Annotated in this window: 42 protein-coding genes and 1 other annotated feature (1 of these 43 cut by a window edge); of the genes, 22 read left to right on the top strand and 20 right to left on the bottom strand. The window is 39.6% G+C overall.

Annotated features, from left to right (window positions below):
- Positions 1 to 87: 87 nt before the first annotated feature.
- Together cmk and aroA are read right to left on the bottom strand one after the other, a co-directional pair.
- The gene (cmk, locus tag SKA34_RS18440) at positions 88 to 765 is read right to left on the bottom strand and encodes a (d)CMP kinase (RefSeq protein WP_005370865.1); all 678 of its coding nucleotides are present in this window, start codon (positions 763 to 765) and stop codon (positions 88 to 90) included.
- Positions 766 to 981: 216 nt separating this feature from the next.
- Positions 982 to 2,262 carry a 3-phosphoshikimate 1-carboxyvinyltransferase gene (aroA, locus tag SKA34_RS18435; RefSeq protein ID WP_006647036.1) on the bottom strand — a complete coding sequence of 427 codons (1,281 nt, stop codon included), beginning with the start codon at positions 2,260 to 2,262 and terminating at the stop codon, positions 982 to 984.
- A gap of 162 nt (positions 2,263 to 2,424) precedes the next feature.
- Between aroA and SKA34_RS18430 the strand changes: the two genes are divergently transcribed.
- Entirely contained in the window at positions 2,425 to 2,850 is a 426-nt protein-coding gene (locus SKA34_RS18430) for an NUDIX hydrolase (protein ID WP_006647035.1), read from the top strand.
- 411 nt (positions 2,851 to 3,261) lie between these two features.
- Positions 3,262 to 3,786, top strand: coding sequence for a lipocalin family protein (locus tag SKA34_RS18425; protein ID WP_006647034.1), 525 nt, complete (start codon positions 3,262 to 3,264; stop codon positions 3,784 to 3,786).
- Between the two features lie 33 nt (positions 3,787 to 3,819).
- Here SKA34_RS18425 and SKA34_RS18420 read toward each other — a convergent pair whose 3' ends face one another.
- The 3 genes from SKA34_RS18420 to gyrA all read right to left on the bottom strand — a co-directional run bounded on the left by SKA34_RS18420 (position 3,820) and on the right by gyrA (position 10,212).
- A complete protein-coding gene (locus SKA34_RS18420; protein ID WP_006647033.1) occupies positions 3,820 to 5,835 on the bottom strand; it encodes an EAL domain-containing protein in 2,016 nt (671 codons plus the stop codon).
- A gap of 192 nt (positions 5,836 to 6,027) precedes the next feature.
- Positions 6,028 to 7,110 carry a 3-phosphoserine/phosphohydroxythreonine transaminase gene (gene serC / locus SKA34_RS18415; protein WP_006647032.1) on the bottom strand — a complete coding sequence of 361 codons (1,083 nt, stop codon included), beginning with the start codon at positions 7,108 to 7,110 and terminating at the stop codon, positions 6,028 to 6,030.
- 438 nt (positions 7,111 to 7,548) lie between these two features.
- Complete coding sequence (gene gyrA / locus SKA34_RS18410; protein WP_006647031.1) at positions 7,549 to 10,212, bottom strand: DNA topoisomerase (ATP-hydrolyzing) subunit A; 2,664 nt, start codon at positions 10,210 to 10,212, stop codon at positions 7,549 to 7,551.
- Between the two features lie 630 nt (positions 10,213 to 10,842).
- Between gyrA and ubiG the strand changes: the two genes are divergently transcribed.
- From ubiG to yfaE, 4 genes are all read left to right on the top strand, one after another.
- Positions 10,843 to 11,553 carry a bifunctional 2-polyprenyl-6-hydroxyphenol methylase/3-demethylubiquinol 3-O-methyltransferase UbiG gene (gene ubiG, locus SKA34_RS18405; protein ID WP_006647030.1) on the top strand — a complete coding sequence of 237 codons (711 nt, stop codon included), beginning with the start codon at positions 10,843 to 10,845 and terminating at the stop codon, positions 11,551 to 11,553.
- Positions 11,554 to 12,101: 548 nt separating this feature from the next.
- A complete protein-coding gene (gene nrdA, locus SKA34_RS18400) occupies positions 12,102 to 14,369 on the top strand; it encodes a class 1a ribonucleoside-diphosphate reductase subunit alpha (RefSeq protein WP_006647029.1) in 2,268 nt (755 codons plus the stop codon).
- Positions 14,370 to 14,414: 45 nt separating this feature from the next.
- On the top strand, positions 14,415 to 15,548 hold the full coding sequence (gene nrdB, locus SKA34_RS18395; RefSeq protein WP_006647028.1) for a class Ia ribonucleoside-diphosphate reductase subunit beta: 1,134 nt from the start codon (positions 14,415 to 14,417) through the stop codon (positions 15,546 to 15,548).
- Complete coding sequence (gene yfaE, locus SKA34_RS18390; RefSeq protein ID WP_006647027.1) at positions 15,545 to 15,841, top strand: class I ribonucleotide reductase maintenance protein YfaE; 297 nt, start codon at positions 15,545 to 15,547, stop codon at positions 15,839 to 15,841. Before nrdB ends, yfaE begins: the two co-directional genes overlap by 4 nt.
- Before the next feature lie 34 nt (positions 15,842 to 15,875).
- Here the strand turns inward: yfaE and adiA are convergent, their stop codons facing one another.
- The 4 genes from adiA to SKA34_RS18370 all read right to left on the bottom strand — a co-directional run bounded on the left by adiA (position 15,876) and on the right by SKA34_RS18370 (position 22,138).
- Positions 15,876 to 18,170, bottom strand: coding sequence for an arginine decarboxylase (gene adiA, locus SKA34_RS18385; RefSeq protein WP_006647026.1), 2,295 nt, complete (start codon positions 18,168 to 18,170; stop codon positions 15,876 to 15,878).
- A 66-nt stretch (positions 18,171 to 18,236) separates the two neighbouring features.
- Positions 18,237 to 19,553: a putrescine-ornithine antiporter gene (potE, locus tag SKA34_RS18380; RefSeq protein WP_006647025.1), complete on the bottom strand. Its 1,317-nt coding sequence runs from the start codon at positions 19,551 to 19,553 to the stop codon at positions 18,237 to 18,239.
- Between the two features lie 292 nt (positions 19,554 to 19,845).
- Positions 19,846 to 20,685, bottom strand: coding sequence for an META domain-containing protein (locus SKA34_RS18375; RefSeq protein ID WP_006647024.1), 840 nt, complete (start codon positions 20,683 to 20,685; stop codon positions 19,846 to 19,848).
- 226 nt (positions 20,686 to 20,911) lie between these two features.
- Positions 20,912 to 22,138, bottom strand: a complete 1,227-nt coding sequence (locus SKA34_RS18370; RefSeq protein WP_006647023.1) for a CinA family nicotinamide mononucleotide deamidase-related protein — start codon at positions 22,136 to 22,138, stop codon at positions 20,912 to 20,914.
- 423 nt (positions 22,139 to 22,561) lie between these two features.
- On the opposite strand from SKA34_RS18370, the gene tyrP reads away from it, so the two are divergent.
- Complete coding sequence (gene tyrP, locus SKA34_RS18365; protein WP_006647022.1) at positions 22,562 to 23,776, top strand: tyrosine transporter TyrP; 1,215 nt, start codon at positions 22,562 to 22,564, stop codon at positions 23,774 to 23,776.
- Between the two features lie 255 nt (positions 23,777 to 24,031).
- The gene (locus SKA34_RS18360) at positions 24,032 to 25,999 is read left to right on the top strand and encodes a bifunctional diguanylate cyclase/phosphodiesterase (RefSeq protein WP_006647021.1); all 1,968 of its coding nucleotides are present in this window, start codon (positions 24,032 to 24,034) and stop codon (positions 25,997 to 25,999) included.
- 52 nt (positions 26,000 to 26,051) lie between these two features.
- On the opposite strand, the gene SKA34_RS18355 is transcribed toward SKA34_RS18360, so the two are convergent.
- Positions 26,052 to 27,242 carry a methyltransferase gene (locus SKA34_RS18355; protein ID WP_006647020.1) on the bottom strand — a complete coding sequence of 397 codons (1,191 nt, stop codon included), beginning with the start codon at positions 27,240 to 27,242 and terminating at the stop codon, positions 26,052 to 26,054.
- Between the two features lie 116 nt (positions 27,243 to 27,358).
- Positions 27,359 to 28,333 carry an HTH-type transcriptional regulator CysB gene (cysB, locus tag SKA34_RS18350; protein ID WP_006647019.1) on the bottom strand — a complete coding sequence of 325 codons (975 nt, stop codon included), beginning with the start codon at positions 28,331 to 28,333 and terminating at the stop codon, positions 27,359 to 27,361.
- A 392-nt stretch (positions 28,334 to 28,725) separates the two neighbouring features.
- On the opposite strand from cysB, the gene SKA34_RS18345 reads away from it, so the two are divergent.
- Both SKA34_RS18345 and SKA34_RS18340 read left to right on the top strand, forming a co-directional pair.
- Positions 28,726 to 29,487, top strand: a complete 762-nt coding sequence (locus SKA34_RS18345; protein WP_006647018.1) for a hypothetical protein — start codon at positions 28,726 to 28,728, stop codon at positions 29,485 to 29,487.
- Positions 29,488 to 29,577: 90 nt separating this feature from the next.
- Complete coding sequence (locus tag SKA34_RS18340) at positions 29,578 to 30,357, top strand: tRNA isopentenyl-2-thiomethyl-A-37 hydroxylase MiaE (protein ID WP_006647017.1); 780 nt, start codon at positions 29,578 to 29,580, stop codon at positions 30,355 to 30,357.
- A gap of 101 nt (positions 30,358 to 30,458) precedes the next feature.
- Here the strand turns inward: SKA34_RS18340 and topA are convergent, their stop codons facing one another.
- Positions 30,459 to 33,113: a type I DNA topoisomerase gene (topA, locus tag SKA34_RS18335; RefSeq protein ID WP_006647016.1), complete on the bottom strand. Its 2,655-nt coding sequence runs from the start codon at positions 33,111 to 33,113 to the stop codon at positions 30,459 to 30,461.
- A gap of 620 nt (positions 33,114 to 33,733) precedes the next feature.
- Between topA and SKA34_RS18330 the strand changes: the two genes are divergently transcribed.
- The gene (locus SKA34_RS18330) at positions 33,734 to 33,982 is read left to right on the top strand and encodes a YciN family protein (protein ID WP_006647015.1); all 249 of its coding nucleotides are present in this window, start codon (positions 33,734 to 33,736) and stop codon (positions 33,980 to 33,982) included.
- Between the two features lie 59 nt (positions 33,983 to 34,041).
- On the opposite strand, the gene sohB is transcribed toward SKA34_RS18330, so the two are convergent.
- Positions 34,042 to 35,103, bottom strand: coding sequence for a protease SohB (sohB, locus tag SKA34_RS18325; protein ID WP_006647014.1), 1,062 nt, complete (start codon positions 35,101 to 35,103; stop codon positions 34,042 to 34,044).
- Positions 35,104 to 35,371: 268 nt separating this feature from the next.
- Between sohB and SKA34_RS18320 the strand changes: the two genes are divergently transcribed.
- Entirely contained in the window at positions 35,372 to 36,139 is a 768-nt protein-coding gene (locus tag SKA34_RS18320; RefSeq protein ID WP_006647013.1) for a YciK family oxidoreductase, read from the top strand.
- A 73-nt stretch (positions 36,140 to 36,212) separates the two neighbouring features.
- On the opposite strand, the gene SKA34_RS18315 is transcribed toward SKA34_RS18320, so the two are convergent.
- From SKA34_RS18315 to SKA34_RS18300, 4 genes are all read right to left on the bottom strand, one after another.
- A complete protein-coding gene (locus SKA34_RS18315) occupies positions 36,213 to 37,097 on the bottom strand; it encodes a DMT family transporter (protein WP_006647012.1) in 885 nt (294 codons plus the stop codon).
- 173 nt (positions 37,098 to 37,270) lie between these two features.
- On the bottom strand, positions 37,271 to 38,401 hold the full coding sequence (gene rluB, locus SKA34_RS18310; protein ID WP_006647011.1) for a 23S rRNA pseudouridine(2605) synthase RluB: 1,131 nt from the start codon (positions 38,399 to 38,401) through the stop codon (positions 37,271 to 37,273).
- A 340-nt stretch (positions 38,402 to 38,741) separates the two neighbouring features.
- Positions 38,742 to 39,362 carry an L-threonylcarbamoyladenylate synthase gene (locus tag SKA34_RS18305; protein ID WP_006647010.1) on the bottom strand — a complete coding sequence of 207 codons (621 nt, stop codon included), beginning with the start codon at positions 39,360 to 39,362 and terminating at the stop codon, positions 38,742 to 38,744.
- Positions 39,362 to 40,252: a PHP domain-containing protein gene (locus SKA34_RS18300; protein WP_006647009.1), complete on the bottom strand. Its 891-nt coding sequence runs from the start codon at positions 40,250 to 40,252 to the stop codon at positions 39,362 to 39,364. Before SKA34_RS18300 ends, SKA34_RS18305 begins: the two co-directional genes overlap by 1 nt.
- A 176-nt stretch (positions 40,253 to 40,428) precedes the next feature.
- Positions 40,429 to 40,523, top strand: a sequence feature (Trp leader region).
- 79 nt (positions 40,524 to 40,602) lie between these two features.
- On the opposite strand from SKA34_RS18300, the gene aroF reads away from it, so the two are divergent.
- The 9 genes from aroF (at position 40,603) to yciA (ending at position 49,468) form a co-directional block, all read left to right on the top strand.
- Positions 40,603 to 41,616, top strand: coding sequence for a 3-deoxy-7-phosphoheptulonate synthase (gene aroF, locus SKA34_RS18295; protein WP_006647008.1), 1,014 nt, complete (start codon positions 40,603 to 40,605; stop codon positions 41,614 to 41,616).
- On the top strand, positions 41,613 to 43,208 hold the full coding sequence (locus SKA34_RS18290) for an anthranilate synthase component 1 (RefSeq protein ID WP_006647007.1): 1,596 nt from the start codon (positions 41,613 to 41,615) through the stop codon (positions 43,206 to 43,208). The genes aroF and SKA34_RS18290 overlap by 4 nt, the downstream gene beginning before the upstream one ends.
- Positions 43,209 to 43,219: 11 nt before the next feature.
- Positions 43,220 to 43,840, top strand: a complete 621-nt coding sequence (locus SKA34_RS18285; protein WP_006647006.1) for an aminodeoxychorismate/anthranilate synthase component II — start codon at positions 43,220 to 43,222, stop codon at positions 43,838 to 43,840.
- An 11-nt stretch (positions 43,841 to 43,851) separates the two neighbouring features.
- Positions 43,852 to 44,862: an anthranilate phosphoribosyltransferase gene (trpD, locus tag SKA34_RS18280; protein WP_006647005.1), complete on the top strand. Its 1,011-nt coding sequence runs from the start codon at positions 43,852 to 43,854 to the stop codon at positions 44,860 to 44,862.
- A 2-nt stretch (positions 44,863 to 44,864) separates the two neighbouring features.
- Entirely contained in the window at positions 44,865 to 46,265 is a 1,401-nt protein-coding gene (gene trpCF / locus SKA34_RS18275) for a bifunctional indole-3-glycerol-phosphate synthase TrpC/phosphoribosylanthranilate isomerase TrpF (RefSeq protein WP_006647004.1), read from the top strand.
- Positions 46,266 to 46,267: 2 nt separating this feature from the next.
- Positions 46,268 to 47,458, top strand: coding sequence for a tryptophan synthase subunit beta (gene trpB, locus SKA34_RS18270; protein ID WP_006647003.1), 1,191 nt, complete (start codon positions 46,268 to 46,270; stop codon positions 47,456 to 47,458).
- Entirely contained in the window at positions 47,458 to 48,264 is an 807-nt protein-coding gene (trpA, locus tag SKA34_RS18265; protein ID WP_006647002.1) for a tryptophan synthase subunit alpha, read from the top strand. The genes trpB and trpA overlap by 1 nt, the downstream gene beginning before the upstream one ends.
- Before the next feature lie 251 nt (positions 48,265 to 48,515).
- Entirely contained in the window at positions 48,516 to 49,055 is a 540-nt protein-coding gene (locus SKA34_RS18260) for a septation protein A (RefSeq protein WP_006647001.1), read from the top strand.
- A gap of 11 nt (positions 49,056 to 49,066) precedes the next feature.
- A complete protein-coding gene (gene yciA, locus SKA34_RS18255) occupies positions 49,067 to 49,468 on the top strand; it encodes an acyl-CoA thioester hydrolase YciA (RefSeq protein WP_005370787.1) in 402 nt (133 codons plus the stop codon).
- Between the two features lie 39 nt (positions 49,469 to 49,507).
- On the opposite strand, the gene SKA34_RS18250 is transcribed toward yciA, so the two are convergent.
- From SKA34_RS18250 to SKA34_RS18240, 3 genes are read right to left on the bottom strand one after another with little or no spacing between them, the layout of a single operon-like run.
- A complete protein-coding gene (locus tag SKA34_RS18250; protein WP_006647000.1) occupies positions 49,508 to 50,140 on the bottom strand; it encodes a bifunctional 4-hydroxy-2-oxoglutarate aldolase/2-dehydro-3-deoxy-phosphogluconate aldolase in 633 nt (210 codons plus the stop codon).
- 8 nt (positions 50,141 to 50,148) lie between these two features.
- Positions 50,149 to 51,084 carry a sugar kinase gene (locus SKA34_RS18245; protein ID WP_006646999.1) on the bottom strand — a complete coding sequence of 312 codons (936 nt, stop codon included), beginning with the start codon at positions 51,082 to 51,084 and terminating at the stop codon, positions 50,149 to 50,151.
- Between the two features lie 15 nt (positions 51,085 to 51,099).
- Positions 51,100 to 52,107 carry a zinc-binding alcohol dehydrogenase family protein gene (locus tag SKA34_RS18240; protein ID WP_006646998.1) on the bottom strand — a complete coding sequence of 336 codons (1,008 nt, stop codon included), beginning with the start codon at positions 52,105 to 52,107 and terminating at the stop codon, positions 51,100 to 51,102.
- A gap of 136 nt (positions 52,108 to 52,243) precedes the next feature.
- On the opposite strand from SKA34_RS18240, the gene SKA34_RS18235 reads away from it, so the two are divergent.
- Positions 52,244 to 52,789, top strand: partial view of a GntR family transcriptional regulator gene (locus SKA34_RS18235; RefSeq protein WP_006646997.1) — the 5' portion only. It continues 357 nt past the right edge of the window; only the first 546 of its 903 coding nucleotides appear in the window; its start codon is at positions 52,244 to 52,246; the stop codon falls past the right edge of the window.

Genomic DNA, 52,789 nt, shown 5'->3' with positions numbered 1-52,789 from the left:
TCCTACCGCATGGGGTTGATAATAAAGTCAGTTATCATCCATGACACTGACGTTATTTAGCTGTTTACACAACTAAATATGGATTCGTTATTTTAGCTTAGCATCAACATATGCTAAGACTTTCTCAAGTACCTGTTCAATCGATAATTCGGTTGAATCCAGTACTAATGCGTCATCAGCAGGACGTAAAGGTGCTACAGCACGATTGCGATCGCGGTAGTCTCGCTCCTGGATTTCGCTTAAAAGGCTGCCAAAGTTAACATCTAAGCCTTTTTTTTGCAACTGATTCATACGTCGAGTTGCGCGTTCTTCTGCACTTGCATCAAGGAAGATTTTTACTTCTGCGCCTTGAAAAACAACGGTTCCCATATCGCGACCATCTGCCACAAGACCGGGTTGCTCACTAAAGGCACGTTGACGACGTAGTAATGCTTCTCGAACGCGAGGTAAAGCAGCCACTTTTGATGCTGTATTACCAACCTCTTCAGTACGAAGGGTGCCAGAAACATCTTCACCTTCAAGAATAACCTTAACCAACTCACCTTCTGCAATAAACTGAACATCTAAGTGCGCTGCAAGAGGAACTAAAGCGTCTTCTGATTCGATATCAACACCATGATGAATAGCCGCTAGCGCTAAAACACGGTAAATTGCACCAGAATCTAATAAATTCCAGCCCAGCTTTTCTGCTAATAGCATACATAGCGTTCCCTTTCCGGCGCCGCTTGGACCATCAACAGTGATGACTGGAGCATGAGTAGACATAGGTTTTCTCCGATGTAGTTTCCGTAACAGATGAAAGACAGAACCAAAGGTTTCTCTGTGCCTTCAAACGGTGGCACATTATACGGAAAAAAAATCACAATTTATAGTGTAATGTCCTAACCTTATGTTCCTTTTTACGCCAATAAAAAAGCCTGATACAAGAAGATCAGGCTTTTAAAAATGTAATCTAAGTTATCAGACAAATTTAATGCAGTCTTAACAACTTAACCCCTTTAATTTATCAAAGTAGTCAGGGAATGTTTTTGAGGTACACTTTGGATCATTAATCGTCACTGGCGTATCGCTCAATGCCACCAGCGAGAAGCACATCGCCATTCGATGGTCATCGTAAGTATCAATCGCCGCATGCTGTAAGGTGGTTGGTGGCACGATAGTGATATAATCGTCACCCTCTTCGACTTCTGCGCCAACTTTACGAAGCTCTGTCGCCATTGCCGCTAAACGATCGGTTTCTTTTACACGCCAGTTATAAACATTACGAATCGATGTTGTTCCTTTGGCAAACAATGCGGTTGTTGCGATAGTCATTGCTGCATCAGGGATATGGTTAAAGTCCATATCTACTGCGCTGAGATCCCCACAACGAGCAATCACATAATCATCACCCCACTCGATATCCGCCCCCATCGCAGCAAGCGCATCAGCAAATTTAATATCACCCTGAATACTCTTTTTACCAATACCGGTGACTTTTACTTCACCGCCTTTAATCGCAGCAGCCGCTAAGAAATACGACGCTGAAGACGCATCGCCTTCAACAAGCAGCTCACCCGGTGAAACATAGATTTGTTTACCTCGAACAACGAACTCTTGATAATTACGGTTTTCAACTTCAACACCAAACTGCGCCATAATATGCAGCGTAATATCAATGTAAGGTTTTGATACCAAATCACCCTTAATGCGAATAACGGTGTCTGCTTGTGCTAAAGGTGCGGCCATTAAGAAGGCAGTTAAAAACTGGCTTGAAATAGAGCCATCAATTTCAACTTCACCACCTTTCAAACCAGTACCAATAATCTTTAGTGGTGGATAATTTTCATTTTCGAGATAAGTAATGTTCGCGCCAGCACCACGCAACGCGTCAACAAGGTGACCAATCGGGCGCTCTTTCATTCGCGGCTCACCCGTTAGAACAAATTCACCGCCGCCTAAACACAATGCAGCTGCAAGCGGACGCATCGCTGTACCCGCATTACCTAAATACAATTCAAGAGAATCATTAGGCGAAAATGCGCGGCCCAAGCCTTCAACCTCGCAAACTGTTTTATCTTCAGATAGTTTGTAATTTACACCTAACTGCTTTAATCCGTTAAGCATATGGCGAATATCATCACTATCTAATAAGTTAGCAAGGCGAGTAGTACCTGTTGCTAACGCTGCCAATAATAGGGCGCGATTCGAAACACTCTTTGAGCCCGGTAAATTTACTTCACCATTGATCTTAGCTATCGGCTGTAACGTTATACTTTCCATTTGATTATTCATCCAATCCTAATTCTTTAACCTTTAAGCAGATTAACGAATATTGCATCAGTTAGCTAGTACCCGTTCATTGCTAGCTATAACAATAACGATATTTGATTTATTATTTGGTTAAATCAATAGGATGCAACAGCGAATTAAAGGACAGCAGTAATGACGACAACTCCTATGGTCGGGATCGGTATTATCATTGTGAATAAGCAAAACCAGATTTTGATCGGAAAACGAAAAAACAGTCACGCTCCCTACTATTCCATTCCTGGCGGTCATATGGAGGTTGGCGAAACATTTCGTCAGTGCGCGATTCGTGAAGTTAAAGAAGAAACAAATTTAACTATTTATAATCCCGAGGTTATAGCTGTAACTAACAACTTAGAAACCTATGATGAATGTGGAAAGCATTATATTAGTGTTACTTTGTTAGCAACATCATTCACAGGTGACGTTCAACTAAAGGAGCCTGATAAATGTGAGCATTGGTTATGGGTCGATCCTCATCATGTTCCATCACCACAGTTTGATGCTAGCGAACAAGCTATTCGCTGCTATTTAGCAAATCGATTTTGTGTCAGTGAATAATATAATCATCTCTACAAAGGTAAAATAGCCTTCACCTGCAATTGATTAACCATTCACATCAAGGCTGTGAGGATATGATACCTTTATTTGCTGAACAGGATACCAGCTGACTCATTCACGTAATACTCCATTCAGTGTACCACTAAGCTTCATCACCATCATTATTAACAACCTAATAAAAAATGCATTTAGTTCTAGTGTTAGTGACATTATTATTAAGTTAAACAAATGCGCTAATGATTACTAACCGTCATGATGGCAATGAGCTTTATAACTAAAGCTATGGATCGGGTTTAGTTATTATTCAGCGGATCTATGAAAGGATGAATTGGCCTTTCCATATAATTAATGACAATATAAGCTTTACCGTTAGTGTCATATTTTTACCGCCAAAGAATTAAGGAACAATCAATGGTTAAATATCTCAAACCACTTAGCCTTATCGTGTTACTAGCAACTATGTTTGGATGCACAACAGGTAAACCCAACAATATTGAAGCGGTTACACCTTTTGTGCTCAATAAATACCTGGGGACTTGGCATGAAATAGCAAGATTGGATCATAGCTTTGAGCGTGATTTAGATTATGTCACTGCAACTTACAGTATGAATGAAGATGGCAGTGTAAAAGTCGTTAATCGTGGATTTAACACTCAGTCAAAAGAATGGAAAGAAGCCATAGGTAAAGCCAAATTTGTAGAAAATAATAATGTTGGTTACCTTAAAGTCTCATTCTTTGGCCCTTTTTATGGCAGCTATATTATTTTCTATTTAGAGCCAGACTATTCAACTGCGCTGATCAGCAGTTACAACCACGATTACTTCTGGTTATTATCTCGTCACAAGCAAATAAGTCCAAAGCAATTAGAACGTTATATCAACATTGCTAAAAAAGCAGGTTTCGATACAGATAAACTGATATATCCAAAACAATAAACAAAAAGCTACAGTTAAGCTGTGGCTTTTATGTTAAGTTCGGATCTTATTATTAGCCCAAACCTGTGCCTCGTCTAATGGCATAGGTTTAGCAAAATAATAGCCTTGGCAAATATCGATACCACACTGTTCAACAAACTGTTTTTCTTGTTCCGTCTCAATACCTTCTGCAACCAGAACACAGCCCGTTACTTCACTGATCTTAGCCAACAATTGGTAAAGGTTCTTTTCTCGCTCTTTTTGCGTATTCAACAATAACGATCTATCAAGTTTTACCTTATCGAAATTAAATTTAAGTAAATGCGGAAATGACGCATAACCAGAGCCAAAGTCATCGATAGCAACAGTGATCCCTAATGCTTGTAGTGCATCTATATTTTTAGAAATCTGCTTATCTTCAGTGATAATGGCTTCTTCTGTGATCTCAACTTCTAAATTTTCTGGGTCAATATTATAAAAGCGTAAGCGCTCAATGATCAGATGAATAATTGCAGGATCAGCAATACTCTCAGCTGAAATATTCACCGATACTTTACAACCATTAGCTAGAGGCATACTTTGCATATCATTTAAAACGAGATCGATAACCATTTGATCCAATTGTTTAATTGCACCAAGCTGATAAAAATCATTAATAAAAATTGGCGGATTTAGTTTACCCGTTTTATCTTTATAACGAACTAACGCCTCAAAAGATAATTTCGTCGAATTAGTTGCGTTTACTTGTGGCTGATAATGCATCAAAAACTCACCGTTATTAAGCATATGATTAACCCGACGGCTTATATCATGTTTACTCACGTAACTTCCCATCATTTGGTTTATATCACCTAAGAAGGTTTTCAGTGTTGAGCTTTCTAATTCTGATTTTCGACTCATCGTCATATTGTTTTGACGGCTTCGTCCAACATAATTCAAATAAAACGGACGATAAATCATCACACCAAGAGTTATCACCGCAAACTGTAGAACAGCCCCTCCAATGCTATTTTGGGTAGCAATATAACCACTTAATAATGGTGGTGTCATCCAATCAACAATCGTACCCACATGATTTACCAAGCCTAATGATATCGCGCTATAAACCACAACAAAGCTAACTAACGGTACACACACAAAAGGCACAATTAATATTGGATTAAAGATAATAGGCAAACCAAACAGTAATAGCTCATTAATATTAAAGATCACTAATGGTATCGCTGATATTGCTAACGTGATGTGACGACGATCTTTTGAAAACAATAAAATACAAAGCAAAAGGCTAATTGTGTTTCCAGATCCGCCCATTGATAAAAATGCATCATAAAAACCTTGCCCTAAGACATTTAACGGTGCGTCTCCAGCTTGCCATGCCGCAATGTTTAATTTTGTATTTTCAAATAGTTGCTGTTTCGCACGGAATAAAAAATTATGCCCATTAATACCTACAGCACCCAATAACCCCAAGATAAATTGGTATGCAAGACCACCTAAAAAAGTTAATGGGTTTAATGTTATGAATTTGCTCGCCCCTGTACTAAAAGCTAGGAAACTTTCCATTAACTTTGCGAGTGCGAGTGTCATCAATAGAAAAGCAAAAAAATTAACCACTTGTTTATAAAGCATTTTCACAAAATCTAAACGAGACGGATCAAGTGGAAATAAACGAAATGATACACAACACATTGCTGAAACAATTGCCGTCAGTAACGCAATAAGAGGATTATTAGGCAACCCTGTATTTGCCGCAACAAGATCATTAGGCACCGAAATCGCAATATACATAAGCAATGAATACGGCACAACAACCATGGCATTCACACCATGTTTCGTTGAAATATAATAGCTGGTGATAATACACAACGTAATAGGATAAATACCTATTAGTAAATCTGAGAAATAGAAAAACGTATTCGCCGCTTGTGTTAAGCCTGCGATATTTAAGGAGTGACCAACAAAAATGGTTATTGCGTTACAAATCGTTAATGGCAATAACAATAAGAAGACAATCGATATATCTTTAATATAGTTGTTGTAATATGACTTAATTGACGCCATTTTCCACATATAACGATAAAAGCCATGCTAGGGTATGAGCTCGCGATTATATATATGAAAAGCTTTTCATCAATAATAAAACTGTTAGCAGAAGTAACAGAATTAGCATCTCTGTTTATATCATTTCACTGTTATTTTTATAGTTTAAAAATTAAAGAAAGCCATAATATCCAATATTATGGCTTTAATTTTTATTCGATTTTACGCGTTTTCTTTTTCAAACTTAGCCATAAAATCAACTAATGTTTGAACACCTTCTAATGGCATCGCATTGTAGATTGACGCTCGCATACCCCCGACTGCACGATGTCCTTTCAATGCTTTTAAGCCAGCCAAATCTGCTTGCTCTAAAAACAAGTTATCCAACTCAGCATTTTTTAATTGAAACGGCACATTCATAATCGAGCGGTTATCATTGTGTACTTCATTTACATAAAAGTCAGAGTGATCAACAAAGTCATACAGTAATTTAGCTTTAGCGAGATTACGCTCTTCCATCGCTTCTATCCCACCGACTGCTTTTAGCCACTTAAAAACCTCAGCAGCTAAATACCATGCAAATGTTGGTGGTGTATTAAACATCGACTCTTTTTCTACCAAAACCGTGTAATTAAGAATACTTGGTAGAATAGATTTCGCTTTACCAAGCAAATCATCACGTACAATAACAATTGTTAAACCAGCGGGGCCAATGTTCTTTTGTGCACCGGCGTAAATCACACCATATTTTGATACATCAATCCTACGCGATAAAATTGTTGATGACATATCAGCCACAATTGGTTTATCCGTCTGAGGTAAATCACGGATTTCAATGCCATCAATCGTTTCATTTGGACAAAAATGCACAAATGCCGCATCGTCAGAAAGTGACCATTGTGAAGCTGGCAGTACAGCCTTTTTACCGTCTTTTTCACAAGTAATATCAATAGCGTTTGGTTGGCAATATTTCTTTGCTTCTTCAATCGCACTGTGTGCCCAGTAGCCACCATCCATATAATCAGCGGTTTCTGCATCACCCAGTAAATTTAACGGTACAGCGGCAAACTGGCCACGTGCACCACCATGACAAAACAGCACGTGGTAATTGGCAGGAATATTCAAAAGATCGCGTAAATCTTGTTCTGATTGTGCAGCAACAGCAAGAAACTCTTTACTACGGTGGCTTACTTCCATCACAGAAGTACCTAAGCCATTCCAGTTAATCAATTCTTGTTGAGCTTTGGCGAGAACATCTGCGGGGATCATTGCCGGTCCTGCGCAAAAGTTATAAACCTTATCCATAATTTTGACTTTGCTCCTGCTTGGGGAAATAAAAATAATACCTATTGCTTCATAAAGCTAATAACACCAAACACATAACGTTTTTAGCATTATAAAACAACATAAGAAAAAACAATGCCACTACAGCAAGTGTCAATGCTTTGTTTTTACACCTTTATTAAGCAACTTAAAAGTTTTTATTATAAATTGCTAGTTTGATGAATAAACAAAATACAAAAAGCCTATTCACAATAAATAGCGGGCAGAGGAATATTTGGAATTATTGAGTGATCCTGAAATATTTCAAACACGACAACGTAGATTTATTCAAAAACTCACGTATTGAGCGTTTTAATAACTAAATTGATGCATTTGAATAAAATCAAAATACAGAGATAAAAAAATGGCGACTACTCTAGAAGTAATCGCCATTTCATATCATCAACAAGTTAAGATAACTTATTCTTGTTCAGTTGAATCATCAGGGCTAGTATCAGCAGCTGGCTGCTCTGTATTTTCAACAGATTCACCTTCGACTAATTCCGCATCTTCAATTAATTCTTCGTCTGGTTCATCAATACGTTGAAGGCCAACAACTTTTTCGCCTTCAATTGTACGGATAAGCGTTACACCTTGGGTGTTACGGCCAACACGACTTACTTCAGAAACACGAGTACGAACAAGCGTACCAGCGTTAGTGATCATCATGAATTCATCGCCGTCTTCTGCTTGAATAGCACCAACAACGCTACCATTACGCTCAGAAACCTTAATCGATACAACACCTTGTGTTGCACGGCTCTTCGCTGGGTATTCAGCCAGTTCTGTACGCTTACCGTAACCGTTTTCAGTTACTGTTAGTACATCACCATCGTTATGAGGAACGATAAGTGAAATCACTTTATCGCCTTCAGCAAGCTTGATACCACGAACACCTGCCGCTGTACGGCCCATACCTCGAACACCGCCTTTTGCGTTGCCTTCAGCATCAATTACAGGGCTTTCGTAGAAACGAACAACTTTACCAAATGCAGAGAACAGCATGATGTCACAGTCACCGTCAGTAACATCAACACCGATCAATGAATCCCCTTCACGTAAATTCACGGCAATAATACCGGCACTACGAGGACGACTGAAATCGGTTAATGGTGTTTTCTTCACGGTACCGTCAGCGGTTGCCATGAAGACGAACTTGTCTTCTGTGTATTCACGTACCGGAAGAATCGCGGTAATACGCTCATTTTCTTCAAGTGGTAGAATGTTCACAATTGGCTTACCGCGAGCAGTACGGCTTGCTAATGGTAATTGATATACCTTCAGCCAGTACATACGACCACGACTAGAGAAACATAAAATCGTATCGTGGGTATTAGCAACTAACAGACGCTCAATGAAGTCTTCTTCCTTCATACGCGTTGCAGCTTTACCTTTACCACCACGACGCTGTGCTTCATAGTCGCTTAAAATTTGGTACTTAACGTAACCTTCATGAGATAGCGTTACAACAACATCTTCTTGAGTGATTAAATCTTCTAAGTCGATGTCGTGGCTAGCAGCAGTAATTTCAGTACGACGTTCATCGTTAAACTGCTCTTTAACTAACTCAAGCTCTTCACGGATCACTTCCATCAAGCGGTCAGAGCTTGACAGGATGTACATTAATTCCGCTATTTCATCAAGCAGCGCTTTGTACTCTTCTAAAATCTTCTCGTGCTCAAGCCCAGTTAGCTTGTGTAGACGAAGATCAAGAATCGCTTGTGCTTGCTGTTCAGTTAAGAAGTACTGATTATCACGAATACCGAATTGCTCTTCAAGCCACTCAGGACGTGCAGCATCTGTACCAGCACGCTCAAGCATTGCTGATACATTACCAAGATCCCAGCCACGTGCAATTAATCCAGCTTTCGCTTCTGCTGGTGTTGGTGCACGACGGATTAGCTCAATAATTTCATCAATGTTAGCCAATGCAAGAGCAAGACCTTCAAGGATGTGTGCACGATCACGCGCTTTACGCAATTCGTATATAGTACGACGTGTTACCACCTCACGGCGGTGATTCACGAAGCACTTCAGCATTTCTTTTAAGTTAAAGATTTTTGGCTGACCGTTATCCAGTGCAACCATGTTGATGCCGAATGTTGTTTGTAGCTGAGTTTGTGCATAAAGGTTGTTAAGTACAACTTCACCCACAGCATCACGCTTACATTCAATAACAATACGCATACCATCTTTATCAGATTCGTCACGTAGAGCACTAATGCCTTCAACTTTCTTGTCTTTAACAAGCTCTGCAATCTTTTCGATTAAGCGAGCTTTGTTAACTTGGTATGGGATTTCATGAACAATAATGGTTTCTTTACCATTCTTCTCCACTTCAATATCCGCTTTAGCACGCATGTAAACTTTACCGCGGCCAGTATGATAAGCGTCAATAATCCCTTTACGACCACTGATCATTGCAGCTGTCGGGAAATCTGGGCCTGGAATATATTCCATTAGCTGATCAATAGTGATGTCTTCATCATTGATATAAGCCAAACAGCCATTGATCACTTCACCTAGATTATGCGGCGGAATATTTGTTGCCATACCTACAGCGATACCAGAAGAACCATTCACCAATAGGTTAGGGATCTTTGTTGGTAATACTGCAGGGATCTGCTCTGTACCATCATAGTTAGGTACATAATCCACAGTTTCTTTATCTAGATCAGCAAGTAGCTCATGTGCGATTTTAGACATACGAACTTCGGTATAACGCATCGCAGCAGCTGAATCGCCGTCGATTGAACCAAAGTTACCCTGACCATCTACGAGCATGTAACGCAACGAGAATGGTTGAGCCATACGTACAATTGTATCGTACACAGCACTATCACCATGTGGGTGATATTTACCGATAACATCACCTACCACACGGGCAGATTTTTTATATGCTTTATTCCAGTCATTGCCTAGTACATTCATCGCGAATAAAACGCGGCGGTGTACTGGCTTAAGGCCATCACGCACATCAGGAAGAGCACGACCAACGATTACTGACATCGCATAGTCGAGGTAAGAGCTTTTCAGCTCATCTTCAATATTTATGGGCGTGATCTCTTTTGCAAGATCGCTCATGGAGCCAATATCCCTCAGGTAATTTCTGTCGTATTTTTATACGTGCAAGGCGTAACAATATAGCATATTACAGCCCTAATAGGCACACCTTTCACGACTTATGTTGTGAGTAATTTAGCGGAAATGAAATAAAACAGAAATAAACGATGTCACAATTGTGAATTGAATATATGTACCTGTTTATAAATTACACACTATTGGAAAAACAACTCAAATCATAATGTAACCATTCTAACTTACCGAATATGTAACGGTTTGTAAAAACTAGAGTGATAACTTAATTTTTAACTGTACGCGTTGCAATTAATTAATGAATCATGAAATTGAGAATTTTCGCAACTTTTACACACCCTATTCCCATAAAATTAACATGGTTATTAAATCAATAAACTAGATAAGTAGATTTTAGGTCAAAACCTTCCTATTACATCTACGTCATGGGTGCATTAGGATACGCTGATGGGTACAGCAATAAATATGATTGGACTATCAATACGTAATCAAATAGCCAAACACATCTAGTTTGGCTATTTCTTTTCTGAATCAATCTCCCTTTACTTTACCGCTTTGCAATCATTCAATTATTTCGCATAATGCTCAGTATCAATTAAGGAAAATGGCATCAATGTAATGAGCAAACCACTAAATGTTGATCCAGCAGAGATCAGTAAATTTGAAGATATGGCCTCTCGCTGGTGGGATCTGGAAGGTGAATTTAAACCTCTCCATCAAATTAATCCCCTTCGTCTAAATTACGTCATTGATCACGCCAATGGTCTATTTGGCAAAAAAGTACTCGATGTCGGTTGTGGCGGTGGTATTTTAGCAGAAAGCATGGCGATTGAAGGCGCTGAAGTAACAGGACTAGATATGGGCAAAGAACCATTAACTGTTGCTCGTTTACATGCTTTAGAAACAGGGACAAAGTTAGATTATATTCAATCAACCGCAGAAGAGCATGCTGATGAGCGTCATGGATATTATGATGTTATTACATGTATGGAAATGCTAGAGCATGTTCCTGATCCTGCATCAATTATTGCAGCCTGTGCCAAAATGGTTAAGCCTGGCGGTCATATTTTCTTTTCAACCTTAAACCGTAATCTCAAATCTTACCTTTTTGCTATTGTTGGTGCAGAGCACGTGATGCGCATCGTTCCCAAAGGGACACACGATCATAATAAGTTCATTCGCCCTTCTGAGTTAATAGCAATGGTAGATAAAACAGAATTAGAAGAGCGTCATATTACCGGTTTACATTATAATCCTCTAACAAATGCTTATAGTTTAGGCTCCAATGTTGATGTGAACTATATTGTTCACACCCAAAAACAAAGCTAACCTACATAAATGATGCTTTCGCTTCAACATTGCTTATTCAATGTTGAAGCTATACTTAATTATTCCACCTCTTGCATTTCATCCACCCTATCAATAAACATGCCAGTAACATTAGACCAATAAACTGTGTACATAGTCACTCAAGAATATCTTGTTATATCAAGGGGTACTTAGTATTTATTGATATCACTCACAACAATTTTTGAACCTCTAAAATCACGAAAATTCAATAAAAATATATTTTTTTTATCACCTAAATCTCATCCTAAAATATTGCATTTTGCTATCTAATTGATGGCATTAGCTAGTTAAGTAAGTAGGCACTGACTTTTTTAAAAAAATCCCCACCTTATCCACAGCTGCTTAAAAAATGTCATCTTGCAATAATTTGAAATCAACACTATCTTGTAATCACTTTGATAGAACACCCCAAGATGTAGTGTTTCTGTCTTACAAAATTTCAATCAAAGATCACATTCTTTGCTAAGATACTTATAAAAGTGACAAAAAAAGCTCCTAGGCAAGGAAAATTGGGAAACTAACGAAAAATGACTCAACAACTAACAGTTACCAAGCGCGACGGTCGTACTGAAAGTATCGATTTAGATAAAATCCACCGAGTTATTGAGTGGGCGGCAGAAGGTTTAGAAAATGTTTCCGTATCACAGGTTGAATTAAAGTCTCATATTCAATTTTACGATGGCATTCGTACTGATGATATTCATGAAACAATTATTAAAGCTGCAGCTGATTTAATCTCCGAAGACACACCAGATTACCAATATCTTGCTGCACGTTTGGCGATTTTCCACCTTCGTAAAAAAGCCTATGGTCAGTTTGAGCCGCCAAAACTATATGACCACGTCAAAAACCTTGTTGAAAAAGGTAAGTACGATAGTCACTTATTAGAAGATTACACAGAAGAAGAATTCGCAGTGATGGATAATTTTATCGATCACTGGCGCGATATGAACTTTTCATACGCCGCGGTTAAGCAACTTGAAGGTAAATACCTTGTTCAAAACCGTGTATCAGGTGAAATTTTTGAAAGTGCCCAATTTCTTTATATCCTGATTGCAGCAGCTTTATTTAATAAGTATCCAAAAGAAACACGTCTTGATTACATTAAGCGTTTCTACGATGCATCATCACTATTTAAAATTTCACTACCAACACCAATTATGTCTGGTGTTCGTACGCCAACACGTCAATTTAGCTCTTGTGTACTGATTGAATGTGATGACAGTCTTGATTCTATCAATGCTACGGCAAGTTCTATTGTTCGTTACGTATCACAACGTGCAGGTATTGGTATTAATGCCGGTCGTATTCGTGCATTAGGTTCAGAAATCCGTGATGGTGAAGCATTCCACACTGGCTGTATTCCATTTTACAAATACTTCCAAACAGCCGTTAAATGTTGTTCGCAAGGTGGTGTGCGCGGCGGTGCAGCAACTCTATTCTACCCTATTTGGCACCGTGAAGTTGAATCACTGTTAGTGCTTAAAAATAATCGTGGTGTTGAAGAAAACCGTGTTCGTCATATGGACTACGGCGTACAAATCAACAAACTGATGTATACCCGTTTGATTAAAGGCGAAAACATTTCTCTGTTCTCTCCTTCTGACGTACCAGGAATGTACGATGCATTCTTTGCTGATCAGGAAGAGTTCGAGCGTTTATACCTTAAGTATGAGCAAGATAGCAGCATCAAGCGTGAAACAATCAAAGCAATTGATCTGTTCTCACTACTAATGCAAGAGCGTGCGTCAACAGGTCGTATTTATATCCAAAACGTTGACCACTGTAATACACACAGCCCATTTGATCCGGCTGTTGCGCCAATTCGTCAATCTAATCTGTGTCTTGAAATCGCACTGCCGACTAAGCCATTGAACAACGTTGAAGATGAAAACGGTGAAATTGCACTATGTACGCTGTCTGCATTTAACTTAGGTGCTATTGAGAGCCTTGATGATTTAGAAGAGCTTGCAGAACTAACAGTTCGTGCGCTCGATGCACTATTAGATTACCAAGATTACCCACTACCTGCGGCACGTCGTTCAACTATGAACCGTCGTACACTAGGTGTTGGTGTAATTAACTTTGCTTACTACTTAGCAAAACACGGCGTTCGTTACTCTGATGGTAGCGCCAACAACCTAACACACGAAGCCTTTGAAGCGATTCAATATTACTTATTGAAAGCATCTGTAAATTTGGCTAAAGAGCAAGGTGCTTGTCCAGCCTTTAATGAGACAACGTATTCACAAGGTATTCTACCTATTGATACGTATAAAAAAGACATCAATAATATATGCTCTGCTGAATTACGCTACGATTGGGAAACATTGCGCGAAGAGATCAAAACACACGGTCTACGTAACTCTACCTTGTCAGCATTAATGCCATCAGAAACATCATCGCAAATTTCAAATGCGACAAATGGTATTGAGCCGCCACGTGGTTTCGTATCGGTAAAAGCATCAAAAGATGGTATCCTCAAGCAAGTTGTTCCTGAATACGCTAAGTATAAAGAGAACTACGAGCTACTATGGAATATCGGCAGTAACGACGGTTATCTACAACTTGTGGGTATCATGCAGAAATTTATCGACCAAGCGATCTCGGCTAACACCAATTATGATCCAAGTAAGCAAGCTGGCGGTAAAGTTCCAATGAAGTTGCTACTTAAAGATCTACTAAATGCTTACAAGCTCGGCGTGAAAACACTTTACTACCATAACACTCGTGATGGTGCCTCAGATAGTCAGGGTGATATGGCAGCAGACGATTGCACCAGTTGTAAAATTTAATTATTAAATGGGAGCCTCATGGCTCCCCTTTGATTTGAGGAAATCATGGCTTACAGTACTTTTTGTCAAACACGTAATGATCAATTAAAAGAGCCTATGTTCTTTGGTCAATCAGTGAATGTTGCTCGTTACGATCAACAAAAATTTGAGATTTTCGAAAAGCTTATCGAAAAACAACTATCATTTTTCTGGCGTCCAGAAGAAGTAGATGTTTCTGGCGATCGTATTAATTACAACAACTTGCCAGATCATGAAAAGCATATTTTCATTAGTAATCTAAAATACCAAACATTACTTGATTCGATTCAAGGTCGTAGTCCTAACGTGGCACTATTACCGATTGTTTCTCTTCCTGAGTTAGAAACATGGATTGAAACCTGGTCGTTCTCTGAAACAATCCACTCACGTTCTTATACGCATATTATCCGTAATATCGTTAACAACCCTTCTGTGGTTTTTGACGATATCGTCGAGAATGAGCATATTGTTAAACGTGCTGGTGATATTTCTAAATACTATGATGATCTAATTACTGTTACGAATGACTACAACCGCTTTGGTGAAGGTAATCATTCAGCTAACGGTATACCGTTCACAGTTAGCCTTCGTGAACTTAAGAAAAAACTATACCTATGTCTAATGTCTGTGAACGCACTAGAAGCAATTCGTTTCTACGTAAGTTTCGCATGTTCATTTGCTTTCGCTGAACGCGAGCTAATGGAAGGCAATGCAAAAATTATCAAGCTAATTGCTCGTGATGAGGCATTGCACCTAACCGGTACCCAGCATATTCTGAACTTACTGCGTAATGGTCATGACGACCCTGAAATGGTCGAAATTGCTACAGAGTGTGAGCAAGATTGCTTTGATCTTTTCAAAGCAGCAGCAGAACAAGAAAAGGAATGGGCGGACTATCTATTTAAAGATGGTTCAATGATTGGCTTAAATAAGCAAATCCTATGTCAATATGTAGAATATATTACTAATCTACGTATGGTTGCTGTGGGTTTACGTCCAGCCTATGAAGGTGCAACGCAAAACCCAATTCCATGGATTAACTCTTGGTTATCTTCTGACAACGTACAGGTTGCACCACAAGAAGCAGAAATTAGTTCATACCTTGTTGGTCAAATTGATAACGATGTAAGTGCTGATGATCTTGGTGACTTCGAACTATGAATCAATTAACCATTAAGGTTAATGGTGTGGAGGTTCATGGAAATAACCATGAGCCTTTGCTCAAGCAGCTAGAACAAGCAGGGGTTCAACCTGAATACCAATGTCGAAATGGTATGTGTGGTGCTTGTCGCTGTAAATTAAAGCAAGGTGCTGTCGATCAACATGACGCACTCGCTTTTATTGCATCAAATGAAATATTAACCTGTCGGTCAGTCCCTAAATCAGATATCGAAATAGAATTTGATTACCAAATTACGGCAAAGCAAGAGACAACAAAAAAGGTAGCTCAATAATGTAGAGCTACCTTTCTTTTAGTGCTAAATCACGTTATTTATTTTTCACACACATCACATGGTAAACACCGTCTTCAACTTCTGTCCCTTCTGTCTCATGCTCAAAGCCTGGGAATTCTTTATCCCATACTTCAAGACTATGAAGATAACCAATCTGTGGGCTACTATCATCACCAAAGTTCTCTCCTGACATCAACATTGGAATACCGGGTGGATATGGGATAACGGCATTTGCTGCAATACGACCTTGTAATTTATCAGAAGGTACCATCTCAACATTATCATCAACTATCGCTTCAAACGCAGCCCGTGGCGTAATATCTGCCTTAGGCAACGTTGAATAAGCATCATTAAGCATTTCCGATGGTGTATGTTGTTTCAAATACCCAAACATCTTATCACCAAGATCTTTTAAGCCTAAATGCCCATACACGTCAGGATAAGCAGCAGCGAGATCCGGTAAAGCGTTTTTTAGTGGCGTATTGTTATCGTAGTGTGTTTTAAAGCTCAATAAGGTATTAACAAGTGTTGCCCATTTACCTTTAGTGATCCCCATTGAGAACAAGAACATGACTTGGAAGTCTGTCGTTCGGGTTGGCACTATCCCAAATCGAGTAAGGTATTGTGTAACTAGTGCTGCAGGTACACCTGTATCCAATAACTTACCGTCATCTCCCATACCAGGTGCTAATATACTGACTTTAATTGGGTCAAGCATACACCAACCAGCAGGCATATCTTCAAAGCCATGCCATTTATCACCAGGCTTCATTACCCAGAAATCTTGATGAGTTGCTAAGAGCTCTGCAGGTGCATCTTCAAAATCGTAGACTTTACCCGTTTCAGGATCAGTGATCATTTCTGCATTCCAAGGTTTAAAGAACCACTCACCATCAGCAGCAAATTCTCGATGTAAACGTCCCATCGCCTGACGATAATCAATCGCTTCTTTAATCACTTCGTGGGTGAGAGACTGACCACGAGGACCATCCATTTGTGATACAGCAATATCGTTAGATGCACTAATTGCATACAAGGGTGATGTTGTCGCATGCATCATGTAGGACTGATTAAAACGCTCAAAATTAATATGATCTTTACCATAGCGCACATGGATCCATGATGCCTGTGACAATGCATTCAATAATTTATGCGTTGAGTGTGTCGCGAATACTGTTGGTGCTTCAGGATCTTCTATTGGCTCACCGCGCATCGCAAAGTGATCGGTATAAATAGGATTAAAACGCGCATAGCCATACCATGCTTCATCAAAATGAATACGATTACTGCTTTCTGCTAATATATCTTGCGCGCGCTTAGCGTTATAACACAAACCATCATAGGTACAGTTTGTCACCACTGCATAAGTTGCCTGTCCACCCGCTTTTGCTTTGGTTAACTCGCTACTTTCTGCTGATTTCTTTAAGCCTTCTGGCGACATTTGATCTGGATAAATAGGACCGATAATACCGTAACGATTTCGAGTTGGTACCATGTAAACCGGTAATGCACCAGTAAGCATTAACCCCTGCTCAATAGATTTGTGACAGTTTCGATCACAAATCGCGAGCGTATTTTCACGCATGCAAATTTGCATAATGGTACGGTTTGCACCTGATGTACCAGTGACTAAAGAATAAGATTTATCCGCACCAAAAACTTTTGCCGCATATTCTTCACTCTCACCAAACGCTCCAGTATGATCCAATAGTGAGCCCAGTGAGCCACGCTCGATCCCCATATCAGAGCGGAATAGACCTTCACCATAATAGTTATAGAATCGTTGACCTGCCGGTGTTTTACGGAAACCGACACCACCTTGGTGTCCAGGCGCAGCCCATGAATACTCATGAATATCATCATATTTCATCATCGCTGATGCGAGTGGTGGCAACAATTGCTCTCGATAACGCTCCATCGCCGCCATGGCACGACCAGCAATAAAGTCTGCCGTATCTTCTAATATCCACACAAACTCATCAACCTGAGACATTAACTCACGGTTAATCGTCAAGGTTACTTTTTTTCTTTCTGCTAATAAAAAGACGGGAACCCCATCTTGGCGTTGATTTAATTTTTCAATCAACGAAAAGAACATATCGTTTTCTTCTTGTTGCTGCCCTGTCATGCTCGAGGTCAACATTAAGCAATCAATCGCTAAATTAACATTTAGAATAGAATAACAATCATCATAAGAAGAGGCGCTAAGAACGGTAATTGACTCATTTTTAAATTGTTCGATTAAACGATCAATTGCATTTGCAATAACCCCAGTTTTTTGCGAGTTATCAAAAATTAACACTCTCTTATGTTTTCCGTAATTAAGCATATTCTGGTCCTGTTATAATCAAATTCATTTCGATAAATCATTTATTTTTAAATTAAATGCCAACCTTTATGTTTTATTAGGAGCAGCATCTCGGCTCGCAATGAACCCGTAGAAGAAATAACCAAACAATGTAATGACGGTGCCATAGAATACGGCTTCCTCACCTGTAGAATACGAGCCATAAATACTGTAAATAACAGCAAATGAACCGATTAAAATACCAGTATTATATTCTTTTTGATTAACCTGACTCTGTCTCATAATAATGCCAAGAGCCGTGAGCGCGAGAATATATGGCACCATATTAATAAATACAGCTAGGTTCACTAATACATTAAATTGTTTAAGTAATGTTGGAGATATCGTCATTAATGCCAGGACTAATTCCAATGCTAACATTATCATCATGCCTTTAAAGGGCGCATCATGCTTATTTACATCAGAGAAAACCTTTGGAAATAATCGCATATCAGCAGCAACTTTAGACACTTGGGCATTAGTAAATTGCCATCCTAATAATGATCCCAAACATGCCATAATTGCCATTGCGGTAATAATTTCCCCAACGAATGGACTAAACATCTGAGCAAAAACGAGACCAAAAGGAGAGTCAGATTTAGCCAATATATCGTTAGGAATAATACCTTGAATAACAGTTGTTGACGCAATATAGGTTGCTGCAGAAAAGACGGTGGCGAGCATACAAGCAAGAGGGACATTACGTTTGGGGTTTTCAACAGTACCTGAGTTAGCTCCTGCTGATTCTATACCTAAGAAAGCCCACAACGTTAGTGCCATACCAGCATAAATCGCACTTCCAACCGAGATGTTGTTTGGGTTCCAAGCTTCTGCAAAAATTTTAGTATCAAACCAAAACCAACCAATAATGGATAAACCAAGCACAGGAATAATTATCCCCCATACGGTTATAGTGGATATTTTTCCTGTTATTTTTGCACCTCTAAAATTAGCAAACATAGTAATAATTAAAATAACTACTACACCAATAAATGTTTGGAATGGCGTTTCTTTTAACCATGGAATAAAGTATTCCAAATAACCAACGCACGAAACAGCAATAGCAACTGCACTAATAACTAGACACACATAGTAAGTATAAGAGGCAATAAAAAAACTGGATTTACCATGTGCTTTTTCAGCATATGCGGACATCCCACCATCATCCGTACAATACATTCCACACTTTGCAAAAGCATAAGCAATTGCAAGTGCACCTAATGCTGTAACAACCCATGCCAATAGGGCTATCCCTCCTGTTGCAGCAAGACTTGATGGTAATAATATAATCCCAGATCCCATCATATTAACGGTGACAATGGTTGTTAACCCCATTAACCCCATTTTATTACTGGTAGAACTCATAAAATTATCAGCCTTCTAAGTTATTAATTACATTATAATTTAATGTTTCATTATTTATATAACCTTTTAATAAGTAATAATTTAAATTTAAGATCGTACAAACAAATATAATAATAGAATAGATGTATATTTTTATAACACCTAAAAATTATATTAAGTTTTAACCACAGTCTTATTTGGGATATTTAGTGGGCACTTTAATTTAATTAAAAAAACGCATAAACTGTAATTAAAAATTACAACTTACACGCTTTATCAAACTATTAGCTATTAATATTTACTATATTAAATCTTACTTACCATTCTTAAAGGTAGCAATCTGTTTTCCTTGGTTATCTTTCACTGTCAGTACATTATCAACAATCACATAACTGGCAAAATTAGGCATAGTTTCTAAAAATGACTTTTCTAGCTCCATACCATCCATACACATTTTACGTGTTGCAGCTGCTGGCCCCATCGTTAATGTGCCATTAGATGTTTCAAATGCACCTTGGAAATTATTACAGCCAGAAAAACCATGGGCCGATTTTTTATCCATATCAAATTGGATAAATGCTACATTGCCACCAGCACCAGGTTTTACAGTTTCACCTTCAAGCGTCACTAAATTCCATTGTTGACCAACTAGCGCAGTATTCTCTGTTACTTCATTTTTATGATGAGCAACACGGTCTAATTTAATTTCAATAGGTTCTTTTACGTCTGCTGCAAATGGATCAATGTTAGTTGTTGAAGTCATTACTAGCTTATCACCAACCTTAATAGTTGCACGTAAGCTATAGCGATGATTATCTTGAATTTTCACAGCATCATATTGAAGTGTTACAGGGTATGGTGGCGCACCAGCAACATCCATTGATTCACTTGTAATTGTCGTTGATGGCGCATCAGCAAGAGACACATCTTCTAATGCAACATTTAAGACTGCACCAGGTGGTAGCATACGGCGATCAAGGTAAATAACATTAACATCTAATGATTTCATCTCAGCTTTCTCTGCTTTAGCCGTTGATTCTGTTTGCTGCTGGTTGTGATTTGCCGCAGTATCAGCATCATTACAAGCTTGTAGCATGAATGCAGAAAGTACAACTGAAGTGGCTAACGCTAGCTTTTTTAATTTAAAAGTCATTTATTTTCTATCCTTTGCGATTTTAAAATCATAACCATAGCAACGAAATATGTTACTCAGTTAACTTTGCCATCAAAAAGATAGCATACTGATTTGCAATTATTTTTTTAATCTCATTTAATAATACATCATTCAAAATGAGGCGCAATCTTTATAACCCGTGCCAATATTATGCTTTCGTTTTACTTATCAATACTATGATTCATAAACTGTAATATAGGTCAGCCTAACCGTTGTAGACTATGTTTTTCCATATTCTATTTAACGATTCATAGTGACCAAAAACGTTAACACCTTCCAGTTGGCGTCGAAGCATATCAAGAAGTACTGTGGCAATAATCGAACGTTGATCGTTATATGTATATTCACGCTTAAACTGTAATTGTTGGATCCACCGACCTTCCATTGTGATTATACCTACAGTAAAGCAATCTCCTTCTATAACGCCAGAATATAAGCCAATATCGACCTTTGAGTGGCTATAAATGAGAGATAGTTGCTTATCTATTTCACTCACTAACGTTTCTGAACTGATCTTTTCTTTCACATCGTTATGATTCACAGTGCCTGATACAATATATTTGCTCAACTTACATTTTTGGTTAAGCCAATTAACAACAAAACCGCCCGTTGAACACTCCAAAATCCCTATATTTTTTTGTTTTTTTTCAATGAGATATTCAATGTTATCAAGTAAGCTTAAATTTTTTCCTACAATGTTATCGCCTAACAATTGTTCCATTTCATTTAATAGTTCTAATGCATAGCGATCATTAGATGGTGCGAATAATTTCACCTCAATAAAGGGTAATGAAGAACGATACCCCAATTCATAACCCTGCGGTAAAACGATATGCTTCAAGCTGTCACTTATTCCGGACTCTGACAAGCCATAAGTAAATAATCGATGACAGTACAACGATTGGCTCTGAGGATAGTGTAATTGTAAATATGGCAGTATTTTCTCTTTAACCATAAACTTAAATTCACTGGGAACACCCGGAGTAAAACATATCCATGCACGATTCAATTTAATCGAAAAACCACAAGCGGTGCCAACAGGGTTATCGATCAATTCAGCTCCTTCAGGTAGCATTGCTTGCTTCAAATTAGCCGCTGGCATTTCTCGTTTTAGCTTTTTATATTTTGCTTTCATCTCCGAAACCCAATGTTCAGATTGCTCCAAACCAACATCAGCAGCCATTGCCGCCGCAGCAGCACTTAAATCATCACTTGTTGGCCCAAGTCCACCATTAACAATAACGATATCGCTATTAAAACTGCATGACTCAATTTCTTTTGCTAATCGTTCACAATGATCGCCAACGGTTATTCGACGTGTCATTGGAAAACCATGTTGAAAAAAAAGACGAGATAACCACGTTGCATTAGTATCTGTTATATCACCCAGTAAAACCTCTTCACCGGTACTTATCATTGTAATTTCAAACATCCTATCCCTCTGAATCATTCACTAACATTGACTCTTATTAGTCTATGCTTAACATCATTTGTTATACAGCCTTCCTTTCATCAATCATGCTATTAATGCCCACACCAATAATCGTAAAGATAAATTTACACTTATTAAACTAATGTTGACAGAAGAGATATCTATCGTTAATGTGGCCTCGTAGTGAAATACGCTATTAAAAGCAAGACATCTACTAGTAAAAAACAAATAGAGCAAATTTAATGAAGCATACCTCGACAGCACATACCTATCGATAGCCACAGTGGCTATTATCAAGATGTAATAAAAAATTTACACTCATCTCGATACGCCTCTGTGGCCTCTATTTTCATAGGGAGCAACGATAGGTGATCAATAACGACCACCTCCCGATCTAATTATTTACCTCTGGGAGCAACACAAATGGCTTTAAATAAAACACTCGGCAGTATGCTTATTATTGCAGGTACGACTATTGGTGCAGGCATGTTAGCCCTCCCTCTAGCTTCCGCTGGACTTGGATTTACTACCGCATTAGTTGCCATGTTCGGCATGTGGGCACTAATGACTTACACAGCTTTATTGATGATTGAAGTTCATCAACATGCAGATACAAATGCGACATTAAACACTTTGGCTCAACAACTTCTTGGTCGCAAAGGACAAATCATTGCTAACTTTGCCATGATCTTTCTTCTTTATTCTTTATGCGCAGCCTACATTGCAGGTGGTGGTGGTCAGTTAAGTGAGAAGTTAAGTGGCTGGTTTAATACATCCATTCCTCCACAATTAGGCGCATTATTGTTTACGCTTTTAATTGCCGCGGTAGTTTCTGTTGGTACTCATACTGTTGATTTGGTAAACCGTTTACTTTTTGCTGCAAAAATAATTGCGCTAGCCGTCATGTTGGGGTTGTTAGTTCCACATGTTGAGGGAGAACACCTTGTTGAAATGCCTGTTCAAAAAGGCTTAATCTTATCAGCATTACCTGTTGTTTTTACCTCTTTTGGTTTCCACGGCAGTATTCCATCGATCGTGCGTTACATAGGCATTGATATAAAGACATTAAAAAAAGTCATGATTATTGGCTCAGCACTGCCTCTTTTTATTTACGTTTTATGGCAATTAGCAAGTCAAGGTGTAATGAGCCAACCAGAGTTGATGGCAAGTACAACATTGGGCAGTTTTATTGCGAGTTTAAGTGATTTACTCCATAATCCTATGGTTAGCCAATCTGTCTCCGTTTTCGCAGATCTCGCACTAGCAACATCTTTTTTAGGTGTTAGTTTAGGGTTATTTGACTTTATGGCTGATAGCTTGAAACGTTCAAGTAATGTGAATGGTCGCATGCAAACCGGCATGATCACTTTCTTACCTCCCCTTGCCTTTGCTATCTTTTACCCACAAGGCTTTATTATGGCACTGGGGTACGCAGCCATTGCATTAGTTATTTTGGCGATATTTTTACCTGTTGCAATGGTTAGATCTCAGAGAAAAAAGAATAATATATCTAATGAAATTTCATCTTATAAAGTAAAAGGTGGTAATTTTGGTTTAATTATTGTGACAATGGCTGGAGTTTTAATTATATCTGCGCAGGCCTTACAAATGGTCGGCTTAATTCCAGCTGTTGGATAATTGATAAATAAAGAATAAGAAAGTAATTTTGTTACTTTCTTATTCTTTTACATTTCATAAATATATTTAAATAATAAAAAATATTTCATTACAATAAGTTAAGCTCCACCCAAATAACCATGAATTTGTTATACAATACCCCACATTAAAGCACAACTTTGTGAAGTAGTATCACGCATTTATAAAAAAAATTACTTTCTGTTGTTTATATGTCAGCTAAAATCATCTTACATAATAATTAAAAAGATATTGGTGATGGATATTTACTCGCCTTTAAATCATCTTCAAAGTCCTATTTGGATTTTTGATTTTGATCACAAACAAATCATTTGGGCTAACGACAAAGCACTTCCTTTATGGGAGTCCTCCTCTCACGATGAACTTCGATCGCGCGATCTTGGCAAAGATATGTCAGCCGCAGTAGAAGCAACTTTAGAAGAGTACCGCGAAACATTTAAACAAAATAAAACAATCAAAACATGGTGGCATTTAGATCCAAGAAAGGTTGGTAAAAACTTGCTTTGCATTTTTTCTGGTATCAATTTGCCTGATAAACGTGTTGCAATGCTTGTGGAAGTTATCGGTGATGAATCAAGTATTCGACGTGAACTAGCTTTTTCTGATTACTCTAATCTAGCGCTGCTGTTTAATGAACAAGGTAACTTAGTGAGTGCCAATACCGTGTTTACCAAAACATATGGTGAAGATCTCAGTAACTTAGCAGCCTTTGTTGGTGACAGTGATATTGCCCAACAATGGATATCTGACGCTAAAAATAATCTAAACCTTAAACATAGCCGATTATGTTGGACAGGAAAAAGTCATACTTGGTTTAACATTGAAGCTAAATGGCTATCTGATAAATCTCAACTCCTACTTCAAATTGTTAACATCACCAAAGAAAAAGAGAACTTACAGCGCGAACGTTATAATGCTGAGCACGATTTTTTAACTGGATTAATGAACCGACGCGGTATTTCTACAGCATTAAAAGCTAGCCACCATTCTTCACTTCCGTACCATTTATTATTTCTTGACCTCGATAGCTTTAAACTGATTAACGATACTTATGGTCACGCTATTGGCGATAAATTATTAAGAGCTGTTGCTATTAGATTATTAGATACAGTGAGAGGACGAGGACTTGTCGCCCGTTTTGGTGGTGATGAATTTATAATCCAAGTTGAAGATCGATATATTTCTAATTTAGTCCAACTAACCCAAGAAATAATTTCGGCCCTAAACAGACCTTTCTATATCAAAAATATTGGTGAAATATCTATTGGATGCAGCATCGGTACTGCGCAATACCCTAAAGATGCCAATAGTTTCGAGACCTTAATTACTCAAGCTGATATGGCAATGCATTGTGCTAAAAAGCATGGTCGTAATTGTAGCTATCATTTCCAGCCTCATTTGGCAGAAACACTGTATCGTAAAAATGCACTACGCCATCACTTATCTCAAGCGATTGAAATTAAAGATTTTGAATTGTATTATCAACCTATTATTGATCTTAATACAATGTTGCTAAAAGGCTTTGAAGCGCTTATTCGCTGGCATGACGACTCTTTAGGTCATGTCTCTCCTGCTGAGTTTATTCCATTAGCAGAAGAAACTGGGCAAATTGTTCCTATTGGCTCTTGGGTGCTTAGACACGCTTGTAAACAATTGGATGAATGGAATCAACAATACGATACCAAGTTAGTAATGAGTATTAATTTATCTCGAGCACAACTAAAAATGTCTCTTTTAGATGAGCTAAAGGCAATTACTAAAGAATATAATATAGACTCAGCTCAAGTAGCTTTAGAAATAACCGAGTCTGCCATGCTGCATGATTTCAGTGAGGCTATGCCATGTTTAGATGCTATTGCTGCACTGGGCTTTGAACTTTATCTTGATGATTTTGGTACGGGATACTCATCGTTATCACAATTGCAAAACCTTCCAATCAGTACAGTTAAGCTAGACCAAAGTTTTGTTCAAAATGAACATGACAGTGGGAAAGCAATTGTTGAAGCAACAAAAGCGATTTGTAATAAGCTCAATCTTAAAGTAGTAGCTGAAGGAGTCGAAACGAAAGAGCAGCTAGAATATATCCAGAGCTGTAATTTCAATTATTGCCAAGGTTATTACTTTAATAAGCCCCTTTCTGTCAGCGAATTAGAAAAGGGAATTCTTTCGACACTACTCACGAAAGAGCAAGTTCAGCTTAAATAATATCAATAAAACCACCATGATTTCACGGTGGTTTTATATTGCCGATAAAAAATTAGTAACGTTCTGCGTGAATCAATAAATTTCTTGGTGTCATTTGTTTTTTGCAGAATGTCCCTAACGATACGTCATAGCCAAACTCTTCAAGATAACAAACACGATCAAGCACTAACCATAACTCTAATGGTCGACGAAACAATTGACGGACTAACTCCATCCGCTCTGTTATCGCAAAGCGTTGTTCGCCTTGTTGCTGCCAATAATCGAAATCAATGTTAGCGGGTAACTCAATCCCTTTCTGATCTGCAGCCCAACAACAAAAAGATTTAAAACCTTCACCTAATAACGCTTTTTGTACATTAGGGACTGGTAGATAGATATCAGATTGATTAACTTTTCGCTGTAATAAATCAAACCCTAACCGAAAACTAACCTCTATAAACCGAAGTTGCTTAACACGATTTCCAGCCGTCACTGTCTCTTGTAGCGGTAAACGTAGGTCATGCTTAGATAACTGTAGTTGGCTCGATTTTGCAACCGTTGATAACGGCTGATAATGTAAATCTCGAATCAAATGGTAGCAACACGGAGATATGCTCAACGCCTTTCCTTTTTTCGCCACAATTTGTTTAATGAGCGACACATGCAAGTCACCACATGCGTGCAGTGCAACAGCATGTTGCTGCTCTTTAATATATTGCTGGCTGCTTACATCAAATGCGTCGCCCTGAACAAAATGGATATCTAATCCCAGTTGTTGCGCTGCAGCTTCACCATCCACACATAATTGCGGTTGCCATTCTAAACTTGTGACTGGCTGCTGGTGCGTTACCGATAATACGCGCCCTAAAAAACCTTTTCCCGCGCACCATTCAAGCCATGGTAAATTCAGGCGTGGCAATACATGATTAAATGCTGTGATTTGTTGCCATTTACGCCCAGGAATGCCTGTATCAAAGTTTTTAGGATACTCGTATTCTGTTTTTTGTAGCGACGGCGTTTTTGCTAAATCAGCTAATATTTTAGCATCAGGGATCCATGGCTCAAACGCTGCTAATAGTGCGTCATGATCTTGATTCAACTGCTGCAAACTTTGATCATCAATAGACTGTAACCATCGACAAAATTCAGGGTGTTGCTGATGCCATGTAAACCCCTTATCAGCAAAAGGAACAAACTGCCAATATTGTTTATTTTTCGTCAATAACGTATCTAATTGGTGAAAAGTGTTGGCATAGCAAGTCATAAATAGCAACTTCAAGGTACATAAAAACAAGAGGCGCTAGTGTATACCTAAATACGCCTTCCCATAAACAACAAAACCGCCAAGAGTGGCGGTTTTAAATATAGATAACAAAAAAGTTATCGTACCGGTAAATCAAAAGAAGCAAACATCGCTTCAATTTCACCATTGGTCTTTAATGCTATTGCTTGATCAACCACATTACGCGTCAAGTGAGGCGCAAAACGTTCCATAAAGTCATACATATACGTACGCAAGAATGTACCTTTCTTAAAGCCTATCTTGGTCGTACTCGCTTCAAAAATATGGCTGGCATCAATGGCAACTAAATCTTTGTCTGTTTCAGGATCCATTGCCATACTGGCGATGACACCAACACCAATACCTAAACGTACGTAAGTTTTAATGACATCCGCATCTGTTGCCGTAAATACAATCTTAGGCGTCAAACCTGAACGATTAAACGCACTATCAAGCTCTGAGCGTCCAGTAAAACCAAAAACATACGTCACAAGAGAATAAGCCGCTAAATCGTGAATAGTGATGTTTGTTTTGGTTGCTAATGGATGATCACTGCGAACCACTATTGAACGATTCCAGTGGTAACATGGCAACATGATCATATCTTGATATAAATGTAGTGCTTCTGTCGCAATAGCAAAATCTGAACGACCTTTACCAACGGCATCAGCAATTTGAGATGGCGTTCCTTGATGCATATGTAATGATACTTTAGGGTATCGCGCTGTAAAACCTTGAATCACCGATGGCAAAGCGTAGCGTGCTTGGGTATGAGTTGTCGCAATGTTTAACGTTCCCATTTCAGGGTGAGTATGCTCACCTGCTACCGCTTTAATGCTTTCGACTCTTGATAGAATATCACGTGAAATACGAACAATTTCTTCACCAGCAGGTGTCACTTGGGTTAAATGCTTACCACTTCGTTCAAAAATCTGAATGCCAAGCTCATCTTCGAGCAATCGAACTTGCTTACTAATACCGGGCTGAGAAGTATATAAACTCTCAGCCGTCGATGAAACGTTAAGATTGTGATTAACCACCTCAACAATATAGCGTAGCTGTTGTAATTTCATGGTACCGCCTGCCTACTCAATAATCCGTTACCTTTCACACCACATCCATCAAGCCCTTATGGTATTTAATGAGACAGGTATAATAATGCAACCATGTAATTAACATTTTATATATTGAAATCAGTTAATTTCATAGCATTTGTTTGTTTTTTAGTTACCTAACTCAATGTTTTGACAATAAATCAAGACCGGTAAAATATCTCGACATTTCAACAAGCGCACATATTAAGCGACTTTCGGGATATTTTGTTACGCCTAAATTTGCCGCACAACACAAATTACATATCGATTTGAACAAAGCTCCTATTTAATAAGCATCTCACTAGGCTGTTTTTTAGAGATAGTGTATCCTGTAATATTCAAGATTAATGCATGGAAGATAGATATATCTTATGAGTATTCCTTTAGTTATAGGCCTCATTGGTCTGTTACTTGCGCTTATTGTTGGCTACAACGTTATTATTCAATATCGCCAGCGTTTAGAGTCGATCAAACAACAAGAATTAGCTAAGCATATTGCGATTATTGATGCGACTGAAGAGTTAATCGGTAATGCACATCACCTGCCTTATAGCAAAGAATTATTGGTCTGCTTAAACCAACGTATTGTTGATGCTTTACAACAAATGTCAGAAGCATCACCTAATGATCGCTCTTTGACTCTCCGTATAAAAAATGTCAGCGAGCAAATTACCCATTTAGAAGCTAATTACAGTAATGCCGACATTACCCCTTTTAAAGTGCCGAATACGGACAAACAAGCGATTGGTATGCTACAGCTTGTCAAACGTTTGAAGACAGTGATAAAAAGTGAGCACAGTAAAGGCCGTATGGGTACTCAGGCATTTGTTAACGAGAATGCCCGTTTAGAATCGATTCAACTACGTATTAATATTGAAAATGTCGTTAAGCGCGCGAATGAAGCGCGTATTAAAGGACAAATTGGTACAGCAAAGCAATTGCTTAAGAAAGGCATTGATGTTCTTTCAGCTAAAAATGACAACTATGCTAACCAAGCACGAGAAAAATTACAGCTGATGCTTGATGAAATTGATAACAAGCAATCAATGAACTATGAACAAGAGCGCCAACAACAGCTAGATAAAGACCAAGACGATCTCGATGTTTTATTCCAGCCAAAGCGTAAATGGTGATTTGATTTACTTTGGCTTAAAATAGCTTCATCTACCAAGGTCGCAGTAGCGGCCTTTTTTACGTCTTATAACAATAAAAAGATACGCCTTATGGATAACACTCAACAGATGATCAATGAGCTACTTCAGCCCATTAAACAATTTCTTCAATGTGAAACGCCTGATAGCTGGATTGAAGAGGCTCGTAAACCAGAAAACCTAACTGCATTGTTGGTTGATCACTGTAACTGTGAACTAAAAGCCAGCCAAACGGCGATGTTCATGGTACGTAAATACGCAGTTGATAAAGCCAGTGGTGAAGCGCTACTTGCATGGGCAAAGCCTTATGAAGATTTTGTTTACGGCGGTGCTAATCGCTCTACAGCGCTATTCCATAACAAAAAAAATGGCTTGTCTGCACCATTGGTCGCTCGTCCTGACTTTCCTTATGGTGAAGAACTCATTGAAAAAATGGTGCGCTTAATTAAAGAAGAATTTCACCATTTTGAGCAAGTGTTAGAGATCATGGAAAAACGTGATATTCCCTACTCTAACTTGCATGCGGGACGTTATGCCAAAGGCTTAATGAAAGCAGTACGAACCCATGAGCCGGCAACATTAATCGATAAGCTCATCGTTGGTGCTTACATTGAAGCGCGCTCTTGTGAACGTTTTGCCAAGTTAGCGCCTTATTTAGACCCTGAACTCAAAAAGTTTTATATCTCGTTATTACGCTCAGAAGCTCGCCATTATCAAGATTATTTAACGCTTGCTGAAAAAATTGCGGGTCAGGATATAAGTGAGCGTGTCAATGTGATTGGTGCAAAAGAAGCAGAGCTAATTCAGGCGCCTGACAACACTTTCCGTTTCCACAGTGGTGTACCTGAATAAGGTTATATTTACACTCATCACCGCTATTAGATGTTTTGTACGCTAAAAAACAAAAACGCCATCAGTATTAACTGATGGCGTTTTTTAGCGAGAAATCAAGATTACTTTGTCTCTTTTTCTGCTTTCTCTTTCTTTGGCTTTTTACGTTTGTCCGTGATTTCCCACTTACCATCAACGTAAAGTGCAGTCCAACCTGAAGGCTTACCGTCAATCTCAGAACGCACGTAGTTTTCTTTACTCTTACGAGCAAAACGAACCACAGTTGGTAGACCATCTGGATCTGCCACTGGCGCTTCAGTTAGGTAAGTAAACTTAGGCGATAGACGATCTTTAAAGCGGACTAACTCTTCCACTAACGGCGCACGTGTTTCACGCGATTTAGGGAACGTACTTGCCGCCATAAACAAACCAGACGCGCCGTCACGAAGTACAAAGTAAGCATTAGTATCTTGCGTACAAGGTATTTCAGGAAGATGTACTGGATCCTCTTTAGGTGGCGCAATTTCACCATTTTTCAGAATCTTACGCGTATTCTTACAGCTTTCATTAGTACAGCCCATGTACTTACCGAAGCGACCATTTTTCAGTTCCATATCAGAGCCGCACTTGTCACATTCAATTAGCGGACCTTCATAGCCTTTAAGCTTAAACTCACCTTTTTCGACAATGTAACCTTCACAGCTTGGGTTATTACCACAAACGTGTAGTTTACGATCTTTATCAATCAGGTAAGCATCCATTGCTGTACTACAAATCGGACAACGTTTCTTCGCGCGCAATGCTGCCGTTTCAACGTCTTCTTCAAGTACGTTAACAATGCCATCTTCGTTACCTAAGTTAATCGTTGTTTTACAACGCTCTTTAGGTGGCAATGCGTAGCCAGAACAACCGAGGAATACACCCGTTGATGCGGTACGAATACCCATTGGACGAGAACATGTTGGACATTCAATATCAGTTAATACGATATTGTTTGGCTTCATGCCACCTTCTGATTCATCAAGCTCAGCTTTTTCAAGCTCAGTCGTAAAATCAGAGAAGAACTCATCAAGTACTTTTTTCCAGTTTTTCTCACCTTCAGCGATTTTATCGAGGTTACCTTCCATACGGGCAGTAAAATCGAAATCCATCAAATCAGGGAAACTACCGTCTAAGCGATCTGAAACAATCTCACCCATCTTCTCAGCATAAAAACGACGCTGATCAACACGCACATAACCACGATCTTGAATCGTTGAAATAATAGATGCATAAGTTGATGGACGACCAATGCCACGCTTTTCTAGCTCTTTAACCAATGCAGCTTCTGTAAAGCGCGCTGGCGGCTTAGTAAAGTGTTGCTTAGGTTCGAGTTGTTCTAGCTTCAATACGTCGCCCACGTTAACCATAGGCAGCGTAGTATCTTCATTTTTACCAGATGGACGCTGTACTAGTGTCCAACCTGCAAAACGTAACGTACGACCTTTCGCTTTTAAGCTAAAGTCACCCGCTTTTACCGTAATCGTGCTCGAATCGTATTTCGCTGGCACCATCTGACATGATACGAATTGACGCCAAATTAAGTCATATAACTTAACCGCATCGGCTTCCATACCTTCTAGGTTTTCAGCTTTCATTTCTACGTGAGAAGGGCGAATCGCTTCGTGCGCTTCTTGCGCATTTTTCTTACTGCCATAAACATTGGCCACTTTTGGCAAATATTCATCGCCATACTCACTACCAATAAACTCACGTGCTGATTCAACCGCTTCTTTAGAAAGGTTGGTTGAGTCAGTACGCATGTAGGTAATGTGACCCGCTTCGTATAAACGTTGCGCTAAGCCCATTGTACGCTTAACACCATAACCTAAGCGCGTACTCGCCGCTTGTTGAAGTGTTGAGGTAATGTATGGCGCTGATGGCTTACTGCTAGTTGGACGATCTTCACGATCAATCACTTCATACGCTGCTTTTTCAAGTAACGCTTTTGCAGCCATGGTGTCTTTTTCATTAACAGGACGGAATGTTTTACCCGCCTGTTGAGCCACCATTAAACGTAACGCATCTTTACCGACTGTTAGTGTGTCAGCGTGGATATCCCAAAACTCTTCAGGATCAAAAGCATTAATTTCGCGTTCACGTTCAACGATTAATTTTACCGCTACAGACTGAACACGACCCGCAGATAAACCACGAGCGACTTTTTTCCACAATAATGGTGAAACCATAAAGCCAACAACACGGTCTAAAAAACGACGTGCTTGCTGTGCGTTTACACCATCAATATTAAGTTCACCAGGCTCTTCAAAGGCCTGCTGAATTGCATTCTTTGTAATTTCGTTGAACACAACGCGCTTATAGCGTGCATCATCGCCACCGATGATCTCACGAAGGTGCCACGCAATGGCTTCTCCTTCGCGGTCCAAATCAGTTGCGAGATAAACATAGTCAGCGTCCGCTGCTAGTTTTTGTAATTCATTAACGACTTTTTCTTTACCCGGAAGCACTTCGTAATGCGCGTTCCAATCATCATAGGGATCAACCCCCATTTTACTGATCAGCGCTTTACGGTCTTTCTCTTGCTTGATGCGTGCTTTATCTTCAACACTCAACCCTTTAGTCGATGTTGCCGCGGCTTTCTTGCCATTACTACGTGCACCTGTTGGTAAATCACGAACGTGACCAACACTTGACTTAACAATGAAATCCTTACCCAAGTACTTATTAATCGTTTTAGCCTTGGCGGGGGACTCCACGATAACGAGAGATCTACCCATAATGACTCTATTACGTCCTCGTGCTCGCTAAATATAAAAATAAAAATTATTACTGGATTACGGGGTAATTCAGCAACATTCAACCAATCTCATTAAGTCACTAATCATAAAAAGATAGGAGCAGTGAATTAATATGATTGCCTATGATCTTTTTCGTAATCAAACATTTTTGCAATGAAAAATTTCATTGCCACTACGTAAAATTCTATTTACATATTGGGCTAGAATACAAGAAGGTCAACTGCTTTTTAACGAAATCGGTCTGTTTGGTTGCACCTTCCCCAATTGTTAACAAAATGTATAACATAAATGTAATATAACAAACCATCAAATAACAGTATGATTTAAAAAAATATAGTCGAAGGAAATGTGATTTTACAAAAGCTATTCGCCACCACCAAATAAATTAGGCATGAATTTGCGCAGATCATTACCATTTATCTAATATCACTGACTAGCGTAAAAAATTTTTTATGTATTTAGTCACACAATTAAAGACATTAAAACAAAACATACCTTAATATTGATTAAATAATAAACACCCTGCATTTTTGTTTATTTGTTTTATTCAATTAAGTTAAATAGACTATGCAAGCTATTAGATTGTTTGAGACTTTACTATGAGTGATAAAAACCCAATTTCATCAACAGATTTACTAATGATTGCTAACCAAATCATTCAAGATCAAGAGTCTTATATTGATGGGATGCGTGCAACTTCTGTCGAAGAACGCGATGGTGTATTAATTTTCAAAGGTGAATACTTCCTTGATGATCAAGGATTACCAACACCAAACACCACTGTTGTTTTCAATATGTTCAAAATGCTCGCACACAAACTTTCTCCTGAGTTTACGCTAGCAAGCTAAAACGGATGAGAATAAAAAAACCCGCACAAGCGGGTTTTTTAATCTAAGAGAATAAATATTTACATAAATGGACGCTGACCACGCGCAACCCACTTCATCAGTAAACTATCCGCAGCTTCGCTTGATGCGCCTGCTAGTTTCTCAGCAAGCTTCTTACGACGAACATATTTTACTTTAAGTACTTCACGTTCTTTACACGCTTCAGTGATCAAATCATCACTGGTTGATATCTGATCAACCAAACCTAAATCAAATGCTTGTTGTCCGAACCAATGCTCGCCCGTTGCCACTTTTTCAAGATCTAGATCTGGACGGTGGGCTGCAATAAAGTTCTTAAATAAGCCGTGAGTTTCTTCGATTTCCATCTGGAACTTTTCACGTGCTTTATCAGTATTCTCACCAAACATGGTTAATGTACGCTTAAACTCACCAGCGGTGATTTGCTCGTAGTCAATATCGTTCTTTTTCAATACTTTATTAAAGTTTGGTAGTTGAGCAATAACGCCAATTGAGCCAACAATTGCAAACGGTGCTGAAACAATTTTATCAGCAACACATGCCATCATATAACCGCCACTTGCTGCTACTTTATCGACAGCAATAGTCAGCTTGATACCTGACGCTTTTAAACGATCAAGTTGAGATGATGCTAGGCCATAACCATGTACCATACCGCCGCCCGTTTCTAAGCGTAATAGCACTTCATCACCTTCAATAGCAACCGCTAGAATTGCCGTGATCTCTTCACGTAATGACGACACTTCACGCGCATCAATACTACCGCGAAAATCAATAACAAATAAACGGGGATCACGTGATGTTTCTAAGCTGCCATTTTTAGCTGCTTGTTTCACTTCTTGTTGGCGAGCTTTATCTTTTTCTTTCTCTGATTTCTTATCTGCTTTATTGCGTACTTTTAATAACGCTTTATCAAATAAGTGAGATTCAAGTTGGTTTACAGTGTCTTTATATTGTTCTGTCAGATCACTCACTTCCAGTTCACCTTTCTGCGAACCATGACGACCATTCAATGCTTTTACTAGTACCAAGACACCAACAATAGCAACAACCACTGTCGCGATTTTGGCGAAAAATAGTCCATAATCAAATAAAAATTCCAATATCCAATCCTCTTTGTTGGCAGTAAAAAGTGCCAACCGTTATTGTAACTGTGTTATCACGTTTATCGCTATCTTCTCTTTCAGAAAAATGTAATGAATCGGTTTATAGATCACGTCTTAAGATGAAAGGAAATTTAATCAGCGAGTAAATTCTGATATGTTTTGTCTAGTAGTAATCTAAATTGTTACCAAGCTCAATACTTGGTAGAGTTCTTCGGCGAAAAATCAGTCAAATAACAATAAAAAACAACATTGGAAGGATGCTAACGTGAAATACCATAACGCTGCTGATTCTCTTAAAGATCGTGTCATTTTAGTAACCGGTGCTGGTGATGGTATTGGACGCGAAGCCGCTATTCAATATGCAGCCCATGGTGCAACGGTTATTTTACTCGGAAAAACAGTCTCAAAACTTGAAGCCGTTTATGATGAAATTGAAGATTTGGGCTACATACAGCCAGCTATTATCCCTTTAGATTTAATGGGTGCGACTAAACAACACTATCTCGATATGGTGGATACCATCGAGCAGCAATTTGGTCGCCTAGATGGCGTATTGCATAACGCAGGGATCTTGGGCGTGCTTAGCCCACTAGAACAAATTGAAGAATCGACCTTTGATGATGTCATGCAAGTCAATGTAAAAGCGCAGTTTTTACTAACTCAGGCTGTCATTCCATTTATCAAGAAATCGCCCGATGGCAGAATTATTTTTACATCATCAACCGTTGGCCATAGTGGGCGCGCATTTTGGGGCAGTTATGCTATTTCAAAATTTGCGACCGAGGGTATGATGCAAGTCCTTGCTGATGAATTAAGCAACACCAATGTACAAGTAAATGCTATAAATCCTGGTGGTACAAGAACGGGAATGCGTGCCAAAGCCTTCCCAGCAGAAGATGCAAAGCAGCTTAAAACACCAAAAGATATCATACCGCTCTATGTGTATCTAATGGGCCCTGAAAGCCGTCATGTTACTGGTAAATGTATTGATGCCCAGCCTAAGCCATCATCGTCTCACAGCCATTGTGAATAAGAATAAAGCTTATCGTTGAGATATAAACAAAAAGCCGACGCAATGTCGGCTTTTTTACAAGCTAAATATAGTGTTAGTGACTTGATGTTTTAAGTTGTTTTCGCCACTGCCAAGCAAATAAACAGGATAAGGTCAGTACAACGGCAGCAGAGCCTACCAACACATTGGCTGTTGGTGTTTCACCAAGGATCAACCATACCAACAACGGACCAAAAAGCACTTCAAGTAACAAGATCAAACTGGTTTCAGCCGCTGGTAAATAACGTGGGCCATGAGCAATCAAATAAAAAGATAATGGGATCACAACCCCACCGAGTAAGAACATATAAATAGCATGCTGCATGTCCAGTACAAACGGTTTAGCCCCAACACAGAGCGAAATAATCGATGTAAATACACCAGCAAGAATAATATAAATAGAACCTAACTGTCCCTGAGTCTTACGAAGCGCCACAAGATAAACAGCTATCGCAACAGCAGAAACCAAAGCAAGTGAATCCCCTCTCAGCTCATCAGTAGTAGGATGATAACCAAACACTAACCCAATCCCACCAACAGCAATAATAATCGCAATGATCGTTGCTTTATCTAACTTCTCTTTTAAGAAGAAAAAACCAATGACCGCAGTAAATAATGGTGCGGTATTGGTAATAACCAAGGTACTAGCAACTTGAGTATTATTCAGTGATAACACAAAACAAATAGTGGATGCACTGAACAATCCAGCTGTAATTAAGGTTAACAACGACGGGCGTAGTAAATGTTGCTTGATCAGTTTTTTATCTGAATACCACTGTACAATAAACAACATGACAGCAGGTAAAAAACCACGCCAGAAAATTAACGTCCATTCATTACTATCAATTAAACGCACGAGTAGCGTATCAAAACTCAATACCATCACGCCAAAGACCGTGATCAATCGTCCCCGCTGTTGCTCTTTCAATGTATCTAACATTGCTATACTCATTGACTATTCGTTATATGTTTAGCATCCCTTCACAGAAAAGTGCATCACAGCAATATTCACACTTTTCACTCAGTGTCTATTTGAGTTATACCACGTGAATTGCTGGATACAAAAAAACCGACACTAGGTCGGCTTTTAATTATTCTTATAGTCTAAACCAATTACTTACGAGTACGTGGTTTAGCAGGCTTGTTGGCTAGAGGATTGCGGCGATTTGCAGCATTTCCTGAAGGCTTACGCTTACCTGATGATTGCGGTTTACCCGATGTTTGTGGGCGACCTGCTGATTGTGGCTTACCATTATCGCGACTGTCACGATTATCACGACCTTTTGCTGGCTGTGAACGACCATTACCACGACGCTCATTCGATTGAGCTTCAACTTCAGCATTACGGCTAGAACCTGGGTTGCGACGATCGTTACCACGACCACGACGACCACGAGCAGCGCCTGTTTCTACACGCTCTTCATGACGACGAACAGCTCGACGGATCTGACGGATACCTTTTTTACGCTTTTGACCTTCAACAGTTAATGCTGTTTCAGTCTCAGGTGGAAGCTCAACAGTAGCACGAAGCTCATTCACTTCTTTTAGTTCAAGCTCACTCCAACCACCACGAGGCATATCTTTCGTGAGGTAAACATCACCGTAACGAACACGTTTAAGACGACTAACAGTAACGCCTTGAGAATCCCATAAACGACGAACCTCACGGTTACGACCTTCAGTGATCACTACGTAGAAAGTATGATTCATACCTTCACCACCAGCGTAAACAACATCTTCAAAACGTGCTAAACCATCTTCTAGTTCAACACCTTTAACAACGTTCTTTACCATTTGCTCAGTCACTTCACCAAATACACGAACCATGTATTCACGTTCAACTGTGCGGCTTGGGTGCATTAAGCGGTTAGCTAGTTCACCATCTGTAGTGAACAATAATAGACCTGAAGTGTTCGCATCAAGACGGCCTACTGATACCCAGCGACCTGTGTTTAAGCGAGGAAGACGATCAAATACAGTACGGCGGCCTTCAGGATCGTGACGAGTACATAACTCACCTTCTGGCTTGTTGTAAGCAAGAATACGGCAAATTTCTTCATCAGAAGAGATCAGCTCAATGTTATGACCATCAATACGAACACTTACTGATAAATCTTCAAGACGATCGCCAAGTTTAGCAACGACACCATCAACACTCACTCGACCGTTTTGGATCATTAATTCGATTTCACGACGTGATCCTTGGCCAGCTCGTGCCAATACCTTCTGTAATTTTTCACTCATTATAGACAAACCTTTGTCGCCTTCACAGGCGTCGAAATACTCATCAAAAGTTTTCGGATAATACTTTCTAATTTAAAATCAGAGAGTTGCTTAACCAAAACCATTTATGCGAATAGCATTAATTTGGATTCTGTGTGAGATATTAACTACTCACTTTTTATCAGAATGTGGGCGCGCATTATGCCAAAAGAAGGCAACGTTAGCTATAAAAAGATAGTCGATTGCGAGGTTATTTACAGGAAAATCAAAGAAATAAAATGAGGATAAAAACAAAAAAGCAAACAGCTAGAAACTAACTATTTGCTTTTATTAGATTTACTGAATTTTAGAACGATCTAGATCATTCAAACGGTGTCACATCACCTGCACCAACTCGAACAATATTAATTTCACCGTCACTGAAATCAATCACGGTTGTTGGCTGCTCACCTAAGTAACCACCATGCATAATCAAATCAACAGCATGTTCTAACTTATCGCGAATGTCATCGGGATCCGCTTCTGTTGTTTCATTACCCGGTAAGATAAGGCTGGTTGACATTAGTGGCTCACCTAGTGCTTCAAGTAATGCCAGTGCAATCGCATTATCAGGTACACGAATACCAATCGTTTTACGCTTTGCATTCATTAAACGGCGAGGTACTTCTTTTGTTCCTTTAAATATAAAGGTGTATGCACCTGGGGTGTTATTACGTAAAAGACGGAAAGCGATATTATCAACACGGGTGTATAAAGATAGCTCAGATAAATCACGGCATAACAAAGTAAAGTTGTGCTTTTCGTTTAGGCGACGGATCTGACAAATACGCTCTAGTGCTTGTTTATTTTCTAACTGACAACCAAGGGCATAACCAGAATCCGTTGGATAAACCACGACACCGCCATTTTTAATAATTTCTACCGCTTGTTTAATCAAACGCGTTTGGGGTGTTTCTGGGTGAACATAAAAAAATTGACTCATTATTCCTCCTTTGAGGCAGCAGGCTCAGCCTGAATTTCTACCTCTACTCGCTTTTTCTCAACGTCCCAATCATGCCAAATCGCTGGAACATCTTTAGGAAGCCACAAGTTACGTCCTAATTCCGTCCAAGGAGATTGGTAATGAAAATCAGATCCTTGTGAAGCAAGTAAATTAAATTGTATGGCGTAATCCCCTAAGGTACGTCGTTCTTGCGGTGCTTGCTGAGGCTGCGATACTTCCATGCCGTCCCCCCCCGCTTCAATGAAATGCTGGATTAATCGCTTAAGCCATTTTGCCGTCATGTTGTAACGACCAGGATGGGCAATAACCGCTTTACCGCCAGCGGCATGAATCACGTCAATGGCATCGGCGATAGTGCACCAATTTGGCGGTACGTAACCCGGATTTCCACGTGTTAAGAATTTCTTAAACACTGCCTGCATAGTTTTCGCATAACCTTGTTCAACAATCCAACGGGCAAAATGTGCACGAGTAATCGATGCATCACCCGCAAGTTTAGCTGCGCCTTCAAATGCCCCTGGCATTTTGTTTTTCTCAAGTCGTGCGCCAATTTCTTTCGCGCGTTCAAGCCGACGCTCTACTTGCTGCTCAATAAACGCGACTAACGTTGGATTTTGTGGATCTATATTAAGCCCAACAATATGAATATCAAAGTTTTGCCACACGGTAGAGATTTCAATACCGTTGATTAACGTAATAGGCAAGGCTTCTTGCTCTATCACAGTATGCGCTTCATGTAGGCCAGCAACCGTATCGTGATCAGTAATTGCCAGGATGTCGACCCGCATATCTACGGCACGTCGAACTAATTCTTGCGGCGTTAAGCGACCATCAGACGCTGTAGTATGGCTATGTAAATCAAACAACATAAGTTTTATTCTTGACTTTATAATCGTGAACTAGTTTACTAGTACATAAATACCAAGTATCAAATACTTGATTGAGAGGCATCATGTACATTTAGCTTGATAGCAAAAATGTAACTAATACCTAATAGGACTCTTACATGTTACAGCAAATTCAAAATCAACAATGCGTTTTCTTCAATAATTGGTGGTGGCACTCCTACTTACGGGCAGTGTGAATAGCTGTAATTCAGCAAAATAACAACGAGCCCGCCATCAATGCGGGCTTTTTTATAACGGCGAATTTAACCAGATAAAAAATAAAACAGGCACTGCACTTAGCCTTCACTGCGACCATTTACAAGGATGACCTCATGATTATTGTCTTAAAACCGCAAGCGACAGAAGCTGATGCCAATAGCCTACTGGCTCTAATCGCCAGTGTCAGATTAAAACCTCTATATATGCCAGGCAGTGAACGCATTGTTTTAGGTGCATTAGGTGATGAACGTGTTTTACAAAGCTTAAATATAGAAGCAAACCCTTTAGTTGAAACGGTAAAACCCATTTTAACTAAATACAAATTGGTTAGCCGAGAAGTCCAAGCCCACAACACAGTTGTACGTTTTGGCTCTGCCGCGGTAGGTGGCGATCGTTTTGCTGTTATTGCAGGCCCTTGCTCTGTCGAGTCAGAGCAACAATTATTATCTGTTGCTGAAATGGTGAAATCTCATGGCGCTATGGCACTGCGAGGCGGCGCTTATAAACCCCGCACCAGCCCTTATGATTTCCAAGGTTTAGGGATAGAAGGGTTAAAATTGTTAAAAAAAGCCAATGACATGCTCGGTATTCCTACCGTATCTGAAGTCATGGATGTGAGCCAAGTTGAAAAAATGACTCAATATATTGATTGTTTTCAAATTGGTGCGAGAAATATGCAAAACTATGGCTTGTTAAAAATTATCGGTGAAAGTAAAAAACCGATCTTGCTCAAACGCGGACTTTCAGCCACTATCGAGGAATTGCTACTCGCTGCTGAATATATTTATGATGCAGGTAACCCAAATATCATTTTGTGTGAACGTGGTATTAGAACGTTTGAGACAGCAACGAGAAATACATTGGATCTCAATGCGGTCGCTTATTTAAAGCAACATACCCATTTGCCAGTGCTGGTCGACCCAAGCCATGGAACAGGTATTCGTGAGTTAGTGATCCCACTCTCACGCGCAGCGGCTGCTGTTGGCGCCGATGGCATCATTGTCGAATCACATTTAAATCCATGTGAAGCCTTATCTGATGGCCATCAAGCATTCACCGCACCAATGTTTGAACAATTAATGCAGGAATTAAAACCGTTTGTGGAAGCGGCAGGGAGAACGCTGTGAATACTCACTCAATAGGAAATCATCCACTAGGGCAAAATACATTAGCTGCTAATGAGATCGATCTTCTCAGCCTTGATGTACCTTATGTTGCCGATCCCACTGAACTGTACTTTTCAGTTTGTGGCGATCGCCCGCACAACCTTTTATTAGAATCAGCAGAAGTTGATTCTAAGCAAGATTTAAAGAGCTTAATGCTTGTCGATGCCGCCGTACGTATTGTTTGCCGCGGTAAAAAAGTCACGTTGGAAGCATTAACCAGTAATGGTGTGAACGTCATTACGCATTTACAAAGCCAACTGCCTAACGATATTAATGCAGCAGTAAATGGAAAAACATTAACCTTGGTATTTCCATCCCATGCTCATGATATTGATGAGGATAGCCGCTTACGCCAAACCTCATCATTCGATGCTCTACGTTTGATCCAACATGCATTTGATACCAAACACCACCCAAAAGAAGCCTTATTCTTAGGTGGCCTATTTGCCTATGACTTAGTCGCTGACTTTGAACCGCTACCTGAAGTGAAGCAAGACAATAACTGTCCTGACTATATTTTCTATATTGCCGAAACCTTGTTGATTATTGATCACCAACGTCGTAAAGGCACACTGCAAGCGACTTTATTTGGTGGCGATCACTACATCAATAGCTATCACGATTTAAGTCGTCGTCTGCAAGCGATTAAGGAGATCTGTTTAAGCCCTCAGCCTGTGCCACCAGCACAAGTATTAGCAAAATGTGATCCAGAGACATCTATTAGCGATGAAGATTTCTGCCAAACCGTTAACGATCTTAAACAATACGTTATCAATGGTGATGTGTTCCAAGTGGTGCCATCACGCCAATTTACATTGCCATGTCCTTCAACGCTCGCAGCATATAAAGCATTGAAAATTGGTAACCCAAGCCCTTACATGTTCTTTTTACAAGACTCAGAATTTACCCTATTTGGCGCCTCTCCTGAAAGCGCACTGAAGTATTGTTCAGATTCAAACCAAGTAGAGATCTACCCGATTGCAGGTACTCGACCACGTGGCAAAAACAGCGACGGATCAATTAACCTTGATTTAGATGGACGTATTGAATTAGAGCTACGCTGCGATAAAAAAGAAAATGCTGAACACATGATGTTAGTGGATTTAGCACGTAATGATGTCGCAAGGATCAGTGAGGCGGGTAGCCGCTATGTGGCAGATTTACTGAAAGTTGATCGCTACAGCCATGTCATGCACTTAGTTTCTCGAGTCGTTGGTCAACTACGTGGCGATCTTGATGCCCTTCATGCATATCAAGCGTGTATGAACATGGGGACATTAACAGGAGCACCGAAAATCCGAGCTATGCAGCTTATCCGTGATGTTGAACAACGTCGTCGTGGTAGTTATGGTGGTGCTGTGGGTTATCTTACAGGTCATGGTGATATGGATACTTGTATCGTTATCCGCTCAGCCTATGTTGAGAATGGTATTGCGAGTGTTCAAGCTGGGGCTGGCGTGGTTTACGACTCCATTCCACAAGCAGAAGCCGATGAAACACGTGGCAAAGCGCAAGCGGTTATTAACGCTATTCGCACTGCACATCAAGGTTAAGGAAAACCACAATGACAAATGCAACCCCAGCCCATATTGTGCTACTCGACAATTTTGATTCGTTTACTTACAACCTTGTTGATCAATTTCGTTCTCTTGGTCATCCAGTCACGATTTACCGTAATAACTTAACGGCAGAGCAAGTAGAAAATGCACTCAGTGCTAAAAGCAATCCCGTTTTAGTGTTATCCCCCGGTCCCGGCGTACCAGCTGAGGCGGGATGTATGCCTGAACTGATCCAAAGAGTGAAAGGTAAAGTACCAATGATTGGTATTTGCCTTGGACAACAAGCGATTGTTGAAGCCTACGGCGGTAAAGTTGCAGGCGCAGGTGAAATTGTACATGGTAAAGCAGCAATGATGAGCCATAACCAACATGCGGTATTTGGCAATTTACCTAATCCCCTCTCTATTGCACGTTACCATTCATTAGTTGCAACAGAAGTGCCTGCCAGCCTAGAGACTATCGCCGATGTTAATGGCTTAGTCATGGCTGTACTGAACGAAGAAGATAAGGTATGTGGCTTTCAATTCCACCCTGAGTCAATCCTAACGACACAAGGGGCGGAGCTTTTAACACAGACCTTAAATTGGGTAACAACCTCGAACGCAAAGAATAATTCAAAGCATTAAGGACGATGATTATGGATAACAAAATTTACGATATTGCCAATAAACTCTACGATCAAGAATCTCTAAGCCAAGAAGAGAGTCACACCCTATTTGATGCCATTATCAAAGGTGAAGTCGATCCCATCATTCTTTCGGCCGTTTTAACCTCGTTGAAAATTAAAGGTGAAACGCCACAAGAAATTGCTGGAGCCGCGAGCGCTTTAGTCGATAACGCCAACGCCTTCCCAAGCCCAGATTATGACTTTGCCGATATCGTAGGGACGGGTGGCGATGGTGCCAATACCATCAATATTTCAACCACAGCAGCATTTGTAGCTGCAGCGTGTGGTATTAAAGTGGCGAAACACGGTAACCGTGGCGTTTCAAGCAAATCTGGCTCTTCAGATCTGCTTGATAAATTTGGTATCAACCTTGCGATGACACCAGAAAACGCACGTGGCGCATTAGATGAACTTGGCGTGTGTTTCTTATTCGCACCTGAATATCACGGTGGTGTACGCCACGCTATGCCTGTACGCCAAACATTGAAAACCCGCACCATCTTCAATGTACTGGGGCCTTTAATTAACCCAGCAAAACCTAAAATCGAACTTATGGGTGTTTACGACAATAGCTTAGTTCGCCCAATTGCTGAAACCATGGCTACCATGGGCATGAAGCGTGCGGCTGTGGTTCACGGAAGTGGGTTAGATGAAGTTGCTATTCATGGTGAAACCCATGTTGCTGAAATCATTAATGGTGAAATCATAGAATACACTCTAACTCCTGCTGATTTCGGTTTGGATACCTACCCATTAGAAGCGATTAAAGGCGGCGAACCTGATGAGAACCGTGCCATTATCACCAACATTTTAACGGGTAAAGGTACACCGGCCCAAGTTGGTGCGGTTGCTGTTAACGTAGCGTTGCTATTACGTTTATTCGGTCAGGAAAATCTTAAACAAAATACACAACAAGCCATTGAAGTCATGCAATCAGGCAAAGCTTTTGAATTAGTAGAAAAATTGGCAGCACGAGGATAATCATGGAAACAGTATTAGCAAAAATTGTTGCTGACAAAAAAATTTGGGTAGAAGCACGCAAAAAATCACAGCCACTTGATACATTTATTCATGACCTCATCCCAAGTGATCGCGACTTCTACCAAGCGTTATCATCCAATACTGATAACGGTGTAGAGCGCCCTGCATTCATTCTTGAATGTAAAAAAGCCTCGCCATCAAAAGGCTTGATCCGAGATGATTTTAATCTTGATTACATTGCTAGTGTGTACAACAACTACGCCAGTGCGATTTCAGTACTCACCGATAAAAAATACTTCCAAGGTAACTTTGAGTTTCTCCCTCAAATCCGTGGTCAAGTACGCCAGCCCGTACTCTGTAAAGACTTCATGGTTGATACCTATCAAGTCTATTTAGCTCGTCATTATCAAGCTGATGCGATTTTGCTGATGTTGTCAGTCCTCAATGACGAGGAATACCAAACTCTTGCTGATGTTGCCAATCAATTAAATCTTGGCATTTTAACGGAAGTGAGTAACGAAGAAGAACTTGAACGTGCAATTAACTTAAAAGCGAAAGTTGTCGGTATTAATAACCGTAATTTACGAGATTTAAGTATTGATTTAGACCGCACAAAGCAGCTTGCACCGAAATTATCACAAGACACAATTGTAATTTCAGAGTCTGGCATTTATAGCAATCAAGAAATTCGTCAGTTATCTCAATATGCCAATGGCTTTTTAATTGGTAGCTCGTTAATGGCAGAAGATAACCTCGATCTTGCGGTACGCCGTGTGTTACTTGGTGATAACAAGGTCTGCGGATTAACCCAAGCAAAAGACGCCACTATCGCTTACCAAAATGGTGCCGTTTACGGGGGCTTAATTTTTGCCCCTGCATCCCCTCGCAGTGTTGATATCGAGCAAGCACGCCATGTGATGACAGGAGCCCCACTCGATTATGTTGGTGTATTCCAAAATGCAGAGCTTGAAACAATTGTCGATACGGCAAAACAACTTGTACTAAGTGTTGTGCAGTTACATGGCACAGAAACACAGCAATACATTAATGAGCTAAAAGCACAACTTCCAGCTCAATGTAAAATTTGGAAAGCGCACGGGGTATCAGATACTTTACCTGATTTATCAACATACCAAGTTGATAAACACCTTGTTGATAGTAAAGTAGGTAATCAAAGTGGTGGTACAGGGATAACCTTCGACTGGTCGTTGATCCAAAGCGGTGATCGCAAGGGTATATTACTGGCTGGTGGCTTAAATGCAGACAACGTACAACAAGCGGCAGCATTAGGATTTGATGGCCTTGATTTAAATTCTGGTGTGGAAAGTGCGCCAGGTAAAAAAGACCCGAATAAATTGAGTGCGGCATTCGCGGCAATCAAAAATATTAAGGACGATAAATAATTATGAGTAAATTAGATGCCTTTTTTGGCGAATTTGGTGGTCAGTATGTACCACAAATTTTAGTGCCTGCATTAGATCAATTGGAAGATGCGTTTATTGAAGCGCAGCAAGATCCAAGTTTTCAACAAGAATTTATTACACTACTTAAAGAATACGCTGGTCGTCCAACTGCCCTAACGCTATGTCAGAACTTGACTAAAGGGACGAAAACAAAGCTATACCTGAAACGTGAAGATTTATTACACGGTGGCGCGCACAAAACTAACCAAGTTTTAGGTCAAGCATTACTCGCTAAACGCATGGGTAAAAATGAGATCATCGCGGAAACAGGTGCGGGTCAACACGGTGTTGCAACCGCGCTTGCTTGTGCACTACTCGGTCTTAAATGTCGCGTTTACATGGGTGCTAAAGATGTTGAACGTCAAAGCCCTAACGTATTCCGTATGAAGTTGATGGGCGCTGAAGTTATTCCTGTCCACTCAGGCTCTTCAACCTTAAAAGATGCTTGTAATGAAGCAATGCGTGATTGGTCTTCAAGTTATGACAACGCACACTACTTGCTAGGTACAGCGGCGGGTCCTCACCCATTCCCAACAATTGTGCGAGAATTCCAGCATATTATTGGTGAAGAAACTAAAGCCCAGATCTTAGAGAAAGAAGGTCGCCTACCAGATGCTCTAATTGCCTGTGTTGGTGGTGGCTCAAACGCGATTGGTATGTTTTCAGATTTTATTGAAGAAACCGATGTAAAACTAATTGGTGTAGAACCCGCCGGCAAAGGTTTAGATACTGACATGCATGGTGCACCTCTTAAACACGGTACATTAGGTATTTTCTTTGGTATGAAAGCACCACTGATGCAAGACCAACATGGTCAAGTTGAAGAGTCTTACTCTGTATCAGCAGGTCTTGATTTCCCATCTGTCGGTCCACAACATGCTCACTTAAATGCAACAGGTCGTGCTGAATACGGCTCTGTGACAGATGATGAAGCATTGGATGCGTTCCAATTACTCGCCCGTAAGGAAGGGATTATTCCTGCACTTGAGTCTGCTCATGCATTAGCTTATGCAATGAAACTTATTCATGCAGAGCCAGAAAAAGAACAATTGCTGGTGGTTAACTTATCAGGTCGTGGTGACAAGGATATCTTTACTGTTCACGATATTTTGCAGGAAAAAGGAGCACTATAATGGATCGTTATCAACAATTATTTAGCACATTAGCTGAGCGCAATGAAGGCGCTTTTGTGCCTTTTGTTACCATTGGCGATCCGACACCAGAACAATCAATGAAAATCATTGATACATTGGTTGAGTCTGGCGCTGATGCTTTAGAGTTAGGTATTCCATTTTCAGATCCTCTCGCTGATGGTCCTACAATTCAAGGCTCAACCATTCGCGCATTAGAATCAGGCACCACACCAGCTTTGTGTTTTGAATTACTAACACAAATTCGTCAAAAATACCCAGAGGTGCCAGTCGGATTATTGATGTACGCCAACCTTGTGTTTGCCGCTGGCATCGATAACTTTTATCAGCAATGCGCAAAAGCAGGTGTGGATTCAGTATTAATTGCGGATGTTCCCGTTAATGCGTCACAAGAGTTTCGTGATGCAGCAAATAAATACGGTGTTCATCCTATTTTTATTGCGCCACCTAACGCAGACGAAACCACTCTCCAAGCTGTATCCGAACTCGGTGGTGGTTACACTTATCTATTGTCACGCGCAGGTGTTACAGGCGCTGAAACAAAAGCAGGCATGCCAATTGATCATTTGCTCTCAAGCCTTAAAGCACATAACGCGCCGCCTGCTATATTAGGATTTGGTATTTCTTCTCCAGAGCAAGTTAAAGAAGCGATCACTGCGGGTGCAGCAGGCGTAATCTCAGGCTCAGCAGTAGTCAAAATTATCGAGCAAAACCTTGAAAACAACACCGTAATGTTAGAAAAATTATCTGCATTCATTTCATCGATGAAAGCGGCAAGTAAACCCTAAAAAAACCTTAAAAATATTTATTAATAAAAGCCTATCAAATGAGAGTTACTTTCTCGTTGATAGGCTTTTAACTATTTCTACCTACACAGAATTACTCTTTCTACTGCATATTACTTAGTCTATTTTTCCAAGCTCATATCGCTCAAACTACTCTCCCATCCAATAGTGAAGAGCAGCTTTTTTTTGATCGTTTTTCATTCATGATTCTAAAAAGGTATACTATCAATAATTATTAAAAATGAGTTGTTGTAATGAAACAATTAATAGATTTTATTCCCCTTATAATTTTCTTTATTTTATTCAAAACGAGTGGCATTTTTATCGCCACAGGCGCTTTAATTGCAGCAACAGCGGTTCAGGTAGCTTTGACTTGGTTTATCTATAAAAAAGTCGAAAAAATGCAACTTGTTACTTTCATATTAGTGGCTGTTTTTGGAGGGTTAACCATTTTCCTCCATGACGAAAACTTCATTAAGTGGAAAGTCACCATCATCTACGCCATCTTTGCCCTAGCATTACTTATTAGCCAATTTATGGGTAAACCACTGATCAAAAGTATGCTAGGTAAAGAAATTACCTTACCTGAATCAATTTGGTTACGAATTAACCTTGCTTGGAGTGTGTTTTTTGTTGTCTGCGCTATAGTAAACATCTATATTGCATTCAATTTCCCTTTAGATATATGGGTAGACTTTAAGGTATTTGGGCTATTAGCATTAACGCTGCTCTTTACCTTCCTCACCGGTGGCTACATTTATCGCCACTTACCGAAAAGTGACAATAACCAGTAAAGTTGTAAATCATGAACACTGAAAATAATATCCCTCGTGGACAGCTTCTGCTTCGCACGCTTGCCATGCCAGCCGACACCAACGCCAACGGTGATATATTTGGTGGTTGGATCATGTCCCAATTGGACTTAGCAGGCGCGATCCTTGCTAAAGAAATTTCTGGCGGGCGTGTTGTAACTGTCTCTGTTGACAAAATAGAGTTTAAAGCACCCGTTGGTGTTGGTGACGTGGTTTGCTGTTACGGTGAATGTAAGCGTATTGGTAATACATCGATGAGTGTCGGTCTTGAAGTATGGGTTAAGCCTGTCGATGTTGAGGCTGTCGGTGATAGATACCGTGTATGCGAAGCAACATTTAATTATGTTGCTATTAATAGTGAAGGCCGCCCTCGCCCAATTCAAAAAAACTCGTAATAAGCAAAGTCAGGTTCAATGAACCTGACTTTTTCATTGTTAAACAACTGTTTTACGAAGTTGTTCTACAACAGTCCTTACTAAAACGGCTATATCTTCCCACTGCTCATTTTCAATCAAAGCATTAGGGACCATCCAAGTACCACCACAAGCAAGTACCGAAGGTAAAGTAAGATAATTATTTATGTTAGCCTCATTAACGCCACCAGTAGGCATAAAGTTAACAGGATAAACTGCGCTTAACGATTTTAGCATCGCAACACCACCAGATGGCTCCGCAGGAAAGAACTTCAGTGTATCAATTCCCATCTCCAAAGCTTGTTCCACCAAGCTTGGGTTATTAACTCCAGGAATAATTTTGACCTTGCGTTGTTGACTGTATTTAACAATGTTTGGATTAAATCCAGGGCTAACGATAAAATCTACGCCAGCTTCAATCGCATCATCGACGTGTTTTGTTGTTAAAACTGTCCCCGCTCCCAATAGCATATCTGGATATGCCTTACGCATATTAATAATTGCTTCTTTTGCGGCGGGTGTTCGAAAGGTAACCTCTGCACATGGGAGTCCATTCTCTACCAGAACTTTTGCAAGCTTTGCTGCATTACTTGCATTTTCCATTGCGATAACGGGCACAACTTTCATCGTTTGTAGCTTTTCAAGTAAATTCATATTTATTCCTAATTATCATTGAGTTGTGGCATTACATCTAACGGAATGATGGCACCGGGATATTGAATAACAGTGCCTGCAAGTAAGTGCCCCATTGCAGCAGCTTTTGGTGCATCACATTCTATCAATCGACTTGCCATATAACCCGCACTAAACGAGTCACCAGCAGCCGTTGTATCAATGATATTTGAGATATGTCTAGCAGGGACCTCATGAAGGTGGTCATCTTTAACAACAAAACAAGCTTGACTACCTCGCTTGATAACGATCTCATCAATTCCCATTGTTTGCGCTCGTTCTATTGATTGTGATTCGCTTGCATCACCAAACAATGCTTGCTCATCATCGAAAGTTAAAAAAGCAAGATCTGTCATCTTTAATATACGGCGATAAGCAGATTGAGCTTCCTCTTTCGAAGACCACAAATTTGCTCGATAGTTGTTATCAAAAGCAATCTTAGTTCCTTGTCGATGGCATTCATGTAAAACATCAAACAAAATTTCAAGCGCTTTTTGGGGCAATATCGCTAAGCTGATACCACTTAAATAAATCCACTGGCTTTGGCTGAGCTTACTGACTAAATCTGACATACTGACATCTTGTAACCAATATCGCGCGGCAGAATCACTTCGCCAATAATGGAAACTACGCTCGCCATCAGAATCCGTATCAATTACATATAAACCAGCATTTTTAGTTGCTGAGGTATGTACTAAATCAGTGTTAATGTTTTCAGCTTGCCAAGCTTTAACCATTTTCTGACTAAAAATATCTTCACCAATACCAGTAACATAATTAATACTGATATTTTTTCCATCAACTAAACGAGCGAGATACAAGGCTGTATTTAAGGTATCGCCACCAAAGTTAGGTTTATATAAATCCCCCGACTTTTGGAGCTCAACCATACATTCTCCAATAACGCTAATGGTGATATCTGCCATTATCATTACCTCGAATTACTCTGACATTAAAATAACAGCTTTCAATAATTGCTTGTTATCAATAACTTGTTCTTGATAAATTTCAGCCAACTCAGAAAACATAAAGCTATGAGTCAACATCATTTCTGCTGAGATGTCTTTACTCGACATTAAACGGGCCACTTTTTCAAAGTCTTCAAGTGTCGCATTACGACTTCCCATTAATGTGGTTTCTTTTTTATGGAAGTCTGGATCACTAATTTCTAAGTTACCTTTATGCAAACCAACATATACAATCGTGCCGCCATTACGAATCAGGTTAACAGCGTTATTCATCGCATTAGCATTACCAGTAGCATCAATGACAGTCAATGCCAGAGCGCCTGAAAAACACTCTCTAACCGCCTCTTCATCAGGGGCAATTGCTTTCACGCCGACAACTTTTTCAATGTGCATACGACGTTCTTCAGAAGTATCAGCGACGATAACATTTGCACCATCACTTTTGGCAATAGCCGCAGCCCCAAGTCCAATTGGTCCAGCACCAACCACAAGAATATCTTGACCTTTTTGCACATTTGCACGTCTGACAGCATGGGCACTGATCGCAAATGGTTCTATGAGAGCAGCTGTGGACGGTTCAACATCAGTAACTGAAAGTAATTGTGATGCAGGGACATTTAAATACTCACAAAAACCACCATTTTCATGAACGCCGATAACCGAAATATTTTCACAACAGTTAGGACGGCCACTTTGACAGGATGGACAAACTTGGCATGATACATATGGAATTAAGGCAACACGGTCACCTTTTTTCCATTGTGTTACATTTTCACCTACTTCAGTAATTTCACCACAAACTTCGTGGCCTAATACTCTAGGGTATGTAAAAAAAGGTTGATTCCCTGTATAAGCATGAATATCTGTACCACAAATACCGACAGCTAAAACACGCAAGGTTACGGTATTTAACCCCGGCTTTTGAATATTAGTTTCTTCATATTTGAAGGTATATGGTTTTTCAACAACTAAAGTTTTCATAGCAGGTGCTCCTCATTAAATTGAGAACATTATCGACCTTTAAACTTCACATATTTTTAAAATAAATAATTAGTGTGACAGCAATCCTTTTTTTTAGTCGTTAAATGGTTTTTTATATATAGCAGGAGGAGAAAACATGTCACGAAGTAAAAATTTGCGAAAACTCATAGCTAATCAAATCATAGATGATTTAAGTCAGGGAAATATCGAGTCCCCATTACCATCACAAACAATTCTTGCAGATCTTTATAGTGTGAGTAGAACGACAATTAGAAATATAATAAATGAATTTATAGATAAAAATTTACTTCTAGAAACCAACGATGGCATTGTCTTATCAAGAACACCGGATAGTAATGATAAATATAAGAAAGTAAGAAAAACAAGAATAAAACAACCCAAAGAGCTTGTTGAAAAATACCTTAATTATGCTGTTAATAGTAAGAAAATACAGCCAGGAGACCTTTTCACCGAAAGAGAGCTTGCTTCTGAAATTGGAATAAGTGTCAAAGAAGTTCATGAACAATTAATTATTCTTTCTCGTTTTAAGATACTAACACTTCAAGAGCATGGGCTATGGGAAATGACTCCAATTGATGTTAATTATGTAAACAAATTATATGATTTAAGATTGTTAATTGAGAACCATTCAATAAAAAGCTTTATGCAACTACCTCAAAAT

Source organism: Photobacterium sp. SKA34 (assembly GCF_000153325.1).
In the GTDB taxonomy this organism is placed as follows: Bacteria; Pseudomonadota; Gammaproteobacteria; order Enterobacterales; family Vibrionaceae; genus Photobacterium.
This window is presented reverse-complemented; position numbering and strand designations above follow the sequence as displayed.

Excerpts from the sequence above, each read along its gene's own strand:
- SKA34_RS18330 (WP_006647015.1), top strand. The coding sequence starts at position 33,734 with ATGAGTGATAAAAACCCAATTTCATCAACAGATTTACTAATGATTGCT.
- aroA (WP_006647036.1), bottom strand. The coding sequence starts at position 2,262 with ATGGAAAGTATAACGTTACAGCCGATAGCTAAGATCAATGGTGAAGTA.
- adiA (WP_006647026.1), bottom strand. The coding sequence starts at position 18,170 with ATGCTTAATTACGGAAAACATAAGAGAGTGTTAATTTTTGATAACTCG.
- SKA34_RS18340 (WP_006647017.1), top strand. The coding sequence starts at position 29,578 with ATGGATAACACTCAACAGATGATCAATGAGCTACTTCAGCCCATTAAA.
- SKA34_RS18260 (WP_006647001.1), top strand. The coding sequence starts at position 48,516 with ATGAAACAATTAATAGATTTTATTCCCCTTATAATTTTCTTTATTTTA.
- nrdA (WP_006647029.1), top strand. The coding sequence starts at position 12,102 with ATGACTCAACAACTAACAGTTACCAAGCGCGACGGTCGTACTGAAAGT.
- serC (WP_006647032.1), bottom strand. The coding sequence starts at position 7,110 with ATGGATAAGGTTTATAACTTTTGCGCAGGACCGGCAATGATCCCCGCA.
- gyrA (WP_006647031.1), bottom strand. The coding sequence starts at position 10,212 with ATGAGCGATCTTGCAAAAGAGATCACGCCCATAAATATTGAAGATGAG.
- cmk (WP_005370865.1), bottom strand. The coding sequence starts at position 765 with ATGTCTACTCATGCTCCAGTCATCACTGTTGATGGTCCAAGCGGCGCC.
- yciA (WP_005370787.1), top strand. The coding sequence starts at position 49,067 with ATGAACACTGAAAATAATATCCCTCGTGGACAGCTTCTGCTTCGCACG.
- SKA34_RS18370 (WP_006647023.1), bottom strand. The coding sequence starts at position 22,138 with ATGTTTGAAATTACAATGATAAGTACCGGTGAAGAGGTTTTACTGGGT.
- SKA34_RS18315 (WP_006647012.1), bottom strand. The coding sequence starts at position 37,097 with ATGTTAGATACATTGAAAGAGCAACAGCGGGGACGATTGATCACGGTC.
- tyrP (WP_006647022.1), top strand. The coding sequence starts at position 22,562 with ATGGCTTTAAATAAAACACTCGGCAGTATGCTTATTATTGCAGGTACG.
- trpD (WP_006647005.1), top strand. The coding sequence starts at position 43,852 with ATGGATAACAAAATTTACGATATTGCCAATAAACTCTACGATCAAGAA.
- SKA34_RS18360 (WP_006647021.1), top strand. The coding sequence starts at position 24,032 with ATGGATATTTACTCGCCTTTAAATCATCTTCAAAGTCCTATTTGGATT.
- aroF (WP_006647008.1), top strand. The coding sequence starts at position 40,603 with ATGATTATTGTCTTAAAACCGCAAGCGACAGAAGCTGATGCCAATAGC.
- rluB (WP_006647011.1), bottom strand. The coding sequence starts at position 38,401 with ATGAGTGAAAAATTACAGAAGGTATTGGCACGAGCTGGCCAAGGATCA.
- SKA34_RS18305 (WP_006647010.1), bottom strand. The coding sequence starts at position 39,362 with ATGAGTCAATTTTTTTATGTTCACCCAGAAACACCCCAAACGCGTTTG.
- trpA (WP_006647002.1), top strand. The coding sequence starts at position 47,458 with ATGGATCGTTATCAACAATTATTTAGCACATTAGCTGAGCGCAATGAA.
- trpB (WP_006647003.1), top strand. The coding sequence starts at position 46,268 with ATGAGTAAATTAGATGCCTTTTTTGGCGAATTTGGTGGTCAGTATGTA.
- SKA34_RS18355 (WP_006647020.1), bottom strand. The coding sequence starts at position 27,242 with ATGACTTGCTATGCCAACACTTTTCACCAATTAGATACGTTATTGACG.
- potE (WP_006647025.1), bottom strand. The coding sequence starts at position 19,553 with ATGAGTTCTACCAGTAATAAAATGGGGTTAATGGGGTTAACAACCATT.
- SKA34_RS18420 (WP_006647033.1), bottom strand. The coding sequence starts at position 5,835 with ATGTGGAAAATGGCGTCAATTAAGTCATATTACAACAACTATATTAAA.
- cysB (WP_006647019.1), bottom strand. The coding sequence starts at position 28,333 with ATGAAATTACAACAGCTACGCTATATTGTTGAGGTGGTTAATCACAAT.
- topA (WP_006647016.1), bottom strand. The coding sequence starts at position 33,113 with ATGGGTAGATCTCTCGTTATCGTGGAGTCCCCCGCCAAGGCTAAAACG.
- SKA34_RS18430 (WP_006647035.1), top strand. The coding sequence starts at position 2,425 with ATGACGACAACTCCTATGGTCGGGATCGGTATTATCATTGTGAATAAG.
- yfaE (WP_006647027.1), top strand. The coding sequence starts at position 15,545 with ATGAATCAATTAACCATTAAGGTTAATGGTGTGGAGGTTCATGGAAAT.
- SKA34_RS18345 (WP_006647018.1), top strand. The coding sequence starts at position 28,726 with ATGAGTATTCCTTTAGTTATAGGCCTCATTGGTCTGTTACTTGCGCTT.
- SKA34_RS18245 (WP_006646999.1), bottom strand. The coding sequence starts at position 51,084 with ATGGCAGATATCACCATTAGCGTTATTGGAGAATGTATGGTTGAGCTC.
- nrdB (WP_006647028.1), top strand. The coding sequence starts at position 14,415 with ATGGCTTACAGTACTTTTTGTCAAACACGTAATGATCAATTAAAAGAG.
- SKA34_RS18375 (WP_006647024.1), bottom strand. The coding sequence starts at position 20,685 with ATGACTTTTAAATTAAAAAAGCTAGCGTTAGCCACTTCAGTTGTACTT.
- trpCF (WP_006647004.1), top strand. The coding sequence starts at position 44,865 with ATGGAAACAGTATTAGCAAAAATTGTTGCTGACAAAAAAATTTGGGTA.
- SKA34_RS18285 (WP_006647006.1), top strand. The coding sequence starts at position 43,220 with ATGACAAATGCAACCCCAGCCCATATTGTGCTACTCGACAATTTTGAT.
- SKA34_RS18240 (WP_006646998.1), bottom strand. The coding sequence starts at position 52,107 with ATGAAAACTTTAGTTGTTGAAAAACCATATACCTTCAAATATGAAGAA.
- SKA34_RS18425 (WP_006647034.1), top strand. The coding sequence starts at position 3,262 with ATGGTTAAATATCTCAAACCACTTAGCCTTATCGTGTTACTAGCAACT.
- SKA34_RS18300 (WP_006647009.1), bottom strand. The coding sequence starts at position 40,252 with ATGTTGTTTGATTTACATAGCCATACTACAGCGTCTGATGGTCGCTTA.
- ubiG (WP_006647030.1), top strand. The coding sequence starts at position 10,843 with ATGAGCAAACCACTAAATGTTGATCCAGCAGAGATCAGTAAATTTGAA.
- SKA34_RS18250 (WP_006647000.1), bottom strand. The coding sequence starts at position 50,140 with ATGAATTTACTTGAAAAGCTACAAACGATGAAAGTTGTGCCCGTTATC.